The sequence below is a fragment of the Methylobacterium sp. Leaf123 genome (genome assembly GCF_001423405.1).
In the GTDB taxonomy this organism is placed as follows: Bacteria; Pseudomonadota; Alphaproteobacteria; order Rhizobiales; family Beijerinckiaceae; genus Methylobacterium.
Genome location: NZ_LMNS01000023.1, coordinates 173,846 through 229,935, shown reverse-complemented (window position 1 = coordinate 229,935; position 56,090 = coordinate 173,846). Strand labels below are relative to the sequence as shown.

The 56,090-nt window shown below is 69.5% G+C and carries 52 protein-coding genes (2 of these 52 running past the window's edge); 22 read left to right on the top strand and 30 right to left on the bottom strand.

Annotation, left to right across the window (positions count from 1 at the left end; translation table 11 throughout):
- The 3 genes from recG to ASF53_RS14805 all read right to left on the bottom strand — a co-directional run.
- Positions 1-1,900 carry the 5' portion of an ATP-dependent DNA helicase RecG gene (gene recG / locus ASF53_RS14815; RefSeq protein ID WP_056199686.1) on the bottom strand. 284 nt of this gene lie to the left of the window's left edge, so 1,900 of the gene's 2,184 nt are visible here — the first part of the coding sequence; the start codon lies at positions 1,898-1,900; the stop codon falls past the left edge of the window.
- 124 nt (positions 1,901-2,024) lie between these two features.
- The gene (locus ASF53_RS14810; RefSeq protein ID WP_056199683.1) at positions 2,025-2,405 is read right to left on the bottom strand and encodes a hypothetical protein; all 381 of its coding nucleotides are present in this window, start codon (positions 2,403-2,405) and stop codon (positions 2,025-2,027) included.
- A gap of 279 nt (positions 2,406-2,684) precedes the next feature.
- A complete protein-coding gene (locus ASF53_RS14805; RefSeq protein ID WP_156635555.1) occupies positions 2,685-2,870 on the bottom strand; it encodes a hypothetical protein in 186 nt (61 codons plus the stop codon).
- A gap of 287 nt (positions 2,871-3,157) precedes the next feature.
- On the opposite strand from ASF53_RS14805, the gene ASF53_RS14800 reads away from it, so the two are divergent.
- The 5 genes from ASF53_RS14800 (at position 3,158) to ASF53_RS14780 (ending at position 8,743) form a co-directional block, all read left to right on the top strand.
- Complete coding sequence (locus ASF53_RS14800; RefSeq protein WP_056199677.1) at positions 3,158-3,454, top strand: FAD assembly factor SdhE; 297 nt, start codon at positions 3,158-3,160, stop codon at positions 3,452-3,454.
- Between the two features lie 263 nt (positions 3,455-3,717).
- Positions 3,718-7,308 carry a transcription-repair coupling factor gene (gene mfd / locus ASF53_RS14795; RefSeq protein WP_056199673.1) on the top strand — a complete coding sequence of 1,197 codons (3,591 nt, stop codon included), beginning with the start codon at positions 3,718-3,720 and terminating at the stop codon, positions 7,306-7,308.
- 378 nt (positions 7,309-7,686) lie between these two features.
- Positions 7,687-7,896: a cold-shock protein gene (locus tag ASF53_RS14790; RefSeq protein WP_003599086.1), complete on the top strand. Its 210-nt coding sequence runs from the start codon at positions 7,687-7,689 to the stop codon at positions 7,894-7,896.
- A gap of 102 nt (positions 7,897-7,998) precedes the next feature.
- Positions 7,999-8,367, top strand: a complete 369-nt coding sequence (locus tag ASF53_RS14785) for a DUF6481 family protein (RefSeq protein WP_003599084.1) — start codon at positions 7,999-8,001, stop codon at positions 8,365-8,367.
- A 178-nt stretch (positions 8,368-8,545) separates the two neighbouring features.
- Positions 8,546-8,743, top strand: a complete 198-nt coding sequence (locus tag ASF53_RS14780; RefSeq protein WP_012255296.1) for a hypothetical protein — start codon at positions 8,546-8,548, stop codon at positions 8,741-8,743.
- A gap of 67 nt (positions 8,744-8,810) precedes the next feature.
- Here the strand turns inward: ASF53_RS14780 and ASF53_RS14775 are convergent, their stop codons facing one another.
- Positions 8,811-9,152: a hypothetical protein gene (locus ASF53_RS14775; protein WP_056199670.1), complete on the bottom strand. Its 342-nt coding sequence runs from the start codon at positions 9,150-9,152 to the stop codon at positions 8,811-8,813.
- A gap of 259 nt (positions 9,153-9,411) precedes the next feature.
- Positions 9,412-10,812, bottom strand: coding sequence for an AMP-binding protein (locus tag ASF53_RS14770; protein ID WP_056199667.1), 1,401 nt, complete (start codon positions 10,810-10,812; stop codon positions 9,412-9,414).
- A gap of 297 nt (positions 10,813-11,109) precedes the next feature.
- Here ASF53_RS14770 and ASF53_RS14765 point away from each other — a divergent pair, with 297 nt between their 5' ends.
- Both ASF53_RS14765 and ASF53_RS14760 read left to right on the top strand, forming a co-directional pair.
- Positions 11,110-12,366, top strand: a complete 1,257-nt coding sequence (locus ASF53_RS14765; protein WP_056199664.1) for an ATP-binding protein — start codon at positions 11,110-11,112, stop codon at positions 12,364-12,366.
- A gap of 264 nt (positions 12,367-12,630) precedes the next feature.
- Positions 12,631-12,993 carry a response regulator gene (locus ASF53_RS14760; protein WP_056199661.1) on the top strand — a complete coding sequence of 121 codons (363 nt, stop codon included), beginning with the start codon at positions 12,631-12,633 and terminating at the stop codon, positions 12,991-12,993.
- Positions 12,994-13,006: 13 nt separating this feature from the next.
- On the opposite strand, the gene ASF53_RS25060 is transcribed toward ASF53_RS14760, so the two are convergent.
- The 4 genes from ASF53_RS25060 to ASF53_RS14745 all read right to left on the bottom strand — a co-directional run bounded on the left by ASF53_RS25060 (position 13,007) and on the right by ASF53_RS14745 (position 15,523).
- Entirely contained in the window at positions 13,007-13,285 is a 279-nt protein-coding gene (locus ASF53_RS25060) for a type II toxin-antitoxin system RelE/ParE family toxin (protein ID WP_286134453.1), read from the bottom strand.
- The gene (locus ASF53_RS14755) at positions 13,282-13,509 is read right to left on the bottom strand and encodes a hypothetical protein (protein WP_056200179.1); all 228 of its coding nucleotides are present in this window, start codon (positions 13,507-13,509) and stop codon (positions 13,282-13,284) included. Before ASF53_RS14755 ends, ASF53_RS25060 begins: the two co-directional genes overlap by 4 nt.
- Positions 13,510-13,552: 43 nt before the next feature.
- Positions 13,553-15,190, bottom strand: coding sequence for an acyl-CoA synthetase (locus tag ASF53_RS14750; protein ID WP_056199658.1), 1,638 nt, complete (start codon positions 15,188-15,190; stop codon positions 13,553-13,555).
- A 138-nt stretch (positions 15,191-15,328) separates the two neighbouring features.
- Complete coding sequence (locus tag ASF53_RS14745) at positions 15,329-15,523, bottom strand: hypothetical protein (protein ID WP_003599068.1); 195 nt, start codon at positions 15,521-15,523, stop codon at positions 15,329-15,331.
- A gap of 249 nt (positions 15,524-15,772) precedes the next feature.
- Between ASF53_RS14745 and ASF53_RS14740 the strand changes: the two genes are divergently transcribed.
- Genes ASF53_RS14740 through ASF53_RS14725 form a run of 4 tightly spaced genes read left to right on the top strand, consistent with a single transcriptional unit; the run spans position 15,773 to position 19,129 of the window.
- Positions 15,773-17,557 (top strand): ArnT family glycosyltransferase, encoded by a 1,785-nt coding sequence (locus ASF53_RS14740; RefSeq protein ID WP_056199654.1) that lies wholly within the window; start codon positions 15,773-15,775, stop codon positions 17,555-17,557.
- Positions 17,554-18,312 carry a glycosyltransferase family 2 protein gene (locus tag ASF53_RS14735; RefSeq protein ID WP_056199650.1) on the top strand — a complete coding sequence of 253 codons (759 nt, stop codon included), beginning with the start codon at positions 17,554-17,556 and terminating at the stop codon, positions 18,310-18,312. Before ASF53_RS14740 ends, ASF53_RS14735 begins: the two co-directional genes overlap by 4 nt.
- A 4-nt stretch (positions 18,313-18,316) precedes the next feature.
- Positions 18,317-18,646, top strand: a complete 330-nt coding sequence (locus ASF53_RS14730; protein WP_003599063.1) for a lipid-A-disaccharide synthase N-terminal domain-containing protein — start codon at positions 18,317-18,319, stop codon at positions 18,644-18,646.
- 15 nt (positions 18,647-18,661) lie between these two features.
- Positions 18,662-19,129 (top strand): DUF2721 domain-containing protein, encoded by a 468-nt coding sequence (locus tag ASF53_RS14725; RefSeq protein ID WP_056199647.1) that lies wholly within the window; start codon positions 18,662-18,664, stop codon positions 19,127-19,129.
- Here ASF53_RS14725 and ASF53_RS14720 read toward each other — a convergent pair whose 3' ends face one another.
- Genes ASF53_RS14720 through ASF53_RS14705 form a run of 4 tightly spaced genes read right to left on the bottom strand, consistent with a single transcriptional unit; the run spans position 19,130 to position 23,919 of the window.
- Complete coding sequence (locus ASF53_RS14720) at positions 19,130-20,641, bottom strand: flavin-containing monooxygenase (protein WP_056199645.1); 1,512 nt, start codon at positions 20,639-20,641, stop codon at positions 19,130-19,132.
- Positions 20,638-21,588 carry an alpha/beta hydrolase gene (locus ASF53_RS14715; RefSeq protein ID WP_056199643.1) on the bottom strand — a complete coding sequence of 317 codons (951 nt, stop codon included), beginning with the start codon at positions 21,586-21,588 and terminating at the stop codon, positions 20,638-20,640. Before ASF53_RS14715 ends, ASF53_RS14720 begins: the two co-directional genes overlap by 4 nt.
- Before the next feature lie 2 nt (positions 21,589-21,590).
- Positions 21,591-22,415: an SDR family NAD(P)-dependent oxidoreductase gene (locus ASF53_RS14710; protein WP_056199640.1), complete on the bottom strand. Its 825-nt coding sequence runs from the start codon at positions 22,413-22,415 to the stop codon at positions 21,591-21,593.
- 7 nt (positions 22,416-22,422) lie between these two features.
- Positions 22,423-23,919: a protein adenylyltransferase SelO gene (locus ASF53_RS14705; protein ID WP_082482732.1), complete on the bottom strand. Its 1,497-nt coding sequence runs from the start codon at positions 23,917-23,919 to the stop codon at positions 22,423-22,425.
- A gap of 139 nt (positions 23,920-24,058) precedes the next feature.
- Between ASF53_RS14705 and ASF53_RS14700 the strand changes: the two genes are divergently transcribed.
- The 4 genes from ASF53_RS14700 (at position 24,059) to ASF53_RS14685 (ending at position 27,906) form a co-directional block, all read left to right on the top strand.
- Entirely contained in the window at positions 24,059-24,991 is a 933-nt protein-coding gene (locus tag ASF53_RS14700) for a DMT family transporter (RefSeq protein ID WP_056199638.1), read from the top strand.
- A gap of 262 nt (positions 24,992-25,253) precedes the next feature.
- Positions 25,254-26,270 carry a sensor histidine kinase gene (locus ASF53_RS14695; protein ID WP_056199635.1) on the top strand — a complete coding sequence of 339 codons (1,017 nt, stop codon included), beginning with the start codon at positions 25,254-25,256 and terminating at the stop codon, positions 26,268-26,270.
- Between the two features lie 372 nt (positions 26,271-26,642).
- Positions 26,643-27,446 (top strand): SGNH/GDSL hydrolase family protein, encoded by an 804-nt coding sequence (locus ASF53_RS14690; RefSeq protein ID WP_056199633.1) that lies wholly within the window; start codon positions 26,643-26,645, stop codon positions 27,444-27,446.
- Positions 27,447-27,513: 67 nt separating this feature from the next.
- Positions 27,514-27,906, top strand: a complete 393-nt coding sequence (locus ASF53_RS14685; protein ID WP_056199630.1) for a group III truncated hemoglobin — start codon at positions 27,514-27,516, stop codon at positions 27,904-27,906.
- Between the two features lie 6 nt (positions 27,907-27,912).
- On the opposite strand, the gene ASF53_RS14680 is transcribed toward ASF53_RS14685, so the two are convergent.
- The 4 genes from ASF53_RS14680 to ASF53_RS14665 all read right to left on the bottom strand — a co-directional run bounded on the left by ASF53_RS14680 (position 27,913) and on the right by ASF53_RS14665 (position 31,599).
- Positions 27,913-28,734, bottom strand: a complete 822-nt coding sequence (locus ASF53_RS14680; RefSeq protein ID WP_056199627.1) for an MBL fold metallo-hydrolase — start codon at positions 28,732-28,734, stop codon at positions 27,913-27,915.
- Between the two features lie 30 nt (positions 28,735-28,764).
- Positions 28,765-29,562: a TatD family hydrolase gene (locus ASF53_RS14675; RefSeq protein ID WP_056199624.1), complete on the bottom strand. Its 798-nt coding sequence runs from the start codon at positions 29,560-29,562 to the stop codon at positions 28,765-28,767.
- A gap of 55 nt (positions 29,563-29,617) precedes the next feature.
- Positions 29,618-31,186: a methionine--tRNA ligase gene (gene metG, locus ASF53_RS14670; RefSeq protein WP_056199621.1), complete on the bottom strand. Its 1,569-nt coding sequence runs from the start codon at positions 31,184-31,186 to the stop codon at positions 29,618-29,620.
- Between the two features lie 197 nt (positions 31,187-31,383).
- Positions 31,384-31,599 carry a hypothetical protein gene (locus tag ASF53_RS14665; protein ID WP_056199618.1) on the bottom strand — a complete coding sequence of 72 codons (216 nt, stop codon included), beginning with the start codon at positions 31,597-31,599 and terminating at the stop codon, positions 31,384-31,386.
- Between the two features lie 298 nt (positions 31,600-31,897).
- Here ASF53_RS14665 and ASF53_RS14660 point away from each other — a divergent pair, with 298 nt between their 5' ends.
- A complete protein-coding gene (locus tag ASF53_RS14660) occupies positions 31,898-32,098 on the top strand; it encodes a hypothetical protein (protein WP_056199615.1) in 201 nt (66 codons plus the stop codon).
- A gap of 39 nt (positions 32,099-32,137) precedes the next feature.
- Here ASF53_RS14660 and ASF53_RS14655 read toward each other — a convergent pair whose 3' ends face one another.
- From ASF53_RS14655 to ASF53_RS14630, 6 genes are all read right to left on the bottom strand, one after another.
- Positions 32,138-33,226, bottom strand: coding sequence for a DNA polymerase III subunit delta' (locus tag ASF53_RS14655; protein WP_056199611.1), 1,089 nt, complete (start codon positions 33,224-33,226; stop codon positions 32,138-32,140).
- Positions 33,216-33,920, bottom strand: coding sequence for a dTMP kinase (tmk, locus tag ASF53_RS14650; protein WP_056199608.1), 705 nt, complete (start codon positions 33,918-33,920; stop codon positions 33,216-33,218). Before tmk ends, ASF53_RS14655 begins: the two co-directional genes overlap by 11 nt.
- Positions 33,921-33,977: 57 nt before the next feature.
- The gene (locus ASF53_RS14645) at positions 33,978-34,754 is read right to left on the bottom strand and encodes an ABC transporter permease subunit (protein WP_056199606.1); all 777 of its coding nucleotides are present in this window, start codon (positions 34,752-34,754) and stop codon (positions 33,978-33,980) included.
- A complete protein-coding gene (locus ASF53_RS14640) occupies positions 34,751-35,674 on the bottom strand; it encodes an ABC transporter permease (protein ID WP_156635553.1) in 924 nt (307 codons plus the stop codon). Before ASF53_RS14640 ends, ASF53_RS14645 begins: the two co-directional genes overlap by 4 nt.
- Positions 35,671-36,756 carry an ABC transporter ATP-binding protein gene (locus ASF53_RS14635; protein ID WP_056199601.1) on the bottom strand — a complete coding sequence of 362 codons (1,086 nt, stop codon included), beginning with the start codon at positions 36,754-36,756 and terminating at the stop codon, positions 35,671-35,673. Before ASF53_RS14635 ends, ASF53_RS14640 begins: the two co-directional genes overlap by 4 nt.
- Positions 36,757-36,840: 84 nt before the next feature.
- The gene (locus ASF53_RS14630; protein ID WP_056199598.1) at positions 36,841-37,545 is read right to left on the bottom strand and encodes a Crp/Fnr family transcriptional regulator; all 705 of its coding nucleotides are present in this window, start codon (positions 37,543-37,545) and stop codon (positions 36,841-36,843) included.
- A 378-nt stretch (positions 37,546-37,923) separates the two neighbouring features.
- Here ASF53_RS14630 and ASF53_RS25775 point away from each other — a divergent pair, with 378 nt between their 5' ends.
- From ASF53_RS25775 to ASF53_RS14615, 3 genes are all read left to right on the top strand, one after another.
- Positions 37,924-38,175 carry a hypothetical protein gene (locus ASF53_RS25775; protein ID WP_156635551.1) on the top strand — a complete coding sequence of 84 codons (252 nt, stop codon included), beginning with the start codon at positions 37,924-37,926 and terminating at the stop codon, positions 38,173-38,175.
- Between the two features lie 169 nt (positions 38,176-38,344).
- Positions 38,345-41,050: a DUF2339 domain-containing protein gene (locus tag ASF53_RS14620; protein ID WP_056199594.1), complete on the top strand. Its 2,706-nt coding sequence runs from the start codon at positions 38,345-38,347 to the stop codon at positions 41,048-41,050.
- 441 nt (positions 41,051-41,491) lie between these two features.
- Positions 41,492-41,881, top strand: coding sequence for a hypothetical protein (locus ASF53_RS14615; protein ID WP_056199591.1), 390 nt, complete (start codon positions 41,492-41,494; stop codon positions 41,879-41,881).
- 37 nt (positions 41,882-41,918) lie between these two features.
- Here ASF53_RS14615 and ASF53_RS14610 read toward each other — a convergent pair whose 3' ends face one another.
- Complete coding sequence (locus ASF53_RS14610) at positions 41,919-43,220, bottom strand: MFS transporter (RefSeq protein WP_056199588.1); 1,302 nt, start codon at positions 43,218-43,220, stop codon at positions 41,919-41,921.
- An 89-nt stretch (positions 43,221-43,309) separates the two neighbouring features.
- A complete protein-coding gene (locus ASF53_RS14605; protein WP_056199585.1) occupies positions 43,310-44,485 on the bottom strand; it encodes a pyridoxal-phosphate-dependent aminotransferase family protein in 1,176 nt (391 codons plus the stop codon).
- 163 nt (positions 44,486-44,648) lie between these two features.
- Between ASF53_RS14605 and ASF53_RS14600 the strand changes: the two genes are divergently transcribed.
- Positions 44,649-45,428: a GntR family transcriptional regulator gene (locus ASF53_RS14600; RefSeq protein WP_056199581.1), complete on the top strand. Its 780-nt coding sequence runs from the start codon at positions 44,649-44,651 to the stop codon at positions 45,426-45,428.
- Positions 45,429-45,483: 55 nt separating this feature from the next.
- The gene (gene hyi / locus ASF53_RS14595; protein ID WP_056199578.1) at positions 45,484-46,260 is read left to right on the top strand and encodes a hydroxypyruvate isomerase; all 777 of its coding nucleotides are present in this window, start codon (positions 45,484-45,486) and stop codon (positions 46,258-46,260) included.
- 113 nt (positions 46,261-46,373) lie between these two features.
- On the opposite strand, the gene ASF53_RS14590 is transcribed toward hyi, so the two are convergent.
- The 5 genes from ASF53_RS14590 to ASF53_RS14570 all read right to left on the bottom strand — a co-directional run bounded on the left by ASF53_RS14590 (position 46,374) and on the right by ASF53_RS14570 (position 54,756).
- Positions 46,374-47,246 (bottom strand): SDR family oxidoreductase, encoded by an 873-nt coding sequence (locus ASF53_RS14590; protein ID WP_056199574.1) that lies wholly within the window; start codon positions 47,244-47,246, stop codon positions 46,374-46,376.
- 77 nt (positions 47,247-47,323) lie between these two features.
- Positions 47,324-50,296, bottom strand: a complete 2,973-nt coding sequence (locus ASF53_RS14585) for an FAD-binding and (Fe-S)-binding domain-containing protein (protein WP_056199571.1) — start codon at positions 50,294-50,296, stop codon at positions 47,324-47,326.
- A gap of 173 nt (positions 50,297-50,469) precedes the next feature.
- Positions 50,470-51,843, bottom strand: a complete 1,374-nt coding sequence (locus ASF53_RS14580; RefSeq protein ID WP_056199567.1) for a polyhydroxyalkanoate depolymerase — start codon at positions 51,841-51,843, stop codon at positions 50,470-50,472.
- Positions 51,844-52,136: 293 nt separating this feature from the next.
- Entirely contained in the window at positions 52,137-53,570 is a 1,434-nt protein-coding gene (locus ASF53_RS14575; protein WP_056199565.1) for an NAD-dependent succinate-semialdehyde dehydrogenase, read from the bottom strand.
- A gap of 145 nt (positions 53,571-53,715) precedes the next feature.
- Positions 53,716-54,756, bottom strand: a complete 1,041-nt coding sequence (locus tag ASF53_RS14570; RefSeq protein ID WP_056199562.1) for a Hint domain-containing protein — start codon at positions 54,754-54,756, stop codon at positions 53,716-53,718.
- A gap of 858 nt (positions 54,757-55,614) precedes the next feature.
- Between ASF53_RS14570 and ASF53_RS14565 the strand changes: the two genes are divergently transcribed.
- On the top strand, positions 55,615-56,090 hold the start of the coding sequence (locus tag ASF53_RS14565; RefSeq protein ID WP_056199558.1) for a GumC family protein. The gene runs 1,000 nt beyond the window's last position; 476 of the gene's 1,476 nt are visible here — the first part of the coding sequence; its start codon is at positions 55,615-55,617; its stop codon lies off the right edge, out of view.

Genomic DNA, 56,090 nt, shown 5'->3' with positions numbered 1-56,090 from the left:
GCGCCTTGGCCACTTGGCCGAGGGGCCCGCGATAGAGCAGCAGGCAGGAGGAGGCCTTCGAGCCGCGCCCGACCCGGCCGCGAAGCTGGTGGAGCTGGGCCAGCCCGAAGCGCTCGGCATGCTCGATCACCATGATGGTAGCCTCCGGCACATCGACGCCGACCTCCACGACGGTGGTCGAGACGAGCACGCGGGTGCGGCCGGCGGCGAAGGCCTCCATCGCCGCGTCCTTCTCCGGCCCCGGCATCTTGCCGTGGATCAGGCCGACGGCGTCGCCGAAATGCTTCTGCAGATCCTCGAACCGCTCGGCGGCGGCGGCGAGATCGACATATTCCGATTCGGCCACCAGCGGACAGATCCAGTAGACCCGGTCGCCCCCCTGAAGCGCCCGGTGCAGCCCGCCCACCACCTCGTCGATGCGCTCGACCGGCACGGTGATGGTCTTGATCGGTTGGCGCCCGGCCGGCTTCTCGTCGAGCACCGAGACGTCCATGTCGCCGAAGAAAGTGAGCGCCAGGGTGCGCGGGATCGGGGTGGCGGTCATCACAAGGATGTCCACCGCCTCGCCCTTGGCCCCCAGCGCGAGGCGCTGGTGCACGCCGAAGCGGTGCTGCTCGTCCACCACCGCGAGGCCGAGATCGCGGAACGCCACCGACTCTTGGAACAGGGCGTGGGTGCCGACGACGATGTCGATCTCGCCCGCCGCGAGATCCGCCAGCGTCGCCCGCCGCTCGGCGGCCCGGTCGCGGCCGGTCAGCAGCCGCAGGCGCATGGCGCCGGCCAGCGGCACCAGTCGCTCGTAATGCTGGCGCGCCAGAATCTCGGTCGGCGCCATCAGCGCCGCCTGCCGCCCGGCCTCCACCGCCGAGGCCATGGCGAGCAACGCCACGGCGGTCTTGCCGGAGCCGACATCGCCCTGGAGCAGCCGCAGCATCCGCCGCTCGGCGGCCATGTCGGCGCGGATCTCCGCCACCGCCCGCGCCTGCGCCCCGGTCAGCGCGAAGGGGAGCGCCGCCTCGACGCGCGCTTTCAGATGCCCGTCGCCGGCATTGACCCGGCCGGGCTTGCGCCGCTGCCGGGCCCGCACCAGGGCGAGCGCGAGCTGCGAGGCGAGCAACTCGTCGTAGGCGAGGCGCTTGCGCGCGGGGCTCGCGGGCGGCGCCTGTCCCTCGACCGGGGGCGGGGGCGCCTCCTCCGGCCGGTGTTCGATGCGCAGGGCTTCGGCGAAGGGGGGAAAGCGGTTGCGGGCGAGATAGGACGCGTCCTGCCACTCGGGCAGGACGGGCAACCGGTCGAGCGCGCCGTGGACGATCTTGCTGATCACCCGCGAGGTCAGCCCCTCGGTCGCCCCATAGATCGGCTCGACCGCGGGTAGGCTGGCCAACCCCTCCTGGTCGAGGATGCGGGAGGGATGCACCATCTGCCGCGTGCCGTCCCACAGGTCGATCCTCCCTGAGACGTAGCGATGGCTGCCGAGCGGCAGCATCTTCTCGATGCGCCCCCGCGGCATGCCGAAGAAGACGAGGCTGATATCGCCGGTCCCGTCCTCGACCAGCACCCGGAACGCGCGTTTGCCGAGGCCCGGCGGCCGGTGGGCCACCACGGTGACGCCGAGGGTAACGGGCTCCCCCGTCGGCGCATCGCGGATCGAGCCGCAGAGCGGCCGGGCGACGCCGCTTTGGGGCAGGTGGAACAGCAGGTCGGCGACGCGGGCCGGCCGCTCCTCGGAGCCGAGCAGCTTTTCGATCAGCGGCGCGATCTTCGGCCCGACGCCGGGCAGGCCGCGGGCGGGCGCGAAGAGCGGGTCGAGAATGCTGGGGCGCAGGCCGGGGGCGTCGTCCCCAGTGGGGCGGGGAGGGGCCGCGTCGCGTTCGAGGGCCGGGGTGGTGTCCGAGGGCATCAGGATGGCGTCATGCTGGCCGGCCTAGGTTGCCGCACTTCGTGCTTCGGCCGCATCGCGTGCATACGGCATTGGAGCCGCAGTTCCCACCGGCTCCGCCACCGCAGGGCTTCGGTGTTGCGGGTCAGGGAGCGATCTGGTGGCGGAGGACTTCGAGGTTAGGCGGGAGCGGCGGTAGCGCGTCGAGCCCGAACTGCTCGGCGAGCATGAGCAGTTCCTTATCCGCCGGCATGAACTCATATTCCGCGACGATATTTTCCAGCTCCGCGATAAAATTCGCCGCCGGATCTTCGCGGTTCGCCTGATCGTCCAACCTGACGAGAAGGCGCATCGCATCGCCGAGCGGTGGCACAGCCTCGTCACATAGCCCCAGCCGGACGAGCTTCGCGACGTGGAGGAATTCCCTTATCTGGCGATGGGGATAGCCGAGAACGATGTCGTCCGCCACGATGAGCGGCTCGCCCTGCACGCTTGAGGCTCGCGTGCGCAGCGCGTTCTCGACCATCCAGCCCGCGCCAGGCCGGGCCGCAATCATGTGCTGGCCGAGGAGTAGGCCGAGGTCGAGAGCGAGGCAGCGCCAGAGCGGGCGAAGCTGCGTCGTGCTCTCGCCGCCGACCTGTTTTGGCGCCGGTCCTTGGTAGCGTCGGGATAGACCAGGCGAGTAGCAGTCCGAGCCAGGCTCGCGGCTTCCTTCGACGTGCTCCGCAAGCCAGCGGCCGGCTACGTCCCAGGCGTCTGCATTCGGCGCGACGGCGATCCCTTGCCGTTCGAGCAGGGCTGCGGCCTATGCAGCCCGCTCCTCCGCGACGGCGCTGACGCGGCGGGCGATGATCCGGGCCCGCTGCTCGGTCGCAGTCTGGTCGGGCGGTTCATGGTTGGCGGCGTAGGGAACGTAGCCCTCAAGGCGGCCGGGATAGGTCGCTTTCTCCCGCTGGAGGGACCGGTAAGTCGGCGTACCGATCGACCGCAACGAGGGAGCGGTGCTCCTCACGAGATAGCGCAGAAAAAACAAGGCGGACATCCGTGGTCGAGCGGGCGTGCGGTTGTTGCGAGATGGTCAAGCTGTTGCAAGTCTACTACAACTAAAAGGTGTGATGCGTCGCTGCCAGCGTTACCTACTCCGCGCTCCAGCTGCCAACGGAGTCCGCTCCCCGATCCGGCCGGCCGCTTTCCGGCACACCACCTGTGCCGACGCGCCGTTTGCCCGCGGCCGCCTGCCCCTCTACATGCGGGTTCAGGATTACCAGGGGACAGCCCATGTCCGGCACCACCCGCACCAGCGCCGACCTCGACCCGCGCCGCCGCCGCACGTTGTTTCGCGCGTGGCACCGCGGCATCCGCGAGATGGACCTCATCATGGGCCGTTTCGCCGATGCGGAGATCGGCGAACTCTCCGAAGAGGAACTGACGCAGTTCGAGGCGCTGATCGAGGTGCCCGACCGCGACCTGTTCCGCTGGCTCACCGGCGAGGACGCGACGCCGGAGAACTACGACACCGCCGTGTATCGCCGGCTCAAGGCGTTCCACCGCCACGACGCGCCGATTCACAACTGAACGTTTGCCGCCGCGGACGGCTTCCTGATTCGTGTCTCTTGCAAAACGCCCGCTGCACGGCCGCAGCGACCGGGCGTCTTGTGCGATATTCCAGGCGCCGGTACGCCCTTTCCCCTCTGCGGGAGGGGGCGGGTGAGGGGATGGCTCAAGCCCTTCCGGAGGCGGCGCTTCTCCCTCCCGGCTCTCGCTGACGCGAGGGCCATCCTTCCCCGTAAGAAGGGGAGGGCGACGACGTCGAGCGCACGCAGAAAACCAACGAACCGATGGCCAAGCCCCAACCCAAGCCGCCCGCTCCGAAGCCGCAGACCGCCCGCTTCGCCCTGCCGAAATCGGCGCCGCTCACCAAGGCGCTCGATGCGATCAAGCGCGGCGACAGCCCGACGCTGGCGAGCGTCCCCGACGGCTTCGACGCGCTGGTGGCCGCCGATCTCGCCCGCGCGCTGTCCGGCTCGTTCGAGGGGCCGGCGGTGCTGGTGCATGTCGCCCGCGATTCCGGCCGCTCCAACGCCTTCCAGAACGCGCTGAAATTCGTCGCCCCCGAGATCGAGGCGATGAGCGTTCCGGCCTGGGATTGCCAGCCCTACGACCGCGTCTCGCCGAACGGAGCCATCGCCGCCCAGCGCATGACCGCGCTCTCGCGGCTGACCCGCTCGCGCTCGTCGGAGGAGAAGCCGCGCATCCTCTGCACCACCGTCAACGCCCTGGTGCAGCGGGTGCCGCCGCGGTCGCGCGTGGCCATCGAGACCTTCTCGGCGGCGATCGGCAACGTGGTGCCGATGGACAAGGTCGTGGCCTGGGTAGAGGCGAACGGCTTCCTGCGCACGGGAACGGTGCGGGATACGGGCGAATACGCCGTGCGCGGCGGCATCCTCGACCTGTCGCCCCCCGGCCTGCCGAACCCGATCCGCCTCGACTTCTTCGGCGACACGCTCGAATCGATCCGCGCCTTCGATCCGGAGACGCAGCGCACCGTGGGAAGCCTGCGCTCCCTCGACCTCGTGCCGATGAGCGAGGTGCAGCTCACCACTGAGACGATCCGGCGCTTCCGGCAGGGCTACCTGTCGAGCTTCGGCGCGGCGACCCGCGACGACCGGCTCTATGAGACGGTGAGCGAGGGCCGGCGCTATGCCGGCATCGAGCACTGGATGCCGCTGTTCTACGACGGCCTCGACACCCTGTTCGACTATCTCGGCGATGTGCCGATGCTGTTCGACCCGCAGGTGGAGGAGGCGGCCACCGAGCGGCTCGCCCTGATCCAGGACTATTTCCAGGCCCGTGAAGCGGCGCTGAAGAACCCGCAGAGCGGCGTCGCGCCCTACAAGCCGCTGCCGCCGCGCGCGCTCTACCTCACGCCCAACGAGTGGAAGAGCAAGGTCGAGGCCGGCACGGTGGCCCGGCTCACCCCCTTCGCGATGCCGGATTCTGACGAGCGCGCGGTGATCGATTGCGGCGCCAAAGCCGGGCGAAGCTTCGCGCCCGAGCGGGCCGACGACGCGGCCAGCGTGTTCGATGCGGCCGTCGCGCATATCCGGGATCTCCAGGCATCCGGGCATCACGTGATCCTTGGATCCTGGTCCGAAGGCTCGCGCGACCGGCTCTGCGGCGTGCTGACCGACCACGGGCTCAAGAAGCCGACGGTGATCAACACCTTCGCCGCGGTCAACGCGCTCAAGCGCGGGACCGACCTGGCGGTCGCGGTCTGGGGATTGGAATCCGGCTTCACCCTCGACCGGCTCGCGGTGGTGGCCGAGGGCGACATCCTCGGCGACCGGCTGGTGCGCCAGAAGCGCAAGTCGAAGCGCCCGCAGGACATCATCCTGGAGGTGCAGGCGCTCCAGCCCGGCGACCTCGTGGTCCATGCCGACCACGGCATCGGCCGCTTCGTCACGCTCAAGACCGTGACGGCGGCGGGCGCGCCGCATGACTGCCTCGAACTGCAATATGCCGGCGGCCTGCTGCTGCTGCCGGTCGAGAACATCGAGCTCCTGACCCGCTACGGCTCAGAGGATTCGGAGGTCGCGCTGGATCGCCTCGGCGGCGGGGCGTGGCAGGCTCGCAAGGCCAAGATGAAGCGCCGCATCCTTGAGATGGCCGGCGACCTCATCAAGATCGCCGCCGCGCGCTTCGTCAAATCCGCCCCGCGCCTCCAGGCCCCGGACGGCCTCTATGGCGAGTTCGCGGCCCGGTTCCCGTTCGAGGAGACCGAGGATCAGGCCAACGCCATCGACGCGGTGCTCGACGACCTCAATGCCGGCCGCCCCATGGACCGGCTGGTCTGCGGCGATGTCGGCTTCGGCAAGACCGAGGTGGCCCTGCGCGCCGCCTTCGCCTCGGCGATTTCCGGCAAGCAGGTGGCGGTGGTGGTGCCGACCACCCTGCTCGCCCGCCAACACTACCGCACCTTCGCCGAGCGCTTCAAAGGTCTGCCGATCAACGTGGCGCAGCTCTCGCGCTTCGTCTCGGCAGGCGAACAGCGCCAGAACCGTGCGGGCTTGGCCGACGGCACGGTCGACATCGTGGTCGGCACTCATGCGCTGCTGGCCAAGAACGTCGCGTTCAAGGATCTCGGCCTCATCATCGTCGACGAGGAGCAGCATTTCGGCGTCGCCCACAAGGAGCGGCTCAAGGCGCTCCAGGCCGACGTGCATGTGCTGACGCTCTCGGCCACCCCGATTCCGCGCACGCTGCAACTCGCCATGACGGGTGTGCGCGAACTCTCGATCATCGCCACGCCCCCGATGGATCGGCTGGCAGTGCGCACCTTCGTGACGCCGTTCGATCCGCTGCTGGTCCGCGAGGCGCTGCTGCGCGAACGCTATCGCGGCGGCCAGTCGTTCTACGTCGCCCCCCGCATCGAGGATCTGGCCGAGGTCAAACGCTTCCTCGACACCGAGATGCCCGAGACCACCGTCGCGGTCGCCCACGGCCAGATGGCGGCGGGCCAGCTCGAGGACGTGATGACGGCGTTCTACGAGGGCAAGTACGACGTGCTGCTCTCGACCACGATCGTCGAATCCGGCCTCGACATCCCGACTGCCAACACGCTGATCGTGCACCGGGCCGACATGTTCGGTCTGGCCGCGCTCTACCAGTTGCGCGGGCGCGTCGGCCGCTCGAAGGCACGGGCCTACGCCCTGTTCACGACGCCGGCCAACCGCCAGCTCACCGCCCAGGCCGAACAGCGCCTGAAGGTGCTCCAGAGCCTCGACACGCTGGGCGCCGGCTTCCAGCTCGCGAGCCACGATCTCGACATCCGCGGCGCCGGCAACCTCCTGGGCGATGCCCAGTCCGGCCATATCAAGGAAGTGGGCTACGAACTCTACCAGCAGATGCTGGAGGATGCGGTCACCGCCCTCAAGGCCGGCATCGAGGAGCCGGTGGAGGAGGCGTGGTCGCCGACCATCGCGCTCGGCGCTCCGGTCACGATCCCCGAGGACTATGTCGAGGATCTCACCGTCCGGCTCGGCCTCTACCGGCGCCTCTCGACCCTCGAGAACGATGCCGAGATGGAGAGCTTCGGCGCCGAGCTGATCGACCGCTTCGGCCCACTGCCGCCGGAGGTGGAACAGCTCCTGAAGATCGTGACCATCAAGATCCTGTGCCGCGAGGCCAATATCGAGAAGGTCGAGGCCGGGCCGAAGGGCGTGGTGGTCCACTTCCGCAACCGCTCCTTCGCCAACCCGCAGGGGCTCGCCGCCATGGTCGTGGAGCAGGGCTCCTTTGCCAAGGTGCGGCCCGATATGAGCGTCGTGTTCATCCGCGAACTCGACGGCATCCCGCGGCGGCTGAAGGAGACGACGCAGATCCTGCGCGGGCTCGTGACGATCGCCAAACGGGCCAAGAAGGCAGCGTGACCCGGCCTTCGCGAGGCCGCAGGGCCTTCGCCGTCGGAGCGGGACGGCGAAGCGGGCGTGTCACGCGCGGCCTGTGCGAGAGATTTCGCGGCCTGGGAGATCCCGCTCAACTCACGCTGCGCGTTGATGAATCGCGTGAAGCAGCTGGTCATTTCGAATGACCTGCCAACAATTCTTGCATCTCGAAAAATAAAACGAGCCTTGATAAAGCTTCATTCGAGTCGCATATAGATTTTATCGATGCGAGGCCGGATTTTCTGGGCCGTGACGCCTCCGCAGGGCGGTTCTCATTTTCCTTCGTTATCGGTCGAACGACATAGCCTGGTGCCGCATGGCGCAAGGCTCTCTACCTGAATCCTGCGGAGACAAGGACATTCTATGAGCATCGGCACCGTCAAGTGGTTCAACGAGCAGAAGGGCTTCGGCTTCATCCAGCCTGAGGACGGCTCCAAGGACGTCTTCGTCCACATCTCCGCCGTCGAGCGCGCTGGCCTGCGTGGCCTCACGGAAGGCCAGAAGGTCTCCTACGAGATGGAAACCGACCGCCGCTCCGGCAAGCAGTCGGCGGGTCAGCTCCAAGTCGCGTAATTCGCGCCTGAACCCGATATGTCGAAGCCGCTCCGGACTGGAGCGGCTTTGCGCTTTTAAGGCCGTGGTCCATCCCGGGCTCGGCACATCCAAGGACACTCTGTGAGCTTCACGAAACAAAACTCCTTCGACGACCGTCGCCAGGATTCGGCTTCCTCCCGCGAGGCGATGCTCGCCCGCTTCCGCGCTCGCCCCTCCAATGATGATCCGGCTGTGCAGGCCCGCCAGGCCGAGCGCCGTGCGATCGCCGTCGCGCGCGACGAGCGGGTCAAGGAGCGTGAGACGCAGCGGCGCCTCGACGCCGAGCGGCTGGCTGCCATCGCCGCTGCCGAGCGCGAGGCCGAAGTGGCGCGCAAGGCCGCCGAGATCGAGGCCGCCGCCGAGCGTGCCCGTGAGGCCCAGGCCAAGCAGAAGGAAGAGCGGGACGCCCGCTACGCCGCCCGCAAGGCCAAGATCAAGCTGCGCCGCTGAGCGCGCTGATAAGCTTTCCCGTGAGTCGGATCCCCGGCTCGTGGGCTTGCCCCGGCACGGAGCTGGGGCCGCTTTCGGTCGAATGCGATCGAGACCAGCTCTGACCCGTTGTCTTGAAGGGGCTCTCCTCCGCCGAAGCGGCTTCCCGCTTCGACGGAATGCGTTCGAGGAGACATCGATGTTTCATAAGTTCAAGATCGGCCAGCGGGTTCGCCGCGCGCAATCGTCCCCCACCGACGAGCGGCTGGGATTCGGCACGATCAGCGAAGTCGTCCGCCTGATGCCCGACGATCCGACCGGCGAGCCCTCCTACCGGATCCGCTCCGGCTCCGCCGAGCGCGCTGTCCGCGAGAGCGAGATCATCGCAGCGGCGTAATTTGCCGGGTCGCGCATGAAAAAGGCGGGCCCGAGGCCCGCCGTCACTGTCCCGTTACGGGAACGACCTAAAGCTCGGGCTCAGCGAGCACATAGGGGCCGATCCGGCTCTTGAGATCGACCGGTGCGCCGGGGCGGGGACCCGCGTCGTCCATCTCGATCACCGGAATGCCGCCCGCACGCATCCGGGCGCGCAGCCGTTCGGCGAGCGCGGCGAGATGCGGGTTCGTGCTGGCCGAGAGCTGAAGAAGGATCGCCGCAGGACGGGCGATCACGGCAAGGACATCGTCCGCCGCTTCGATGGAAGCGGTGACGCTTGCATAACCGAGCCCGGCGAGGTCGGCGGCAAGAGAATGATCGACAGCGCGGCGGCCATCGTCAACGACAAGCACTTGTTGCAGCGCACCCATAAGCTTCAGCGTTACCCCATGTCGCGCCCTGTGTGAAGGGGCACCCCGGATAACCCGCATGGCCACGATTGGTTCGCCGGCCATGCAGATGGGGTGAACATGGAATCGCTGGGCTGAAGGCGGGATGAACTGCGCCGCACAGGTTGGGGGCAGGGGCCCTTACCTGCATCATTTCCCGCCTAAATCATTTTTTCTAAACGGCTTTTCATATGTTGGCATGGGGCGCCGGCACGTTGGAACGCGCCGTTCAGAGACCTGATTACGCAGGCGCAAAAATTTTCGCCGGGTCGGCGGAATCGGACGGTTCCACGACCTCGATCGCCGTCGCAAAGCCCGCGAACAGCACCGGCGCGTAAGGCGTCTCCTGCCATATTCCGCTCTGGATCGCCTGCCGATTCCCGCGCTGCAACGGCGTCACGGTGCAGGCTTGGCCCCGGAAGGCGAGGCGATCGTCCGCATCGCGCCGCATGGACATCAGGGCCGCGGGCAGGGAGAGCCGTTCCGGCTTGCCGAGCACCAGCGAGAGGTCGCCCGCCGTCCCGCGCCGGCCCGAGAGGATTGCCGTCTCGTCGAAGACGATGGTGTCGACCACCGTCTCGAGGCGCAGGCCCTGCGGCCGGTCCACGGCACGGCTGCGATTGGGGAAGCGCGTCGGCGCCCGGTGCACCAGGGCGACGGAGCGCAGATCCGCCGGCAGGTCGCGGCCGGCGAGGTTCTTTTCGAGGAAAGCGGGCGCGACGAGATGCGTCGGACCCGGTCGGCGCAGGGCTGTCGCGAAGGCGGCTCCGTCGAACAGCGGCAGCGTCTCCAGGGTGGCCCCCGCGACGAGGGCGGAAGCGAGCCCGGTGGCCAGGCCGCGCAGGTCGTGCGGGCCGATCAGGCTGAGGATGCGCTCGGCGGGCGCGACCCGCATTGCCACGAGATGGGCTGCGGCGGCCGCCACCACCGATTCGCCGCTGCGGTAGACCGGCCGCTCGGGGTCGCCGTCGATGAAGCTGACGATGCCGGCCGCGGCGGGAGCCGGTCCGGCCGGCTCTCCGGCCGGACCGTCGAGGACGAACCGGTCGAGATTGATCACCCCATCCGGCACGTCGGGGCCGAAGGCGGCGAGGTAGCGCAGGCCGAAATAGCGCGCGGCGACGGCGCAGAGGCGCTCGGCGGGTGCGGCGGAGCCGAGCCGGGACTGGGTCAGCACGGCGCTCAGGGCAACGGTCTGGGCCGCGGCGAGCAGGCGGTCCTCGTCCCAGGAGATCGGGAGCAGGCAGGCGACGTGGCCGGCGGCCTCGACGGCGAGGATGGCCAGCGCGCTCTCGGCCGAGCCCGGAAGGCACAGGCCGATGCGGCTCCCCGGCGGCAGACGCCAACTCCGCAGGCCGCGGGCGAGACGCTCCACGATCTCGGCGGCTGCGGCGTAGGTCCAAGTGATGGCGGGCCGGTCGCTCCAATCCGGCTTGTCGGCGGGGTCGACCACCGCGATCCGGTCGGGATGGCGCCGCGCTGTCGCGGACAGCAGACTGCCGAGGCTGATGCGCCGCAGGGGCGCATCGACCGGCGTCTCATGTGAGGTCGCGTCCGGGGTTCCCTGCGAGGCGCCGTTCAAGGCTCCCTGCAAGGCCCTCTGCGAAGCCTCAACCTGCGTGATTGCCCGTTGCGCCGACACTCGCGCCCGCCCTCGAAAGCCACCCCTGGTGATGAGCGAATAGGGTTAAGCAAGACTTAATGTTTGGTCGGCGCGGGCGTCTCGCGTAGAGAATTGGTGCGAGGGGAGGCCGCATTCGCCGGCACACCCGATCGTTCATGTCTCGGGCCCCATCCTGGAAATCGAATCCGGAACGAGGCCCGAGATTTTTGTTCGAGCCTCGTCCCGAAAGCCTGGGGCCATCTTTCGGGACGATGCTGTCGCATGGGCCTGCGCAGCCTTCGGGATCGTGCGCGGCGGGGCGGGGGACCGGGGCTGATGCTCGAACTTCTGCGGCGGCTGTGGGAGGTCGAGAACCTCTCGCCCCACGGCATCTGTCTGCTGTGGCGACCGGAGCTGATCTGGACCCATGTCGTCTCCGACAGCCTGATCGCCTTCGCCTATTTCTCGATCCCCGTCGGGCTGGCCTATTTCGTGTCGCGCCGCCGCGACGTGGCGTTCGGCTGGATGTTCTGGTCGTTCGCGGTGTTCATCACCGCCTGCGGCGCGACGCATCTCATGGCGATCTGGACGCTCTGGGTGCCGGATTACGGGCTGGAAGCCGCGGTCAAGCTCATCACCGGGATGGCCTCCATCGGCACGGCGGTGGCGCTCTGGGTGCTGATGCCGAAGGCGCTGACATTGCCGTCGCCGACCCAGCTCCGGCAGGCCAACGAGGCGTTGCAGGCCCGTATCGCTGAGCGCGACGCGGCTTTGGTCGCCCTGGAAGCCGCCAATGCCGAACGCGCGCGCGCCGAGGAGGCGTTGCGCCAGAGCCAGAAGATGGAGGCGATCGGGCAGCTCACCGGCGGCGTAGCCCACGACTTCAACAACCTGCTCAACGTGGTGCTGCTCAACCTCGACCGGGTCGAGCGCGGCCTGCCCGAGGCGAGCCCCCTGCGCACGCGCCTGCGCGATGCGGTGAAGGGCGCCGAGCGGGCGGCAACGATGACGCACAAGCTGCTGGCCTTCGCCCGCCGCCAGCCCCTCTCCCCGGTCAGCACCGACGTCAACGCGCAGATCGCCTCCTTCGCCGAGTTCCTGCGCGGCACGATCGGCCCGCGCATCCGGTTGGAGACCGATCTCGCCCCGAACTTGCCGCGGGTGAACATCGATCCCAACCAGTTCGAGAGTGCGATCCTCAACCTCGCGGTCAACGCCCGCGATGCGATGCCGGAGGGCGGCACGCTCACCCTCGCGACCCGGCCGCTGCCCGAAGGCGACGGGTTCGCCGTCGAAGTGTCCGACACCGGGATCGGCATGGCGCCGGAGGTCGAGGCGCGGGCCTTCGAGCCGTTCTTCACCACGAAGCCGTTGGGGCAGGGGACCGGCCTGGGCCTGAGCCAAGTGTTCGGCTTCGCGCAGCAATCGGGCGGCAGCGCCGCCTTCGTGCGCAGCGGCAGGCCCGGCACCACGGTGCGCCTGACCTTCCCGGCGAAGGCGCCCGCCGTGAGCCGTCCGGCGGTGCGGCCGGTCCCGGCTACCGAACCAGGCCTTGCGCCGCCGCTGCTGCCGCCGGTGGCGGTCGCGGGTTAAAAGCATCGTCCCGAAAGGTGGCCACCGGCTTTCGGAAAAAGAGGATGCAAAAACAAAAGCGAAGCGCATCGTCCCGAAAGGTGGCCGCCGGCTTTCGGAAAAAGAGGATGCGAAAATAAGAGCGAAGCGCATCATCCGAAAAGGGGCCACCGGCGTTCGGATGGAGGGGATGCAGGCAGGCCCGGACTCGACAGTTCGTGCGGCTTTTGCGCCTTCCGGATGCCGGCTTATCGAATAAAAAGAAGACGTGGGAGGGGGGGACGGATGGCCGACCAGCGGACGGTGCTCGTCGTCGAGGACGAAGAGATGCTGCTCAATGCCGTGACCATGGAGTTCGAGGATGCCGGCTTTGCCGTGCTCAGCGCCGGCACCGCGGAAGAGGCCTACGGCCTGCTCCAGGGGGCCGGGCGGGTCGATCTCCTGTTCACCGATATTCGCCTGCCGGGCCAGCTCGACGGCTGGGACCTCGCCGAGCGGGCCCGCGTGCTGCACCCGGCCCTGCCGGTGATCTACGTGACCGGCTACAGCGCCGAGCAACCCCGGCAGGTGAGCGAGAGCGTGCTGGTGATGAAGCCCTACCGCATGGCGGCGATCATGAGCGCCGCGCAGCAATTGGGCGTGGAGTGAGGCTGGCCGCGGATCACGACAGAGGGCGACGTGCCGTATGGCGGGAGCGGCGCACGACGATGTCTCGGTCCGTGGCGCGATCGTCGATCAGGTAGGGAAACGAGTTGAGCGGAAATCGCCGGATGCCCCGCTTACTCGTCAAACGCCCCGCCTGGGGATGCGCTTGCAACAGGGCCACGACCGATAGAATGCGCTCTTGAAGCCTGGATGCGGCTTGGGGTGACTCGTGTGCAAGAAAGTCGAGCGCCGCCTCGATTTGCCGAGCGGCAGTAAGCGTGTAGCGAACTCTCACCGACCATACTTCGCCCAGATGGCGCGCATCTGGTCCTCCGTTGCGAAGTCACCGCGGGCCTCTTCGAGATCCGACTCCGCAAGGTCAACCTCTTCCTCGGGCGTGAGCGGAATGACCGATTGCTCCTCACCCGCATAGGCGAGCACGAGACGCGCGATCTCGTCCTGCATTTCCGGGGAGAGTCCCCGCGCGGTGGCGACCGCTCGTTCGAGAAGGTCCGTCATGAGGTCCATTCTATAGAGGTGGACACAGCGCCGAAAGCGGCCTTCACGCGTCGCCCTCCCGCGCCTTCTCCCGCAACAGGAACTTCTGCACCTTGCCCGTCGAGGTTTTCGGCAACTCGCCGAACACCACGTGGCGCGGCAGCTTGTAGGGGGCGAGGCGTTCGCGGCACCACGCGACCAGTTCCTCGGAGGTCGCCTCCCGCCCCTCCTTCAGCTCGATGAAGGCGCAGGGCGTCTCGCCCCATTTCGCGTCGGGCTTGGCGACGACGGCGGCGACCGCGACCGAAGGATGCTTGAACAGCGCGTCCTCCACCTCGATCGAGGAGATGTTCTCGCCGCCCGAAATGATGATGTCCTTCGAGCGATCTTTCAGTTGGATGTAGCCGTCGGGATGCTTCACCCCGAGATCGCCGGAGCGGAACCAGCCGCCCTTGAAGGCGGCCTCGGTCGAGGCCGGATTCTTCAGGTAGCCGCGCATCACCACGTTGCCGCGGAACATCACCTCCCCGAGGCTGGTGCCGTCGGCGGGCAGGGATTCCATCGTCTCAGGGTCGCGGACGTCGAGCCCTTCCAGGACGGGGTAGCGCACGCCCTGGCGGGCCTTCTTCCGGGCCTGCTCGTCGGGGGACAGGGCGTCCCAATCCTCGTGCCACGCATTCACGACCGCCGGGCCGTAGGTTTCGGTCAGGCCGTAGAGATGGGTGACGTCGAAGCCGGCCTCGCCCATGGCGGCGAGCACCGCCTCGGGCGGCGGCGCGGCGGCGGTGAGGAAGTGGACCCGGCGGGGGAGGGGGCGCTTCTGCTCGTCGGGGGCGTTCAGCAGCGTCGACATCACGATCGGCGCGCCCGACAGGTGGGTGACGCCGTGCTCGGCCAGGGCCGCGTACATCGCGCCGGCCCGCACCTGCCGCAGGCAGACATGGGTGCCGGCGACGATCGACAGCGTCCAGGGGAAGCACCAGCCGTTGCAGTGGAACATCGGCAGGGTCCAGAGATAGACCGCGTGCTGTGGCAACCCGGCGGTGATGACGTTGCCGAGCGAGAGCAGGGCCGCACCGCGGTGGTGATAGACCACGCCCTTCGGGTCGCCGGTGGTGCCGGAGGTGTAGTTCAGCGAGATCGCGTCCCACTCGTCGTCCGGCATCGCCCACGCGTAATCGGGATCGCCCGGGGCGAGGAAGGCTTCGTAGTCGGTCTCGCCGACGGAGCCGCCGTCCCCGGTGAATTCCGGGTCGTCATAGTCGATGACGAGGGGTGAGACCCCGGCCTTGTCGAGCGCTTCGCGGCCGATCCGCGCGAACTCGCGATCGACGATGAAGACCTTGGCCTCGCCGTGGTCGAGGCAGAAGGCGAGAGCCGCCGCGTCGAGGCGGGTGTTGAGGGTGTTGAGCACCGCCCCCGTCATCGGCACGCCGTAGTGGCACTCGATCATCGCCGGCGTGTTGGCGAGCAGCACCGCCACCGTGTCGCCGCGGCCGATGCCGCGGGCAGCCAAAGCCGCAGCGAGGCGGCGGCAGCGGGCGTAGAGCTCGGCGTAAGAGCGGCGCAGGGGGCCATGGATCACCGCAACCCGGTCCGGGAAGGTGCGGGCGGCGCGATCGAGATAGGTCAGCGGCGTGAGCGGCTGGAAGTTTGCCGGATTCGGGTCGAGATCGCGGTCGTAGATCGTCGTGCGCGCCATGGTCTCGCCTCCCGTTTCGAGAGGAGATTATCCGAGCCCCGCGGGCGATCAACGGCATAGAAAAGGCCCCACGGGCGCGAGCCCGGGAGCCTTGTCAGGTATGAGGGATTTGAGGCGTAAGTCGGCCGAAAAGGCCGATCAACGCTCCCGGCCGCTGAGGAGCTTTTCCAGAGCAGCGAGCCCGCTGCGCTCTGCGGCCTCTTCCGTGGTCTGCACGCGATCCGCGCGCTGGAAGAGTTTGCCGTTCCGGCGGATGGCCCAGGTGAAGTGCCCGGCAGGGCGCTCGCAGGCTTCGATTTCGAGGGTGTAGGGATTTGCGCTGTTGTTTGCCATGAACGGAATATAGGGTCGCCCTCCCGCTCCGGCTACCCACCCAGTGCATGGTCGCGTTGCTTTTTGCTGGTGGCCCCGCATCCGGTCGGGCTTCGGGGCTCCGCATTTGACAATCCGAAGCGGATCATCGACACGGCCCCCGGCCGGGGCGCGGGCCGTCCACCGGCCTTTTTCATCCGCGCCCGAGCCGCCGATGCCCGTTCCTCCCCGCCAGAGCCGGACCGCACCGATCGGGGGCGGCCCCCACCGATGATGCGCCTCGGCGTCGCGCCGGCCGCGCTGTCACCGGCGGAGGGTGCCCGGCCGCTCGACGGCGCATTGCGCCTCGCGGACCGGGTGCTGTCCTTCGGGGCTGCGAGCCATCTCCGCGCCTGCCTCCTGCTCTTGGCTGTCGGCCTCGCGAGCTTCCTGCCGGGCTTTGCCTCGCTCCAGCCGATGGACCGGGACGAGCCGCGCTTCGCCCAAGCCTCCAAGCAGATGCTGGAGACGGGCGACCTCGTCGATATCCGCTTCCAGGCCGAGGCCCGCCACAAGAAGCCGGTCGGCATCTACTGGGCGCAGGCCGCCGCCGTCGCGGCCGGGGAGGCGCTCGGTGTGCCGCAGGCGCGCATGCAGATCGGGCTCTACCGGATTCCCTCGCTCCTCGGCGCGCTGGCGGCGATCCTGCTGACCTACTGGGCGAGCCTCGCCCTCCTCGACCGGCGCCGCGCGCTCCTGGCCGCCGCCCTCTTTGGCGCCTGCATCATGCTCTCGGCCGAAGCGCGTCTTGCCAAGACCGACGCGCTGCTCACCGCCTGCTCGGTCGCCGCCTTCGGCGCGCTCGCCCGCGCCTGGCTCGGGCGCGCCCGGCTGGAGCGGCGCCGCGGCCCGGCCTCGCTCGGGACGGCCCTGGTCTTCTGGCTCGGCATCGCGCTCGGCATCCTCGTGAAGGGGCCGATGGTGCCGCTCTTCGCCGGGCTCGCCGCCCTCGTCCTTGCCGTGCGCGAGGGCTCGGCCCGCTGGCTGCTCGATCTGCGCCCGCGCCTCGGGCTTCTCATCACGCTCGCCGTCGTGGCGCCCTGGTTCCTGGCGATCGCCTGGAAGAGCGGCGGCGCCTTCTTCGGCGAGGCGGTGGGGCGTGACATGCTCGGCAAGGTCGGCACCGGCGCCGAGAAGCATTGGGGCCCGCCCGGCGCCTACGCGCTCGCCTTCTTCGCCACCTTCTGGCCGGGCGCCGCCTTCGCTTCACTCGCCATTCCCTTCGCCTGGGCGCGGCGGCGCGAGGAGGCGGTGGCGCTGCTCCTGACCTGGATCGTGCCGATGTGGCTGATCTTCGAGGCGGTGCCGACCAAGCTGCCGCATTACGTCTTGCCCCTGATGCCGGCGGTGGCGATCCTCACCGTGTTGGCGCTGTCGCGCGGCGCCCTCGATCCGCGCCGTCCCGGTGCACGGTGGGTGGCGAGTCTCGTCGTGCTGATCCCGGTGGGGCTGACGCTGGGCCTCAGCGTCGCCGTGTGGCGTCTCGACCACGTGCTGCCGCTGGCCGCCCTGCCGTTGCTGCTCGCCGCCTGCATTCTCGCCGGCCTCGCCTGGGCCGCCTTTGCCCGCGGGGAGAGAGAAGGGGCAGGGCAAGGGGGAGGGGAAGCCGCTCTGGTGCTCGCCATCGCCGCCTCGGTGGTGCTGTCGGGCGCCGTGTTCGGTCTGACCCAGCCGGTGCTGCAAAGCCTCAAGGTCTCGCCGCGGCTGGCCGCGATCCGCGACGCCCTGCCCTGCGTGGCACCGCGTGTGGCCAGCCTCGGCCTTCGCGAGCCGAGCCTCGTCTTCACCGTCGGCACGGATCTGGCCATGCTGAATTCCGGTGCGGAGGCCATCGCGTTCCTGCGCGAAGGCGGCTGCCGCCTCGTGCTGGTCGAGGACCGATTCGCCGCCGAATTCGCATCTGCCCAGGGCGGGCCGCTGCCCGCCGCGGCCGGCCGGGTCACGGGTTTCAACATCAACGGCGGCAAGCCGGTCGGGGTCTCCGCCTACGCCGCGCTGCCGGGTCCCACACCATGAGCACGACGACCCAATCCGAGCCCCCGCGCCTCAGCGTGGTGGTGCCGGTGAAGAACGAGGCCGGCAACATCGAGGCCCTGGTGGCCGAGATCGGCCATGCCTGCCAGACCCTCGCGCCGTTCGAGGTCATCTACGTCGATGACGGCTCGACCGACGCGACGCTGGCCACCCTCCGGGGCCTGCAGGCCCGGCATCCGTGGCTCAGGGTGGTGCGCCACGACCGCGGCGGCGGCCAGAGCGGGGCGGTGCGCAGCGGCGTGCTGCGCGCCCGCGCGCCCGTCATCGCCACGCTGGACGGCGACGGCCAGAACGATCCGTCCTTCATCCCCGTGCTCTATGCCGCCCTCGAACAGGGCGGCCCGACGGTCGGCTTGGCCCAGGGCCAGCGGATCGGCCGGAAGGGGGCCTGGAAGCAGTTCCAGTCACGCATCGCCAACGGCGTGCGCGGAAAGATCCTGAAGGACGCCACCCGCGATACCGGCTGCGGCCTCAAGGTGTTTCGCCGCGAGGTCTACCTCACGCTCCCCTATTTCGACGCGCTCCACCGCTTCATGCCCGCGCTCGTTACCCGCGAGGGGTTCGGCGTGGTCCATCGCGACGTGGTGGACCGGCCGCGCTTCACCGGACACTCGAATTACGGGATGTTCGACCGGCTCTGGGTCGGCATCCTCGATCTCGCCGGGGTGTGGTGGCTGATCCGGCGGCGGCGCCCGGCCCCGCGGGCCGAGGAAATCCCGCACAGCGAGAGCCGGTGACCCCATGCTGATCCAGCTCGCCGAGGATCTCCCGGCCTATTTCTACGACGTGTTCGTCACCCGCTTCGATTTCTGGCTGGTGTTCGGCATCGGGGCGCAGCTCGTGTTCGGCTCGCGCTTCATCCTGCAATGGATCGCCAGCGAGCGGGCGGGCAAGAGCGTGATGCCGCTCTCGTTCTGGTTCCTGTCGATCATCGGCGGGCTGATGACCCTGGTCTACGGCTTCGTGCGCCGGGAGCCGGTGATCATCATCGGGCAGGGGCTGTCCACCTTCATCTACCTGCGCAACCTCGCCCTCATCTTCCGCGAGCGGCGCCGCGCCCGCCGGGCCTGAGACGGGTTCGGCGGCATGTTCCAGAGCGCGACGGGCGATCCCGAGAGCATCGCCCATATCATCCAGGTGGCGCTCGCCCCCGCCTTCCTGCTCTCGGCGCTGGCGACCCTGCTCAACGTGTTCTCGACCCGCCTCGGCCGCGTCGCCGACAAGGTCGATGCGCTTTCGGCCAGCCTGCCCGGCGCGGACGAGGCGGCGCGGGCGACGCTGGCCCGCCGCCTCGCCTATCTGCGCCAGCGCTCACTCCTGCTCGACGTCGCGGTGGTGCTGGCGAGCTTCGGCGGCGTGATGACGGGCGCGGCCGTGCTGACCCTGTTCGTCGGCGCGCTCAGGGACGCCTCCGCGGCCTCCGTGCTGTTCGCCTGTTTCGGCCTCGCACTCGCCTGCACCATCCTGGCGATCCTGGCCTTCCTCGCCGAAATCCTCCTGGCCGGCCGGGGCATCCGCCTGGAGGTCGAGCACAAGCAGGATCGGCCAAAATAATCAGGGTCTCGAAAGGGCGAGCCTTTTCGTGGGTCCAGGGCAAAGCCCTGGAGGATCGGTGAGCCTGTAATCCTCCGCCCGCATCCGCTCGGTGCCGCGCACGTAATCGCCCACCGTCCCGGGCCAGAGGGTGCGGTTGCGCCCCGCGCGGTCGAGATACCAGCTGCCGCAGCCGCCTTGCGTCCAGATGCTGTCCCGCATCCGCGCATCAACCTCGGCGCGGAAGCGCGCCTGGGCCTCGGGGCGCACCTCCAGCACGGTGCCGGTCTGGTCGCGCAGCCTTTGCAGCGCGCCGAGCACGTGGGCGACCTGCGCCTCGACCATCAGCAGCACCGAGTTGTGGCCGAGCCCGGTATTGGGGCCGAGCAGCAGGAAGAAGTTCGGGAAGCCCGCCACCGAGACGCCTCGGAAGGCGTCCGCTCCGCCCTTCCACGCCTGCAGCAAATTCACGCCGTCGCGCCCGATCACCTCCGTGCGCAGAACGCTGCCGCCGGGGGTGAAGCCGGTGGCGAAGATCAGCACGTCGAGCGGGTGTTCGGCGCCGTCCGCCGTAACGATGCCGTGGGGCAGGACCTCGCGGATCGGCGCGGTGACGAGGCTCGCGTTGGGCCGGGCCAGCGCCGGATAGTAGTCGTCGGAGAGCAGCACCCGCTTGCAGCCGAGCCGGTAATCGGGCGTGAGCTGTCGCCTCACCGCCGGATCGGCGATCGAGGCCGCGAGGTGCCGGCGTGACCACGCTTCGGCCAAAGCGGTCACGCGCGAGACGCGGGTGAAGCCCGCGAGCGCCGCGATCTCGCGGCGCCAGAACAGCGAGGCGCGGTGGAGACGGCGCAGGGGGGCGATCCGCATCAGCCGCCGGAGACCGCGCCCGGTCGGACGGTCGCCGCGGGGCAGGATCCAGGGGGCCGAGCGTTGGAACTGGGTGAGATGGGCGACGCGGCCGACGATCTCGGGCACGAACTGCACTGCGCTCGCCCCCGTGCCGATCACGCCGACGCGCTTAGCCGTCAGGTCGCAGGCATGATCCCAGGCCGCCGAGTGGAAGGCGTTTCCCGAGAACCGCTCAAGGCCGGGGAGGCGGGGCAGGGCAGGGTGGTGCAGGGCGCCCATGGCACCGACCAGCACGCGGGCGGAAAAGACGCCCCTATCGGTCTCGACCCGCCACAGGCCCGCCGCCGCATCGAAGACGGCCCGCTTCACGCATGTCTCCAGGCGCAGGAGCGGTGCGAGGCCGTACTCGGCCACGAGCCCTTCGAGATAGGCCGCGATCTCGGGTTGCGGCGCGAAGAGGCGCGACCAGTCGGATTTCGGCGCGAAGGACAGGGAGTAGAGCTGCGAGGGCACGTCGCAGGCCGCCCCCGGATAGGTGTTCTCCCGCCATGTGCCGCCGACGCCGGCGGCCTTCTCCAGCACGAGGAGGCGGTGAAACCCGGCCTGCCGCGCGCGAATCGCCATGGCGAGGCCGGAAAAGCCCGCGCCGACGATGACGAGATCGAGGGGCGCCTCGCTCACGCCGTGACCTCCGCCTCGGGATGGGGGCTCGCTTCCAAGGCGCGGTGCAGGAACAGCGCTGCCCCGTCGAGGGAGCGGCGGGCCTCGGGTAGAAAGCTCTCGGCGAGCTGCCAGGCATGCGCCACGACGGGAAACACCGTGAGCTCGACCGGCACGCCCGCGGCCTTCGCCTTCTCGGCGAGGCGCAGGGAATCGTCGCGCAGGATCTCGCGGGCGCCGACATGGATCAGGAGCGGCGGGAAGTCCGCGAAGTTGGCCTCGATCGGCGAGGCGCGCGGATCGGCGGGGTCGGCCCCGGCGAGGTAGGCCGGAACCAGCCGCATCAGCGCTTCGGGGCGGAACATCGCGTCGCGCCGCCCATTCGTGCGGAACGAGGCGCTGCGGCCAATCAGGTCGGTGGCCGGCGAGAAAAGGGCTGCGGCCGCGGGCGGGGTCAGGCCGAGGCGGCGCGCCTCGATGATCGTCGCGAGCGCCAGGCTGCCGCCAGCGGAATCCCCGGCGACGACCGCCGGACCTGCCTCCGCGAGCGCGGCCCAGACGCATGTGCAATCCTCGACAGCCGCGGGAAAGGGGTGCTCCGGCGCCAGCCGGTAATCCGGCGTGAACACCCGGAAGCCGGCTCGAGCAAACCGCCCGGCGACCGGGCGGTACAGTTCCGCCGAGCAGGCGATGAAGCCGCCGCCGTGGCAATAGAGCAGGGTCGGCCGCTTGCCCTTCGCGCCGACCCCTTCCGTCCTCGCCCCTTCGATCTTCGCACTTTGGGCCTCTGCCCACTCGCCGGGCACGCCGCCGACCTCGCCGGGGGTGAAGGCGACGCCGGCCGGCGTCGGGAACCGGCCGCGCTCGAAGGCGCGGCGGATCGCGTAGACATCGCGGATGCTGCCGAGCCGCCCCTTCACCGCGAGGCGGATGGTGAGATCGTAGAGGTAGGCGCGCAGGCTCGCCATGGTTAGGAGTCCCGAACGGCGCGGCGGATCAGCGACCAGTAGCGCACCGGCATCAGGCGCTGGATCAGTAGGGCACGGCGGGCGTCGGCGCCGATCACCACGCGGGGCGCCCGCGTCTCGATTCCGCGCAGGATCGCCGCGGCGGCTTTCTTCGGGCTCAGGGTCAGGAGGCGCTCGAAGGCGAGATGCGCCTCGGCGGCTTTCCCCGGATCCATGCTGCGCGGCCGGCGGGCGTTGCGGGCGATGGCGGTGGCGACCCCGCCCGGATGCACCAGCGTCACGCCGAGCCCGGTGCCTTCGACTTCGTGGCGCAGGGCCTCGGTGAAGCCGCGCACGGCGAACTTGCTCGCCGCGTAGGCCGCCTGCCCCGCGGGCGCGATGATCCCGAACACGCTCGACAGGTTGACGATCTGCGCCTGTGCTTGAGCCTGCAGCAGCGGCAGGCAGGCATGGGTCAGCCGCATCACCGCGTGCAGGTTCACATCCATCAGCCAATCGATGTCGGCCGGGTCCGTCTCCTCGAACCGGCCGCCGAGCGCCACGCCGGCATTGTTGACGAGGAGATGCAGGCCCCCGTGACGAGCCCGGACCGCCTCCGGCAGGGCGAGCAGCGCCGCCCGGTCGGCGAGATCGAGGACGTGTTCGCTGACGGCGGCGCCGGCCGCGCGGGCGGCGCGCGCCGTCTCGGCGAGGCCCTGCGCGTCGCGGTCGGCCAGGGCCAAAGCACAGCCGCGTTCCGCCAACGCGAGGCTCAGGGCCGCGCCGATGCCGCTCGCTGCCCCCGTGACGAGGGCGGTGCGCCCTCGCAGAACGAAACGCTGTCCCATGCCCGTCTCAGGCCTCCGGGGGGAGGGCTTGCGTATTGTAGGCCCCGGCCATGGCCTCGATCTCGGCCAGCTTGGCGTGGAGCGCCGACCAGTCGTCGGCCTCCGCGATCGGCGCCCAGAGCGCCTCGACCTCGTCGATCAGCATCGTGCAGGGCTTTTCACGGGCGAAATAGGGATGGTCAAGGTTGGCGTTGGCCGCGGGGCGCATCGCCTGGAGCGCGGTGTGGACCGGGCGGAAGGCGTCGCTGGCGTAGTGCTCGCCGGCCGGGCTCCGGGCCGCGCGGGGCTCGCTCGCCAGCCCGCCGCGCCAGTCGAAGAAGACCTGCTCGAACGGCGCGCGGCTCTTCTCGAGGAAGGCCCAGAATGCGCCGACCAGCCGGTGCACCGCGCCCTCGCCCTCCCCCTGCGCGGGCGTGACCCCGAGCCGGAACAGGATCGCCTCGGCGAACGCGTCCTGAAGCGCCGGGCCGAAGGTCTTGAGCCCCGCCTCCAGCCGCTCCTTCGGCACGAGGCCGAGCAGGCAATCGGCCAGCCGGCTCAGGTTCCAGAACAGAGCCTCGGGCTGGCGGCCGAAGCTGTAGAGGCCCCATTCGTCGAAATAGGCGGCGGTGAAGGCCGGATCGTGAGCGTGAGCGAAGCGCCAGGGGCCGTAATCGAAGCTCTCGCCGGTGACGTTGATGTTGTCGGTGTTGAGCACGCCGTGGACGAAGCCCGCGGCCATCCATTGCGCGCCCATCCGCGCGACGCGCGCGACCATCGCCTCGAAGAACAGGGCCGCCCGCTCCGCCGGCTCGGCATCTTGGATGCCGGGATAGTAGGTCTCGACCACGTAACCGACGAGGCGGGCGATCGCCTCGGGCTGTTCGAGGAACTGGAAGCGCTGGAAGGTGCCGATGCGCAGGTGCGAATGCGACAGCCGCACCAGCACCGCCGAGCGGGTGGGGGAGGGCTCGTCACCCCGCTCCAGCGCCTCCCCGGTCTCGATCAGGCTGAACGATTTCGAGGTCTCGACACCGAGCGCCTCCAGCATGGCGGTGGCGAGCACCTCGCGCACGCCGCCCTTCAGCGTGAGCCGCCCGTCCGCCCCGCGTGACCAGGGCGTCGTGCCGCTGCCCTTGGTGCCGAAATCGAGCAGCCGCCCATCGCGCCGGTCATGCGCCTGCGCGAACAGGAAGCCGCGCCCGTCGCCGAGATACGCGTTGTAGGAGCGGAACTGGTGGCCGTGATAGCGTAGCGCCAGCGGCCGCTCGAACGAGCCGGGCAGGGGCGTGAAGCGCGCGAAATGCGCGATCCAGGCCTCGTCCGACAGATCGTCGAGCCCGACGCGCCGCGCCCACGCGTGATTGCGATAGCGCAGGATCGCCGCGGGGAAGTCGGCCGGGGCCACGACGTCGTAGAAGTCGGGCCCGAGATCGGCGTGGCGGCGCGAGGGTTTGAAAGCGGGCAGGGGTTCGGCTCCGTCCGGTGTGGCGGGAGGAGTCGGGCAGGCGAGGGGGAACGTCAAGCCGACGAAAGGCCGAACCCGGCGGCGGGGAGGGGCGATCCCTTCACCGAATGGCTGCCGAGCCCTCCCCCCTGGCTATTCCGGGGCCGGCGCGGCATGGCATCGAACCGGAACGCGCCTCGCACACGGATCATCCAGCGTGACCCAAGGCACCGCCGGCACCCGCGCCTCCGCGGCGGCCTACCCGATCCTGACGCTGACCACCCTGCTCTGGGCGGGCAACACGGTGGCCGGCAAGTGGGCGGTCGGGGAGGTCTCGCCGCAGGTGCTGACCACCCTGCGCTGGGCCTTCGCCTTCGCGGTGCTGCTCGTGGTGGCGCGCCGCCAGGTTCTGGCGGACCGGGACCGGCTGGTGCAGCGCTGGCCCTACCTGTTCCTGATGGGTGCCTGCGGCTTCACCATCTTCGCGAGCCTGTTCTACGCCGCTGGCACCTATACCAGCGCGGTCAACGTGGCCCTGATCCAGGGGGCGGTTCCCGTCTTCGTCATGGCACTGAACTTTGCCGTGCGCCGCGTGCCGGTGAGGGCAGGGCAGGTGATCGGCGCCGCCGTCACCCTGGTGGGCGTGGCGGTGGCGACCACTCACGGCGATCTTGCGGTGCTGGCCCATCTCGGCCTCAACCGCGGCGACGGGCTGATGCTCGCGGCAAGCCTCGTCTATGCCGGCTACACCGTGGCGCTGGCCGGGCGCCCCGCCGTCTCGGGGCTCGCCTTCTTCACCGCGCTGGCGCTGGCCGCCTTTCTCACGTCGCTGCCGCCGCTCGCCGCCGAATGGGCGCTCGGCCGCGCGATCTGGCCCGCCACCGCGACGGCCTGGGCCATCGTCGCCTTCGTCGCGCTCGGACCCTCGCTGCTGGCGCAGCTGTCCTTCATCCGCGGCGTCGAGCTGATCGGCCCGAACCGGGCCGGATTGTTCGTGAACCTCGTGCCGGTCTTCGGCGCGGGGCTCGCCGTGCTGCTGGCGGGCGAACCCTTCGGCGGGGCCGAGACGCTGGCGCTGCTCCTCGTGCTCGGCGGCATCCTCATCGCCGAGATCGCCGGGCGGCGCGCGGCACGGTCCCCAGGCCGTTGAACCGGGAGGGGCAGCCGCAAGTACAACGAGAGGCGAGGGAGAGGGCGCTGCTCCGTCCGCAGCCAATCCCGCAATAGATCGCCCTGCGCCGAAAGGGATGTCCGCCGGGCGTGCAAAAGCGGTGAAGACAACGAACCTCATCTCATCCGCCCCGGCCCGAACGACAGACGGAAAAACCTGCACCGCGGTGGGCGGGACACAGATCGAGCCTGAAAACCAGATAGAGTTCGTCCGAATCACATTTCGGGCCCTCCCCCTCCAGATGCCGTCCTTCCTCGCCCCTGCCGCCGGACGGCTGCCCGTGCCGCCGTGGTTCGGCGACATCGCCGCCCTGGGCGCGACGGGGATCGCCATCACCCTGCGCCACGCGTTCGACGACGTGCTGCCGCCGGGCTTCCCGTTCCTGACCTTCTTTCCGGCGGTGATCCTGACGACGTTCTTCTTCGGCCGGCGGCCGGGGATCGTCTGCGCGGTGCTCTCGGGGCTGGCCGCGTGGTACTTCTTCATCGGCGAGGCGAACATCTTTCGGTTCGATGCGCAGACCGCCCTGGCGCTCGGCTTCTATGCCTTCATCGTCACGGTCGACATCACGCTCATCCACCTGATGCGCGTCGCGGGCGAACGGCTGAGCGCGGAGCGGGCGGTGAGCGCGCAGCTCTACGAGCAGCAGCGCACCATGTTTCAGGAGCTGCAGCACCGCGTCGCCAACAACATGCAGTTCGTGGCGGCCCTTCTCGCCCTTCAGAAGCGCAAGGTCATCGACCATCCGGAGGAGGCGCCCGCCGTCTTCGACGAGGCGCAGGCCCGGCTACAGACGATCGCGCGGATCCATCGCCGCCTCTACGACCCGGCGCGGGCCGACCAGCCCGTGGGCCAGTACCTGCAGGAACTCTGCTCCGACCTGCTCGACGCGACGGGCGCGCGCAACATCGTCTGCCTCGTCGATGCGCCGCCGGTGCGCCTCGATCTCGCCCGCCTGACCACCCTGTCGCTCCTCGTGGTCGAGGTGGTGACGAACGCCCTCAAACACGCCTTCCACGGGACCGAGCGCGGCACCATCACCATCCGGCTCGAAACCCTCGGCGCCGGGCAGGCGTTGCTCAGCATCGCCGATAACGGGCCGGGCATCCCCGCGACCTTCGATCCGGCCACGAGCCGCAGTCTCGGCTTCCGGATCGTTCAGGGGCTCGCCGGCCAGCTCGACGGCACGCTCACCTACGCCAACGAGGGCGGCACGGTGGTGCGCCTCGTCTTCGTCACCGGCCCGACGGCCGCCTGACGGAGCGGGCTCGAGCCGTCGCATTCGGCCGGGGCAGGGCGCCTTCGCATGAGTCGGAAGCCCGATGCAGGTCGATGCGTCCGGCATGGGGGTTTTGGGGGCGTCTCAGGCCGTCGATCGGCCACCCGATCCCGTCTCCGACAGCCCATCAAAGCTGTTCGCATAAGATATATTATGGAACATGAAGGTGGGCGTAGGTGTCCTGGTAGGCATCTGTTAACCATAAATCCCAGGCCATTTCCCGGTTTTCGCCCCTTTGATGCCGATCCGGCCTGCGCCGCACGGATTGGGGCAAACCCCTCGCAATCGTCACAATCATCGGGCAACAGCCGGAGACATCGGGAAACAGAATCGGCATCCAGACGTTTCGCCATGTTCAACCGCCCGCTCTCCGGTCTCCTCCTCGCAGCCGCCCTAGCCGGCCCGCTCGGCCTGTCCGGTGCCCGCGCGCAGCCCGATGCGCCGCCGGTCGTGGCGCCGCAGATGCCGGCATCCGTCGAGCGCCTGCCGACGAAGCTGACCCGGCTCGCCTCCATGCTCGGGCGCGACGGCGATGTGCGGATCGTGGCCTTCGGCTCCTCCTCGACCGAAGGGGCGGGCGCTTCGTCCCCGGCCATGGCCTACCCTGCCCTGCTTGAGCGCGACTTGGAGGAGCGCCTCCAGATCGGCGCATCGAGCCGGCGCTCGATCACCGTGATCAACCGCGGCAAGGGCGGCGACACCGCCGAGGCGATGGCGCGGCGCCTGGAGCGCGACGTGCTGGCCGAGCGCCCGGACCTCGTTGTCTGGCAGACCGGCAGCAACGATCCGCTCGCCGGAGTGCCGCTGGAGCGCTTCGTCGAACTGACCCGCGCGGGCATCCTGGCGATCCGCGCCACGGGGGCCGACGTGGTGCTGATGGACCAGCAATGGTGCAGCAAGCTCTCGGGCATGGATGGGGCCGAGCGCTACGGCGAGGCGCTGCACGCGCTCGCCACCGAACTCCGCGTGCCGGTGATCCGCCGCCGCGCCCTGATGCAGTCCTGGGTCTCGCACGGATTGATGACCCCGGCTCAGATGATCGGCCCTGACGGTCTGCACATGACCGATGCCGGCTACCGCCAGCTCGCCAAGGCCGCCGCTGCCCAGATCCTCGTCGGCGCCGGCCTGATCCAGCCCTCGCTCGCCCGGAACTGACCGGGGCAGGGGTGGCTTTCGCAACCATGAAGCCCCCTCCCCGCGCAGTTACACCCCGCGCTGTCGCATGAAGCAGGCCGAACTGACTGAGGCGGCTCTGGCCGTCTTCCTCGACGCCTTCTACGCCCGGGTGCGCCGCGATCCGCTGATCGGCCCCGTCTTCGCGGCAAAGATCCCGGATGAGGCGTGGCCGCGCCATCTCGCCACGATCCGTGATTTCTGGTCCTCGGTGCTGCTCAAGACCGGGCGCTACAAGGGCAACCCGTTCGGCCGCCACCTCGGCATCACGGGCATTGCGCCCACGCATTTCGCGCGCTGGCTCGGCCTGTTCGAGGAGACCGCGGGGGAGGTGTTCGTGCCCGAGATCGCGGCGGAGATCGTCGAGCGGGCGCATCGCATCGGCGACAGCCTCAAGGCCGGGCTGTTCTTCCGGCCGGAGATGCGGACCGTAAGGCCCTGATTCTCTTCAGAGATCGATGGTTGCCGTCAGCCCGTCATAGGCCGGCACCACGTGGTCGGGCAGCTTCTTGGCCAGCGTCGCGTAGTCGAGATCGGTGTGGAGGTTCGTCAGGATGGCGCGGCGCGGCGCCACCTCCTCGATCAGGGCGAGCGCGTCCGAGACCGAGTAATGCGACGGGTGAGGGGTCTCGCGCAGGGCATCGATGATGAGCAGGTCGAGGCCGTGCAGGCGGGCCTTGGCCGCCTCGGGCATCAGGCTCACGTCCGGCGCGTAGGCGGCGGGGCCGAAGCGGAAGCCGTGGGCGATCTCGTTGCCGTGCTCCATGCGGAAGGCGTCCGCCACGATCGGGCCGCCCGCGCCCGCGATGGTCAGCGGCTCGTCCGCTTGCATCTCGTGCAGGTCGAGGATCGGCGGGTAGAGGCTGCCCGGCGGCGTCTCGAAGGCGTAGCCGAAGCGCTTCATGAGCAGCGCATGGGTGAGGGGATCGGCATGGACCGGGATGCGCCGGTGCATGTGGATGACGAGCGGGCGCACATCGTCGATGCCGTGGGTGTGGTCGGCATGGGCGTGGGTGTAGAGCAGGGCGTCGAGGCGGGTGACGCCGGCATCGATGAGCTGCTCGCGCAGGTCCGGCGAGGTATCGACCAGCACCGTCGTGGCGCCCTCCCCTTGCCCGTTCCCGCTCGCTTGGCGGCGCTCGACCAGCAGCGAGCAGCGGCGGCGGCGGTTGCGCGGCTCGGACGGGTCGCAGGCGCCCCAGCCGTACCCGACCCGCGGCACGCCGCCGGACGAGCCGCAGCCGAGGATGCGCAGGGTCAGACTCGCCATGCGCCCTCCCCCAGCCTCATCGCACGATCCTCATGCGCTCACGCCCTCGATCGCCGCGGCCTTGGAGAACAGCCGGTAGAAGTTGGCCGTCGTGTGTCGAGCAAAGTCCTCGAAGGGCAGGTCGAGCGCCTTGGCCAGCACGCGGGCGGTGTCGGCGGTGTAGGCCGGTTCGCAGCGCCGGCCGCGATGCGGCTCGGGTGCGAGGTACGGTGCGTCGGTCTCGACCAGGATGCGATCGAGGGGCACGGCACGGGCGATGTCGCGCAAAGCGTCCGAGCGGCGGAAGGTGACGATGCCGGAGAACGAGACCGACAGACCGAGTTCGACCCCGGCCTCGGCCAGCCGCGCACCCGACGAGAAGCAGTGCAGCACCGCCTTGAAGGGCTTCCGCGCCATCTCGTCGGTGAGCACAGCCTCCATATGCGCGTCGGCGTCACGGGAATGGATCACCAGCGGCAGGCCGGAGAGGCGGGCGGCCTCGATATGGGCGCGCAGCACCCGCTCCTGCGCCGCTGCCGGCGCGGCGTCCTCGTAATGGTAGTCGAGCCCCGCCTCGCCGATGCCGACGCAGCGCGGCGTATCGGCCAGCGTGGCGATGGTGTCGGCCGGCACGTCCGGCTCCTCGGCGGCGCCGTGTGGGTGGGTGCCCACCGTGTACCAGACCGCTGCGTTCGCCTCGGCGATCGCGCGGTAGCTGTCGGCCTTGGCAACCCGCGTCGAGATGGTGAGGAGGCGCGTCACGCCGGCCTCGGCCGCGCGGGCGATCACACCCGGAATGTCCTGCGCGAAGTCCGGGAAATCGAGGTGGCAGTGGCTGTCGACCAGCATGGTCTCTTTGGCGGATTGTCTTGAAAGGAAGGAGCGATGCAAGGAAGCGGCCGCGTCAGGCCGCCGCCTCCGGCTTCTCGAAGCGGGGGAAGATCGGGGCCGGGGCGGGCAGCGCCGTGCCGCCCTGCAGGCGGTGCTCCGCGCCGGTAAAGGCGAAGCTGCGTGCGTTCACCGGCACGGCGAGCAGGTCGAGCAAGGCCGCACCCGCCGTCGGCACGAAGGGCTGCACCATCAGGCCGACCCGGCGCAGGGTCTCGACCGTGACGTAGAGCACCGTGTTCATGCGCGCCGGATCGGACTTGCGCAGTTTCCACGGCTCTTCGGAGGCGAAGTAGCGGTTGGCCTCGCCGACCACGGCCCAGAACTCGGCTAGGATCGCGTGGAGCGCCAGATTCTGCATCAGCCCCCGCGCCTTTTCCGGCAGGGCGGCGGCGGCAGCGAGCAGGCGTTCATCGGCCTCGGTCAAGGCACCGGGCTCCGGCACCGTGCCCTCACAGTTCTTCGCAATCATCGAGAGCGAGCGCTGGGCGAGGTTGCCGAGGTCGTTGGCGAGGTCCGCGTTGATGCGGTTGATGATCGCCTCGTGGTCGTAATTGCCGTCGCTGCCGAACGGCGCCTCGCGCAGGAGGAAGTAGCGCACCGGATCGACGCCGTAGGTGCCGACGAGATCGAGCGGATCGACCACGTTGCCGAGCGACTTCGACATCTTCTCGCCGCGGCTCAGGAAAAAGCCGTGGCCGAAGACGCGCTTGGGCAGCGGCAGCCCGGCCGACATCAGGAAGGCCGGCCAGTAGACCGCGTGGAAGCGGACGATGTCCTTGCCGATGATGTGCAAGCTCGCCGGCCAGAATCGGGCGTTCGGCGCCTCCGCATCGGGAAAGCCCGTCACCGTCAGGTAGTTGGTCAGGGCATCGACCCAGACATACATGACGTGGCCCGGCCGGTCCGGCACCGGCACGCCCCAATCGAAGGTGGTGCGGCTGATCGAGAGATCCTTGAGGCCGGAGCGTACGAAGCTCGCGACCTCGTTCATCCGCGTCTCGGGCGCCAGGAAGTCCGGCTGCTCCGCGTAGAGCTTGAGCAGGGGCTCTTGGTACTTGGAGAGACGGAAGAGATAGTTCTCCTCCTCCATCCACTCGACGGGCGTGTCCGTCTTGATCGAGCGGCGGTTGCCGTCAGGGCCGAGCACGGTCTCGGCCTCGTCGTAATAGGCCTCGTCGCGCACCGAGTACCAGCCGGCATATTTGGCGAGATAGATGTCGCCGTTGGCCTCCATCCGCCGCCACAGCTCCTGGGCCGCGGCATAGTGGTCGGCTTCCGTGGTGCGAATGAAGCGGTCGTAGGTGCAGTCGAGCCGGTCGGCCACAGCCTTGAAGCGCCCGGCCATGTCATCGACGAAGGCGCGCGGCGTCACGCCGGCGCGGGAGGCCGTCTGCTGGATCTTGAGGCCGTGCTCGTCGGTGCCGGTGGTGAACAGCACGTCGCGCCCGTCGAGGCGGTGGAAGCGGGCGATGGCGTCGGTGGCGATCACCTCGTAGGCATGGCCGATATGCGGCACGCCGTTCGGGTAAGAGATCGCCGTGGTGATGAGGAAGGGCTCGTTCGCCTTCTCGCTCGCGCTCACGTCAGAAGATGTCCCGGATGCGAAGGTCGGACTGTCATGCCTTGTGGCGCGCAACGTCCCGCGACGCAACCGGCCTGCCGGGTACCGCACCGTTCGCGTTCGGCCGACGCCGCGTTCCTTACGCAGATGCAAAAGAGCCCTGCCGGGACCCGGCAGGGCTCTTTGGACGTGCGGCGTTCGTGTCGGGTCGAGGCCGCTCAGGCGGCGCGCTGGGCGCCGACGGGCAGGACGTTCTCGTTGCCGATCTTGACGGCGGCGCGCTTCGCGGAAGCGGGCGCGGCCCCGCCGACGGCCACGAACTCGCCGGCGGCAGCGGTATCGGCCTTCGGACCCAGACGGTTGGCCACGAGGGCGACCAGAGCGATGTTGACAAGACCGGCGGTGAGGGCGGCGAGCAGAGCCAGGGAGATCATGGGGGGCATCCCGTGCGGTTTGTTGCGTTGCAGCGTATGTGCCACCAACGGGGCCGTTCTGGTATACCAAGCACCAAATGCCAGATATTCGCTGGACGCATATATCGAGCGCCGCGAGGCCTGAGCCCTGAGCATTTTGCATTATGGTGCTATAATACCTAGCAACTTGTTCTATTTTGCATGGACACGGCTGTGATCATCGGGTTAATCCTCGGCGGCGCTGCGACCGGCCGGTAAGGTTCTAGCGTGGGCCACAAGCGTCAGCTCACCCTCGCCGATGACTTCGAGGACGGTTTTCATGTCAATCGCCAAGGTTCGCCAGCCTGACGAGCAATGGATCGAGCTTCCGGAGCCGAATCTCGACCGTTACATGCTGCGCTCGTGCCGCCGCGCTGCGAACGACAACCGACGGCCGTCTGCCGAGATCTTTCGTGCCGTGCAAATCGGCGCCTGCGTGGCCCTGATCGGTGCCACTACCCTCATCACGGCTTTGATCTAACGACCCGCGCTCGATCCGGTCGACGCACTTTCCCGCCCATCAGGCCGGCGACGGAAGCCTCGTTGCCGCCGCCAACTCCCGGAAGGCCGCGAGCACCAGCGGCCGGCGGTCGAGATTGTAGATCGCGGCCTCGCGGGCCGAGGACGCGATGCGCTCGGCGGCCTCCACCAGCGCCAGCAGCCGGGCTGGGCCCTCCCCTTGCCGCCGGTCGATCTCCGCCGCGACGTAGCGCTGAATCGCATCGAGAACGGTGGCGAGCAGGGGTTCGGCGTCGCGGCCCGCGAGCGTTTCGGCCAGTTTGAGCACGCGCCGCCCGTCCGGCTCGGGCAGGCCGGCGAGAAGGGCCGAGACCTCCGCCTCGACCGCGGCGGTGGCGGGGTCGAGCAGCGCCACCGCGCGGGCGACCGAGCCCTCGCAGAGCGAGACGGCCCGCGCCAGAGCCGCCGCGTCGGGTCGGGCGAAGGGCGCCGGAAATCCCTCGATCACCGCACGCACATCCGCCTCGGGCAGCGCACGCAGCGCCAGCGCCCGGCAGCGCGAGCGGATGGTCGGCAGCAGGCGGCCCGGCGCGTGGGAGACGATGAGGAAGATGGCGCGGGGCGGTGGCTCCTCGATCATCTTCAGGAGTGCGTTGGCGCTGCTGGCATTCAGATCCTCGGCGCTGTCGACGATGCAGACGCGCCAGCCGCCCTCCCCGCCCGCGGTGGATCCGAACAGGCTCAGCGCCTCGCGGGCGGCATCGACCGAAATGCGGGTCGGCAGCGTCTTGGCGCCCGGCGCCTGGACCCGGCGCAGCGCGACCAGATTCGGGTGCGACAGGGCCATCACCTGCCGCGCGGCCGGGTGGTCCTCCGGCACGTCGAGGGAATCGGGGGAGGGGAGCGTGCGCGGGTCGGCCACGAGCCGGCGCGCGACTCGGTAGGCCAGGGTCGCCTTGCCGATGCCGGCGGGACCGCCGATCAGCCACGCATGATGGAGCCGGCCCGCGGCCAGCGCCCCGGCGAAGGCGGCTTCCGCGTGACCATGCCCGAGGAGGCGGGTCTGTTCGCGCGGGCGCGGGACGTGGGCGAGATCACCCGCCTCGGCCTCGGTGCGGGCGTCGCGGGCAGCGCGGGAATCAGGCCGCATGACCTTGTCCCTCCTGCCCCTGCCCTTCGCCCGCGGCCGGCAGCAGATCCGGCCACCGGGCGGCGATGGTGGCGGCGATGGCGGCCTCGACCGCATCGGGGCCGAGATCCGCATCGATGATACGGCAGCGCTCCGGCTCGGCCTCGGCGATGCTGCGGAAGGCCGTCCGCAGCCGCTCGTGGAAACGCATGCCCTCGGCCTCGAAGCGGTCGGCGGGTTCGCCCGCCCCGCGCCGTCTTGCGCGGGCGAGGCCGGCCTCGGGCGGCAGATCGAGGATCAGGGTGAGATCGGGCCGCAAATCTTCGAGCGTCACCCGCTCCAGGCTGTCGATCAGCGCCGGGTCCAGGCCGCCGGCCGCGCCCTGATAGGCGCGGGTCGAATCCGAGAAGCGGTCGCACAGCACGATCGCGCCGCGGTTCAGGGCCGGGCGGATCAAGTTCTCGATGTGGTCGATCCGGGCGGCGGCGAACATCAGCGCCTCGGCGAAGAGCCCATAGGGCTTGGCCACGCCCCGCAGCAGCGCCGCACGCAGGACTTCCGCCCGTTCCGTCCCGCCGGGCTCACGGGTGGTCACGACCTCGCGCCCGCTCACCCTGCGCAAGGTTTCGGCGAGGCGCGCGATCTGGGTGGACTTGCCCGCCCCCTCCCCGCCCTCGAAGGTGATGAAGACGCCCCGCGGCGCATCGCTCGACATGGATTGCGGGCTACCACAGTGGGAGACGGGGCGCGACCTGCTCCCAGGGCCATCGCTTCAAGCGATGGCGCCTTTGCGCCCCGTGAGCCAGGAAGCGCCCAGCACCACGACACCGACGGCGGCGATCAGTAGGGTCGAGGCGGCGTTGATCTCCGGGTTCACCCCGAGGCGGACCTGGCTGTAGATCCGCATCGGCAGGGTGGTGGCGCCGGGCCCCGAGACGAAGCTCGCGATCACGAGATCGTCCAGCGACAGAGTGAAGGCGAGCAGGAACCCGGCGGCGACCGCGGGCGCGATCAGCGGCAGGGTGATGCCGAAGAAGACACGGGCCGGCCCGGCACCGAGATCGGCGGCGGCCTCCTCCAGCGAGCGGTCGAGACCCTTCAGGCGGGCCCCCACCACCACCGCGACGAAGCCGGTGGCAAAGGTCGCGTGCGCGATGACGAGGGTCGCGATGCCCCTGTCGAGGCCGATGCCGACGAAGAGCAGCAGCAGCGACAGGCCGGTGATGACTTCCGGCATCACCATCGGCGCGTAGAGCAGGCCGGTATAGGCGCCGCGCCCCCAAAAACGCCCGTGCCGGTCGAGCGCCAGCGCGGCCAGCGTGCCGAGCACCCCGGCGATCGAGGCCGAGAGAACGGCGACCTTGAGCGAGACGAGCGCGGCGGCGATCAACGGGCCGTCCCGGAACAGCACCCCGTACCAGCGCGTCGAGAACCCGCCCCAGACGGTCACGAGCTTCGAATCGTTGAAGGAATAAGCGACCAGCACGAGGATCGGCGCGTAGAGGAAGGCCAGCGCGAGGGTCAGCGCCGAGCGGGCGAAGAGGCTCATCGCTGGGGCCCCTCCACCGCTTCCTCGCGGCGCAGCTCCGCCTCGCGGAACAGCACCACGGGCCCGACCACGAGGATCAGCAGCAGCACCGCGACGGCGGAGGCGAGCGGCCAGTCGCGGTTGGAGAAGAACTCGCTCCACAGCACGCGCCCGAGCATCAGCGTGTCGGAGCCGCCGAGCAGATCGGGGATGATGAACTCGCCGACCATCGGGATGAAGCAGAGCAGCGCCCCGGCGGCGAGGCCGGGCAGGCTGAGCGGCAGGGTGACGGTGAAGAAGGCCCGCGCCCGCGACGCGCCGAGATCGGCGGCGGCCTCGGTGAGCGCCGGATCGAGCCGGCTCATCACCGCGTAGAGCGGCAGCACCATGAAGGGCAGGTAGGCGTAAGCGAGGCCGATCAGCACGCCGAAGGGGCTATCGAGAATCGGCAGCGGCGCGGCGATCAGGCCGAGTTTCAGGAGGGCCGCGTTGAGCAGCCCCTCGGGCTTGAGGATCGCGATCCAGGCATAGACCCGGATCAGAAAACTCGTCCAGAACGGCACGATGACGAGTGCCACGAGGATCGGCTGCCAGCGGGCCGAGGCGCGGGCCATGGCATAGGCCGTCGGCGTGCCGATCCCGACGAGGATCGCGGTGGCGAGCGCGGCATAGCCCAGCGAGGAGAGGGCAGCGTCGCGGTAGAGCGCGTCGGCCGCGATCATCTGGTAATTCTGGAAGTCGAGCGCTTCGAAGAACTCGCGCCAGCCCTCCAGGCCGCCCTCCCATTCGAGCACGGGCAGGTAGGGCGGCTGCGCGGTGGCCGGCGAGGAGAAGCTGATCTTCAGCGTCACCGCGAAGGGCACGAGGAAGAACAACCCCAGCCACAGCAGCGGCAGCCCCCGGACGAGACCGCGCCCCAGGCGCTGCGGCATGCCGCTCATGCCGGCAGAATCCAGGCGCCTTCCGCAGGCACCCCGAGGGTGACGGTCTCGCCAACCGTTGGGATCGGGCCGGGCGTCGGCAGGGCGGCGGAGGCGCGCAAGCTCGTTCCGTTCGCCATCTCGACCCGGTAGCGAATGCGGTCGCCGAGGAAGGTCGCCTCGGTCAGAAGGCCGGACAGCCCCTCCATCGCCCCCTCCCCGCGCACGACCAGACGCTCGGGCCGAATCGCGATCACGACCGCGTTGCCGGCCTCGCCCTCGCCGCTCGCGCGCAGGAGGCCGAACGCCGTCTCGACGCTGCGGATCCCGCCGGGTTCGGCCCGCCCGAGGCGGCCATCGATCAGGTTCACGTCGCCGAGCAGGCCCGCGACGTAGCGGTTCGCGGGCCGCTCATAGAGCGCGCGCGCCGGCCCCACCTGCACGAGGCGTCCGCGCTCCATCACCCCGATCCGGTCGGCGAGCGCCATCGCTTCCTCGGCATCGTGGGTGACGACGACGAAGCTCGTGCCGAGCCGCTGCTGGATCGCCCGCAACTCTCCTTGCGTCTCCTCGCGCAGGGCCCGGTCGAGGGCGCCGAGCGGCTCGTCGAGGAGGAGGAGGTGGGGTTCGCGGGCGAGCGCCCGGGCCAGGGCCACCCGCTGGCGCTGGCCGCCTGAGAGTTTATCGGGGCGGCGCGCCTCGAAGCCTTCGAGCCGCACGAGCCGGAGGAGATCCTTCACCCGCCCGGCGACCTGCGCCCGGCTCAGGCCCAGACCCTTCAGGCCGTAGGCGAGATTGGCCGCCACGCTCATATGCGGGAACAGCGCGTAGGACTGGAACATCATGTTCACCGGCCGCCGGTGCGGCGGCAGCGCCGTCAGGTCGGTCTCGCCGAGGCGGATCGTGCCGGAATCCGGCGTCTCGAACCCCGCCACCATCCGCAGCAGGGTGCTCTTGCCGCAGCCGGATGGGCCGAGCAGGCAGAAGAACTCACCCTCCGCAAGGTCGAGGGAGACCGCATCGACGGCCGTATGCGCGGAAAAGCGCTTGGTGACCCGCTCCAGGCGGAGCCTCTGGTCCGGAAGGAGAGTGCTGGCGTGCAAGATGGATCTTCGGACCAGTGCCGCGACGGATCTCGGCGACGGAGATTGGGAAATGTGCCCTGAGAAGTGCCCGTCTCGGGGAGGTTAGGCGTCTTCCCGCAGTGCCTCCTGCACCCGAGCCTCCAACAGGTCGGGGCGGCGGATGACGAGGGCGCCGCGGGTGCGGTCGATCAGGCCTTCGCCCGCCATCACCGTGAATTCGCGGGTCACCTGCTCCCGGCGGCAGCCGATGCGGGCGGCCAGCACGTGGTGGTAGGGCGGCGGCGTCACCACCCGTTCGCCCACGGAATCACTCCCCTGCCCGGCCCGCGGCACGGAGAGGCGCAGCAGCTCGGCGTAGAGCCGGTGGCGCAGATCGAGCAGCGCGTGCTCCATCAGCCGCGTGTTCAGCTCGCGCACGCGCTTGGCGAGCAGGCGGAACAGCCGGTCGGCGATGACCTCGGAGGCGAAGACGATCTGGCGGAAGACGGGGGCGGGCACCACGCAGACCTCGCCCCGGGTCAGCGCCGTGACGTTGGCCGAGCGGCCGATGCCATCCAGCGCCGCCAGCTCGCCGAAGAAGGCGCCCACGCGCATCTCGCCGAGGATCACTTCCTTGCCGGATTGTGACCGGTTGAGGATCCGCACTTCCCCCATGGCGAGGAAATACACGTCGGTGGAGATGTCGTCGTAATCGACGAGCGTCTCATTCTCGTCGAAGCGCCGCCAATGGCAGCGCGTCTCGAATGGGGAAAGATCGACACCCGGTTCCTTGAAGAACGGGATGCTCGCCAACCGGCCTGTCGCCACGCCTCTTGTACCTTAGTCTACGCGCGTAGACTGAATGGTGAGGCTCCGGCCGGGGCGGGTCAAGTCGCCGGGCGCGGTAGCCGGACGATTGACGTGGACGGCGTGGACGCCCGGCCAGCTCCGCTGCCGCCTGAGGGCAGGCCCGACGCCCCGAACGCGTCGCCCCGGCGGGGCGATTCGCGTGGCTGTCAGGTGCCAAAAGACCGGACCGAGAAGCACTTAGCCGAAGAACGGCGGGGGACTCTGTAGTCGGCTTCCATGAACTTGGCCGTCGTGCAACAGGTTTTTTGTACTTCAAGTAATCATTTTCTGCGTGATTTCAGGGGTCATTAACCGTAAAGTTTGTGGGCGGATCAGAAGCAATCGCGGAGTTAACCGATGTTGGCAGGTTACCGTGACTTATTTCTGCAGGACGCTTTCAAAGTAGGACTGATTTCATCCTCGGGGAGCCGCAATGATATTGGATGCCTCATTTGGGACGAGACACCCGATGGTGTCGATGTCGAGGTCGGTCCAGATGTCATCGTTCCTGATTCTGTGCGCTTATCCATCGACTGCCTGAAGATCGATTGTCGTTGCGCCGTCGTCGAACGCGAGGGCTGCCGTCTTCACCTCGCCTTCGTCCGCTGAGGCGCCGCTGCTACGGCGTCCGTTGCGGGCGCCGGAACCGCCAAGCATTTGCAAGACCGCGCGATCTGTAGGAATCGTGACACCACGATGTCACGAGCGTGTGAGCACCCGCACCCGTAAGGGCCGGAAACGAGGCTAGCTTCGCCGCTCCCGAAGCGGACGGCCGGCCATGGACGATAGTTTTTTCCTGAGTGCGGCACTGATCGTGCTGGCGCTCGTGCTGTCCGGTCCGGCGGGCCTGCTGCTGGCGCTGCGGCAGCGGAATCATATCCGCGTGCTCGAGCGGCGCCTCGCTCTGGTGGAGGCGCGTCCGGTCGCCGGCTCCGGGCCGATCGCGGCCCCGATCCCTGCGCCGGAGCCGGTTCGCCCGGAACCGCCACCGGAAGCGGTGCAGCCCGTTCCCTCGCCTCCTCCCTCGCCTGTCCCGCCATCCGCGCCGCCGCCGCGCGGTGCCGTTCCGGCGGTGGCACGGGAGCGGCCGATTTCGGCCCCCGCCCCCTCCATCGAGGAGCGCTTCGGCACCCGCTGGACCGTCTGGGTCGGCGGCCTCGCCCTTGCCTTCGGCGCGGTGCTGCTCGTTCGCTACTCGGCCGAGCGCGGCCTGTTCGGACCGGGCATGCGCATCGCGAGTGCCCTCGCCCTCGCCTTCGGTCTCGTCGGGTTCGGAGAGTTTCTGAGACGGCGCCTGCGCGGGTCGGAGCCGGTGCCTCCGGTCTGGCCCGATGTGCCGGCCATGGTCACCGCCGCCGGCACGGTCGGCCTGTTCGGTGCGGTCTACGCCGCGCACGCCCTCTATGGTTTCATCGGGCCGGGTCTGGCCTTCGCCGGATTGGCGGCGACGGGCCTCGCCGCCATGGTCGCCGCCCTTCTGCATGGGCCGGCTCTGGCGGGGATCGGCCTCGTCGGGGCGCTCGCCACGCCGCTTCTCGTCGGGGGCGGGGGGGCAAGCCTGTGGCCGCTCGCCCTCTATCTGCCCGTAGTGGCCGGCAGCGCCTACGCCTTCGCCTGGCTGAAGGGCTGGCGCGCCCTCGCGGTGGCGGGCAGCGTCGGCGCGGCGGCCTGGGCCCTGTTCCTTACCCTCCTGCCCGGTGAGAATGCCGCCGTACAGGTCCACCTCGTGCTGCAGCAGGCGCTGGCGATCCTCGTCTTCGCCGTCCTGCCGGGGCGCGGCATACCGGACGCGGAGGCGCGCCTCGAGCGTTTCGCCGCGCTCGCCCTCGCGGCGGCGGGAGGCTTGGCGCTGGCGGTGCTCGGCCTGACGTCGCATGCGGGCGGCGGCCTGGCTTGGCCGGCCGCTGCCTTGGCGGCGATCGTGCTGCCCGCGCTGGCGGGGTTCGTCGCCGCGCCCGCCGCCATAGGGGGAGTCGTCGCGGCCCTGACGCTCGTCGGCGCCCTCGTGCTCTGGCCGGAGGCGGCCGATCCCTCAAACGCCCCCTTCTTCCTCCTCTGGAGAGGCACGGACCATCCCGGGCTGCTGCTGGCGCTGGCTTTGGCCGGATCGCTCGCGGTCGCGGGTCTCGGCACGCTGCGGCTCCTGGGCGGCAGCCGCCTGCCCTACGCCACCGCGCTGGCCTTTGCGGCGGGCGCGGCGGTGGCGCCCCTCGCGGCGCTCGCCCTGGCCTATCTGCGCATCGCGGGCGGCGCCGTGGCGCCGGACTTCGCCGCCGCCGCGGGGGGGCTGGCCGCCGGATTCTGCGGTCTCGCCGTCCTGTGCCGACTGCAGGGCGACGCGACCCCCTCCCCGGCCCTCATGCTTGGGCTCGGCGCCTTCGCCGCGGCGGCAGTGGCGAGCCTGTGCCTCGGCCTCGTCTTCGCCCTCGCGGGCGGCTCGCTGACGCCGGCTCTCGCCGGGACGGCGCTCGCCACGGGCCTGATCGCCCGGCGCCTCGACATCCCGGCCCTGCGCTGGTGCGTGGCCGGTCTGGCCGTCATCGTCGCCGCGCGGCTCGCCTGGGACCCGGCGCTGATCCAGGGCGGCCTGTCGGACCGGCTCATCCTCAATGGGCTCGTGACCGCCTACGGCCTGCCGGCCCTGTGCTTCGGCCTCGCGGCCTGGGCGATCCGCCGACCGGACCGCCCGGCGGACATCCCGGAGCAGGTGGCCCAAGCCTTGAGCCTTTTGCTTTCGGGCCTGTTCGTCTTCCTGGAGATCCGCCACGCGCTCCACGGCGGCACCCTGTCCGATCCGGGCACGAGCGTGCTGGAACAAGGTCTGACGACGCTTACCTCTCTCGGCTTCTCCCTGGTGCTGGTGCGGTTCTCCGGTCCCTCGGCCTCGCCGGTGATCCGCTTTGCTGGCCTCGCCTTCGCCTGCCTCGCCTTGTTCCAGGGCGCGCTCGGCCTCGGGCTGGCCGCCAACCCGCTCCTGACCGACGAGCCGGTCACGGGCGGGCTCATCCTGAACGACGCCGTGCTCGCCTACGCCCTGCCGGCGGCGGCGGCCTTCGCCCTGGCGCGGGCGGCGCGGGGCGTGCGGCCCGTCTGGTTCGTGCGCATGGCCGGCGGTCTCGGGCTGGCCCTGAGCTTCCTCGCTCTGTGCCTTGCCGTGCGCCACGGCTTCCAGGGTGAGCGGCTCGGGCTCGACCGCGAGACGGGGCAGGCGGAGTGGTACACCTACTCGGCGGTCTGGCTCGGCCTGGGCCTCGTCGCCCTCGGCTACGGCATCCTGCGCGGGTCGGCGACCGCGCGGCTGGCCTCCGCCGTGCTGGTGGGGCTGGCGACGCTCAAGGTGTTCCTGTTCGACCTCTCGGGCCTGGAAGGACCGCTGCGGGCGCTGTCCTTCCTCGGGCTCGGCGGCTGCCTGATCGGCATCGGTCTCGTCTACCAGCGCTTCGTCTTCGCGCCCGACCCCCGGCCGGTCGCACCGGATGCGTGAGACGGTCCCGTTCCGGCACGTCGCCGGTTTCCGGCATTGACCGTCGGCTAACCGGTCGCGGTCATTCTAAGGGGGAGCCACGTTGCGTATCGGCTCGGTCGTGCGAACGACACCCCCCGTCGTCCCGAGTGGACGGCGGGGACGCCCGCACCGTCCCGCGCGAGGGTCGGACGCGAGCCCGGCTCGACGCAGCGGTGATGCGATACCGCCGCCCCACTACGAACATAGCGCCGAAAGTCGTGAGCCGAGCCAATCCGCCGGTGACAATCCGTCATTTCGAGAATGGCCGCGTGTCGCACGCCGACGAGCCCCCGCGCGCTTTCGGCCGCGTCTCAGGGCTTGGCAGCGCCTGCCCCTGATCCTTTAAAGGGGCCCGGTCCCTTGTCCCTTCGTCTCGGCAGGGTCATGGGTTCGGAACCGAGGATACGGGACAGAGAACGCATGGCGAAGCCGGGGGACGAAGACGAGCAGGCCATCGACCGCCTGACCCTGTACATGCTCAAGGAGACCTATTGCGCCGCCGCGGGCGCCCTGATGCGGATGAGCCCGCAGGCGGCCGGGGCCCTGTTCGAGGCCTTCGAGCGGCAGATTGCCGACGCGCTCCAGCGCATGCACGCCCACCGCTCGGAGGGGCCGGATTCGACCGCGATCGCCCTGGCGGTCGGCGACCGGATCGCCGACATCCTCGATCAGGCCCATCGCCGCCAGTTCGAGCCGGTGACCGCGCCGGGACTCGAGGATCGCAGCCTCAAGGCGGTCCGGGAGACGGGCATCTCGAACGAGGCGGTCGAGATGCTGGCGGACCTTCAGCGCCGCTTCCCCTTGCCCTGACCCGTCGCCGCGGGGAGTGCGCGGCGACGGGCCGGTTCTACTCCGCCGGCACCACCCGCGGGGCCAGGGGCGCCGGTTCATCCTCGAACGGGCGCTCGGGATGCATGGTGAAGGCGAGGCCCGCGCCCAGAAGCAGCAGGCCGACCGACCCGGCAAACGGCAGGATCCAGTTGCCGGTGAGATCCACGATCAGGCCGAAGGTGAGCGGCGAGACGATCGCGGCAAAGGCCGAGCCGAAATTCATCAGCCCGCTCGCGGTGCCGGCATATTGCGGGGCGATGTCCATCGGCACCGACCAGATCGGGCCGATCACCAGTTCGAGGAAGAAGAACCCACCGCTCAAGAGCAGCGCCACCAGGGTCAGCTCCTTGGTGAAGAACACCCCCGCGAGGCAGGCGGCGGCGCCCAGCATGCCGAGGCAGATCACGTTGCGGCGTGCCTTCTGCAGGTCGCCGGTCTTCTTCAGGATGCGGTCCGAGATCACGCCGCCGAGCGTGTCGCCGACCACGCCCGCGAAGAACACGCCCGAGGCGAACAAGGCCGAGTTCTTGATGTCGAGGCCGTAGCCGTCCTTGAAGAAGGAGGGCAGCCAGTTGAGGTAGAGCCACAGCGACCAGCCGTAGCAGAAATAGGTCAGCGTGACCGGCGCCATCCGCGGGATCAGCCGGCGCCACGGCACCGGCGGTTTGGCGGCCGGCTTGGCGGTCCGGTCATGGATCGCCAGCCGCTCCAGATCCGCGTTCGTGATGGCTTTATGCGCGCGCGGATCGTCCCGGTAGTAGAACACCCAGACCAGCACCCAGGCGAAGCTGACGATGCCGAGCACGACGAAGGCGCCGCGCCAGCCGACATAGGCCATCATCAGCACGACCAGCGGCGGCGTAATCGCGTTGCCGAAGCGGGCGAACGAGTGGGTGATGCCCTGCGCGAAGCCGCGCTGGTCCTTGGCGACCCAGGACTGCATCGCCCGCGTGGCGGTGGGGAAGGTGGCGCCCTCGCCGAAACCCAGGGCGAAGCGGGCCAGGAACAGCGAGACCACGCCGCCGACAAAGCCGGTCGCCACCGTCGCCGCCGCCCAGATCAGGCCGCAGATGAACAGGGTGCGCCGCGCCCCCCACTTGTCGGCCATCGCGCCGCCGATGATCTGGAACACCGCGTAGGGGTAGGCGAAGGCCGAGAAAATGAGGCCGAGTTCGGTGTTGCTGAGGCCGAGCTCACCCTTGATCGCCGGGCCGGCGGTGCCGACGTTGACCCGGTCGACATAGGTGATGAAGTACATCAGGCAGAGCAGGAACAGCACCATGCCCGGCGCCGTCACGCGGCGTGGGATCGTGATCATCGGGGCTTCCTCCAGTTTTTATGAGTCATCGCCCCGGGCCCCGCATCTGACGCGCGGCTTGGCCCGAGACGCGGGCGTTCGGGAAACGATCAGCCGTCGAGGCCGGAGCGCAGGCTCGCCATGGCGGCGAGCACGCCGCCCGGCCGATGCGGCACGCCGGCGGCCGCCAAGCCCATCTCGACGCCGGACAGGGCGCCCATCAGGGTCAGGTCGTTGGTCTCGCCGAGATGGCCGATGCGGAAGATTTTATCAGTGAGCTTCGACAGCCCGGCGCCGAGGGACATGTCGAACTTTTCGAGCACTAGGGCGCGGAAGGCGTCCGCCCCCTTGCCATCGGGCATCATCACTGCGGTGAGCACCGGCGAGTGCTCGTCCGGGTTCTGGCACAGCACTTCGAGCCCCCAGGCCTCGACCGCGGCGCGGGTCGCGGCGGCGAGCCGCTGGTGGCGGGCGAAGACGTTGTCGAGCCCTTCTTCGAGCAGGATCGCAACCGCCTCGCGCAGGCCGTAGAGCAGGTTGGTGGCCGGCGTGTAGGGGAAGTAGCCGTTGGCGTTGGGCTTCAGCATCTCCTCCCAATCCCAGTAGGAGCGGGGGAGGTTGTTGGACTTTCCGGCCGCCCGCGCCTTCTCCGAGATCGCGGTGAAGCCGAGGCCCGGCGGCAGCATCAGGCCCTTCTGCGAGCCGCTGACGGTGACATCGACGCCCCACTCGTCGTGGCGGACATCGACCGAACCGAGCGAGGAGATCGTATCGACCAGCAGCAGCGCCGGGTGGCCGGCGGCGTCGATCGCTTTGCGGATGGCGGGGATGCGGTTCGTGACGCCGGTGGAGGTCTCGTTGTGGACCACCATCACGGCTTTGAAGGAATGGCTGCGATCCTCGGCGAGCTTCGCCTCGACCAGGGCCGGATCGACGCCCTGGCGCCAATCGCCTGGCACGAACTCGACCTCGATGCCCCACCGCGCCGCCATCTGCCGCCACAGGGTGGCGAAGTGGCCGGTCTCGAACATCAGCACCCGGTCGCCCGACGAGAGCGTGTTGACGATCGCCGCCTCCCAGGCCCCCGTGCCGGAGCCGGGATAAATCACGACCGGTCCCTTGGTGCGGAAGATCGTGCGGCAGCCCTCCAGCACCTCGCGGCCGAGCACGCCGAATTCCGGCCCGCGATGGTCGATCACCTGCCGGTCCATCGCGCGCAGCACCCGCTCCGGCACCGGACTCGGCCCCGGAATGTGCAGGAAATGTCGTCCGGTGCGGCGCGTCATGGTCCCTCCCGTTCAGGCCTGTGCCGGGCGCTTTACGTCGGGCCCGGTCGTTTCATCCCTTAGGTTTGCATTCATTTTTGGCCGAGACAAGAAGTATCATGCCTACATTCCTCCCATCGACGGCGGTTGAGCCCGCTGCTACCAATCCGGCATGACTTCCGCCATGACACGCGCCGAACGCGAATCGGAGGGCGCGGACGGCCCGATCCCCCTCCCCGCCCGGCTCCCGGTTGAACTCCCGGCCAAGCCTCGGGAAAACCTCGTGCATTCCCTCCACGACGAGGTGCTGACGCGGCTGCGCGAGTTCATCGTCGAGGGCAATCTCGCGCCGGGTGCCCGTGTCCCCGAGCGGCTCCTGTGCGAACGCTTCGGCATCTCGCGCACGCCCTTGCGGGAGGCGCTGAAGGTGCTGGCTTCGGAGGGGCTGATCGATCTGCTGCCGAACCGCGGCGCACGGGTGCGCCGGATCGGCGAGCAGGAGATCGTCGAGCTGTTCGACGTGATGGGCGGGCTGGAGGCCCTGGCCGGGCGGCTTGCCTGCGAGCGCATCACGGACGAGGCCTATGCCGCGATCGAGCGGCTCCACCATGAGATGTACGGCCACTATCTGCGGCGCGACCTGCACGGCTACTTCGCCTGCAACCAGGCGATCCACGACCGGATCGTAGCGGCGGCCGGCAACGGGCCGTTGAGCGCCACCTATGCCGGCTTTGCGGGACGTCTGCGGCGGGCGCGCTACTCGGCCAATCTCGACGCCAACCGCGACCGCTGGGGCGAGGCGATGCGCGAGCACGAGGAAATCCTCGACGCCCTGCGCCGCCGGGCCGGTGCGGAACTCAGCGACATCCTGTTCCGCCACCTGCGCAACAAGCGGAAGGCCGCCGCCGACCGGGAGGCCGCGCAGCTCGTCCCCGGCGAGCCGTCCCCAGCCGACCGCGATTAAAGCGGACAAAACCCATCATTTTTGAATGCATTTTGCGCGACCAGACGGCCCGGATATGCCCCGCTTCGCTGCCAATCTGAGCCTGCTGTTCACCGAGATGCCGCTGCTCGACCGGTTCGCGGCGGCCCGCGCGGCCGGGTTCGAAGCGGTGGAGATGCAGTTTCCCTATGCCGAGACGAAGCAGGCGCTGGCACACCGCCTCGCGGAGACGGGCCTGCCGCTCGTGCTGCACAACCTGCCGCCGGGCGACTGGGCGGCGGGCGAGCGCGGCATCGCCCTCCTGCCCGACCGGGTTCCTGAGTTTCGTGACGGCGTCGCGCGGGCGATCGACTATGCCGGAGCGCTCGGATGCCGGCAGATCAACTGCCTTGCCGGCCTCGCACCGGCGAGCAACGAGCGGACGCGGCTTCGGGCGACGCTGACCGACAACCTCGCCTACGCCGCCGACGCATTGGAAAGAGCGGGCATCCGCCTGCTGATCGAGCCGATCAACGACCGCGACATACCGGGCTTCTTCCTGAACCGCCTCGCCGATGCTGCGGCTGTGATCGAGGCTGTCGGCTCCGAAAACCTCTTCATCCAGGCCGACCTCTACCACATGGCGATGATGGGCGAGGATCTGGCCACGGAACTCACGGCCCACCGCGCCCGCATCGCCCACGTCCAGATCGCGGACGCCCCCGGCCGCCACGAGCCCGGCACCGGCCGCATCGATTTCTCCGCCGCGTTCGCGACCCTCGACGCCGCGGGCTATGACGGCTTCATCGGCTGCGAATACCTGCCCGCAGCCAGCACAGAGGCGGGCCTCGGCTGGATGTCAGCCTACCGATAGTCCCGAGATCCCAAAGGGATTATCCCTTTGGCGGGGTGCCGGGGCAGCGCCCCGGCCTCCTTCCAGGGCTCTGCCCTGGACCCGCGAAAGGACTCGTCCTTTCGAAACCTCGTTTAGAAGATCGGCATGCCACCTGCGACGGTGATGAGGGCGCCGGAGGTGTAGCTGCTCTCTTCGGCCGCCAGCATCACGTAGGCCGAGGCGAGTTCCGCCGGCTGGCCGGGGCGGTTGAACGGCACTTGGCTGCCGAAGGTCTTCACCGCATCCTCGCTCATCCCGGCGGGGATGAACGGGGTCCAGATCGGGCCCGGCAGCACGCCATTCACGCGGATGCCCTTCTCGGCGAGCAGTTGGGCGAGGCCGAGCACCATGTTGCTGAGCGCGCCCTTGGTGGCGCTGTAGGCGAACAGGGTCGGCACCGGGTGCTTGGAATTGACCGAGGAGGTGAAGATCACCGAGGCGCCGGGCTTGAGATGCGCCAGCGCCGCCTTGGTGACGTAGAACGGGCCGAAGATGTTGGTCTGGAAGTGCTTCTCGAACAGCGCGTCGTCGATGTCTTCGACGCCCTGGTTCGGCTGCTGGAAGGCGGCGTTGTTCACAAGGATATCGAGCCGGCCGAATTCCTTGGCCGTGCGCGCGACGATCTCGCGGGCGTAGGCGGCGTCCTTGATGTCGCCTGGCAGCAGCAGGGCGCGCCGGCCCGCCTTCTCGATCCAGGTGCCGACGGCCTCCGCATCCTTCTGCTCGTCGGGCAGGTACGAGATCGCGACATCCGCGCCCTCGCGGGCATAGGCGATGGCAACCGCCCGGCCGATGCCGCTGTCACCGCCCGTCACCAGGGCCGCCTTGCCGGTGAGCTTGCCGGAGCCCTTGTAGCTCTCCTCGCCGTGGTCCGGCTCGGGCGCCATCTGGTCGGTCTTGCCGGGAAAGCTCTGCGGCTTCGTCTCGAAGGGCGGGCGCGGGTATTGGGTCAGCGGATCGGTCATCACGGCTCCTGTTCGGGGATTGCCGCGACAACCGGATGCGCGGGCCTCCGTTCCGCAGCGGCGACCCTGAGCCGCGGTCAGCCCGCCGGCAGGAGGGCCGCATCGAGCACGCGGGCGACGTGGATCGCGTCGCGGCCGAGACCGTCATGGATCTGGTGGCGGCAGCTCGTGCCGTCGGCGACCACGAGGTCGTCGGCCGACGCTTTTCGCAGCGCCGGGAACAGCGACAGCTCGGCCATGGCGAAGGAGACGTCGATCGTATCTTTGCCGTAGCCGAAGGCGCCGGCCATGCCGCAGCAGCTCGATTCGATGACGCGCACATCGAGCCCCGGCACCGCCCGCAGCACCGTCTCCACCGGCGCAAATGCCCCGAAGCTCTTCTGGTGGCAATGGCCGTGCAGGTGGGCGACCCGGCCGCCCTGGTCGGCGAGCGGGAGGCTGACGCGGCCCGCAGCGAGATCGGCGGCGAGCAGTTCCTCGAACAGGAAGGCTTGGCCGGCGAGTTCACTCGCCTCCGCGCGCGGCAGCAACGACAGGAATTCGTCGCGGAAGGTGAGGAGGCAGGAGGGCTCCAGGCCGACCACGCGGGCGCCGGCCCGGACGAAGGGCAGGAGTGTGTCGAGGGTGCGCCGGGCTTCCTCCCGCGCCCGGTCGGTCTGGCCGGAGGCGAGATAGGTGCGGCCGCAGCAGAGCGGGCGGCGGCCCTCATGCGCGACGACGCGGTGCAGGCGGTAGCCGGCCGCCCGCAGCACCCGCTCGGCAGCTTCCAGGTTCTCGCGCTCGAAGGCGCGGTTGAAGGTGTCGCCGAACAGGATGAGGTCGCGGTGGTCGTCCGCCACGTCTTGCGGGTGGGCGGCCTCGCCGGTCTCCCGCCAGGGCCGGCGCCATTCGGGCAGCGAGCGGCGGGCGGAGAAGCCGGTCCAGGCCTCACCGAACCGGGCGAGCGTAGGGTAGCGGTTGCGCAGGTTGAGCAGGGGCGCGAGGGCGGCCGCGACGCCCGCGTAGCGCGGCATCTCGGCGACCAGCCGCTCCTTCAGCGGCAAGCCGTGCCGAGCATGGTAATGGTGCAGGAACTCGACCTTCATCTTGGCCATGTCGACGCCGGTCGGGCATTCCCGGCGGCAGGCCTTGCACGACATGCACAGATCCATCGTGCGCTTCATCTCAGGCGACAGGAACGCGTCCGGCCCGAGCTGGCCCGAGATCGCGAGGCGCAGCGAATTGGCCCGGCCGCGGGTCAGGTGCTGCTCGTCGCGGGTGGCGCGGTAAGAGGGGCACATCGCGCCGCCGGCGAGCTTCCGGCAGGTGCCGTTGTTGTTGCACATCTCGACCGCCGGGCCGAACCCGCCCCAATCCGACCAGTCCAGCGCCGTCTTCTGCGGGGCGCTCACCGCGTAGTCGGGGCCGAAGCGCATCAGCGTGCGGTCGTCCATCTTGAGCGGGCGGACGATCTTGTTGGGGTTCAGGCGGTTGTCGGGGTCGAAGCCGTCCTTCACCGTCTCGAAGGCGCGGGTGAGCTTTGCGCCGAACAAAGGCTCCACGAATTCCGAGCGCGAGATGCCATCGCCGTGCTCGCCCGAATAGGAGCCCTTGTGGCGGCGCACCAGCTCCGCCGTCTCCTCGGCGATGGCGCGCATCTTCCGCACATCGCCACCCTGCTTCATGTCGAGGATCGGGCGCACATGCAGGCAGCCGACGGAGGCGTGGGCGTACCATGTGCCGCGGGTGCCGTGCCGCGTGAACACCTCGGTGACCGCGTCGGTGTAGTCGGCCAAGTGCTCCAGGGGGACGGCGCAATCCTCGATGAAGGAGACGGGTTTGGCGTCGCCCTTCATCGACATCATGATGTTGAGGCAGGCTTCGCGCACCTCCCAGACCGCCTTCTGGCGGTTCGGCTCCACCACCTCGACCACGGCGTCGGGAAAGCCGTGATCGGCCATGCATTGGTCGAGGCGCTTCAGGTCGCGCTTCAGCGCGGCGAGGTCGTCACCCGCGAACTCGGTCAGCAGCAGGCAGTTCGGCTGGCCCCGCGTGATGTCGGCCAGGGTCGTGCGGAACAGCGGGATGTCGGCGCCGAGCACCAGCACGTTGTTGTCGACGAGTTCGACCGCCACGGGGTCGAGGCCGACGATCGCCTTCGTCGTCTCCATCGCCGCGCGGAACGAGGGGAAGTGGCACACGCCCATGGCCCGGTGGGCCGGCAGGCGCGAGAGCTTGAGCGTCACCGCGGTGGTGGCAGCCAGCGTCCCCTCCGAGCCGACGAGGAGATGGGCGAGGTTCGGGCGCTGTTCGATCAACGCATCGAGATTGTAGCCGCCGACCCGCCGCTGCACCTTCGGGTATTTTTCCGCGATTTCGTCGCGATGGGCATCCGCGAGGGCCAGCATGCGTCGGGCCAGATCCTCCGCCCGCGCGCCGCCGGTCACGGCGCTCGCCGCGTTGCCGGTGAGCCCGAAGCCGAAGGCGGCGCCGTCGTGGAACAACGCCTCCAGGGCGAGCACGTTGTCGCTCATCTTGCCGTAGCGGAGCGAGCGGGCGCCGCAGGAATTGTTGCCGGCCATGCCGCCGATGGTGCAGCGGGTCGCGGTGGAGGGCTCGACAGGGAAGAACCAGCCATCCGCCTTCAGCCGGGCGTTGAGGCGCTCCAGCACGTGGCCGGGCTCGACGGTCACGGTGCCCGCTTCCGCGTCGTAGGCGAGCATGCTGTTGAAGTGGCGCGAGCAATCGACCACGAGGCCGGAACCGATCGGCTGGCCGTTCTGCGAGGTGCCCCCGCCGCGCAGGATTACGGGGACGTCGTAATCCGCCGCCACCTTCAGCGTCGCGGCGATGTCGGCGGCACTTTTGGGGAAGACCACGCCCGCCGGCATGATCTGGTAGATCGAGGCATCGGTCGCGTAGCGTCCGCGGGTGAAGGTGTCGAAGCGGGCCTCGCCCTGCAGCACCTCCGCGAGCTTGCGTGGCAATCCGGCCGCGTTGCGGGCGTTCGCCCGCGCGCTGGAGGCCGGTGCCCCGAAAGCCGCGTCGGCCGGTTTCGCGCTCGCGCCCAAGTCGAACCTCCCTCCCCGCGCCGCATCCTGTACGGGCGCATGGCTTTTTGAATGCATAATTCTAGCGCGAGGATGGGTCAAACGCGGCGGGGTCGCAGCGTCCCTTCCACGGCAAAGCGGCCGCCGAGGGGGATCGGCGGCCGCTTCGATGGGCGGATGGTGGAGAGCGCCGGTTACAGGGCGATCCGCGGCGGGATCGCCTCCGGTCGATCCTGCCGACCGAGCATGGGCTTGGTTAGCTCGATGGCGCAGGCCGGTGTGGCACGGTGCGGCTGCATGATCGGGCCGTGCCGCAGGAGGATCGGGCTCGGCTCCGGGGCCGGCACGACCGGGGCCGGACGCAGCGCGGCGGGCCGCAGGCTGCGTTCCATGAAGCTGCGGACGAGCGGCACGATGTCCTGGCGGAAGCGCGAGCCGTTGAAGATGCCGTAATGCCCAGCGCCCGGCTGCATATGGTAGGTCTTGGCCGCCTCGGGCAGGTTCACGGCGAGTTCGAGCGCCGCCTTCGTTTGGCCGAGGCCGGTGATGTCGTCCTTCTCGCCCTCGACCGCCATCAGGTGGCAGCGGCGGATCGCGCCGAGATCGACGGGCTCGCCGCGATGGCGCAGGGTGCCGCGGGGCAGGTCGTGGCTGATGAAGACCCGCTCGATCGTCTCGAGGTAGAACTCGGCGGTCAGGTCCATGACCGCGAGGTACTCGTCGTAGAAGGCCCGGTGGCGGGCGGCCGAGTCGCCGTCGCCGCGCACGAGATGGTCGAACATCGCGTGGTGGGCGTCCCGGTGGCGCTCGAGGTTCATCCCCATGAAGCCGGCGAGCTGCAGGAAGCCCGGATAGACCGCGCGGCCCGCTCCCGGATATCCGCCCGGCACCGTGTGGATGCAGTGCCGCTCGAACCACGCAAAGCCCTTCTCCTCGGCCATGATGTTGACGGCGGTGGGGGAGCGGCGGGTATCGACCGGCCCGCCCATCAGCACGGCCGAGCGCGGCACCAGCGGGTGATCCTCCGCTTCCATGCGGGCGATGGCAGCGAGCACCGGCACCGAGGGCTGGCAGACCGCCGCGACGTGGAGATCCGGCCCGAGCGCCGCGAACAGGGCGATGCAGGTATCGATGTAGTCGCCGAGGCCGAACCGGCCGGCGCTCGCCGGCACCTGACGGGCGTCGGACCAATCGGTGATGAAGACCTGATGGCTGGGGAGGAACGCCTCGACCGTGCCGCGCAGCAGCGTGGCGTAGTGGCCCGACATCGGCGCGACGATCAGGAGCTTGGGCTTGGCTTCCAGCTCCGCGGAGGGCTCACCGAAGGCGACGACACGGCAGAACGGGCGCTCCCAAACGATGCGCTCCGGCACGCCGAGCCCGAAGGCCGGCTTGGCATAGACGCGGGTGACACGCTCGAACATCTCGCAGCCCGCTGCCATGGTGCGGCTCTGCGGGGCGTAAGCGAAGGGATTGAACGGGTTCTCGCAGGCAAGCCTGGTGGCTTCCGCCGCCAAGCGCATCGGTGCGAGCATGAAATGGCCGGCCTCGTAAAGAGGATACAGCATGCGAGCGCTTCCCTGGGAGCAGCTCGCTTGAATCAAGCTGTCCTTTTCTTGAGTTCGTGAGGGCTAAAACTCCCGAACCCCAAGGAAAGTTTCGTTTGCTCAAGTGAGGCTGTGGATCATGACAGTCCCACCCCTCCCATCAACGTCGCTGCGCCGGCTCGGCGGACGCTGCGTGCCTCTCCCAAAACGCCCGGCGCGCCGCCTCGCCCGGAGGGAACACGGCGGCGACCGGAGGTTTTGGGAGGCACGCTTAACTGGTGACTTGGCGGTCCGGGTGGCGGGCTCCGGCCCGGTCAGGCGTTGGCCTGCGTCACGAATTTCGTCGTGAGATAGGCCTCGATCGCCTCCGAGCCGCCCTCGCTGCCATAGCCCGAATCCTTCACGCCGCCGAACGGCGTCTCGGGCAGCGCGATGCCGTGGTGGTTGATCGAGATCATGCCGGATTCGACCCCCGCCCCGATCCGGTTCGCCCGGGTGCCGGAGCGGGTATAGGCGTAGGCCGCCAGCCCGTAGGGTAGACGGTTGGCCTCGGTGAGCGCCTCCGCATCATCCGAAAAGCGCCGGATCGCCGCGATCGGGCCGAACGGCTCCTCGTTCATGATCCGGGCCTCCAGCGGCACGTCGGCGAAGACGGTGGGCTCGAAGAAGTGGCCGCGATTGCCGATGCGGCTGCCCCCGGTGAGGAGACGCGCGCCCTTCGCCTCGGCATCGGCCACGAACGCCTCCATCGCCTCGACCCGGCGGCCGTGGACGAGCGGGCCCATCTGCGTCTCGGGATCGAGCCCGTCGCCGACCTTGAGCGCCTTCGAGGCGGCGACGAAGCCATCGACGAAGCGGTCGTACACGCCCTCCTGCACGAGGAAGCGGGTGGGGGCGACGCAGACCTGTCCGGCATTGCGGTACTTGTTGGCGGCCAGCACCCGCACGGCGGTCTCGACATCGGCATCGTCGAACACGATCGCCGGGGCATGGCCCCCGAGTTCCATCGTCGCCCGCTTCATGTGCTGGCCGGCTAGAGCCGCGAGCTGCTTTCCGACCCCGGTCGAGCCGGTGAAGGTGATTTTGCGGATCACCGGGTGCGGAATGAGGTATCCGGATATCTCCGCCGGATCGCCGTAGACCAGGGCGAGCGCGTCGCCGGGCACGCCCGCATCGAGGAAGGCGCGCACCAGTTCGGCGCAGGAGGCCGGGGTGTCCTCCGGCCCCTTGAGGATCACGGGGCAGCCGGTGCAGAGCGCCGCCGAGAGCTTGCGCACCGCTTGGTTGATCGGGAAGTTCCAGGGCGTGAAGGCCGCGACCGGTCCGACCGGCTCGCGGGTGACGATCTGCAGCACGCCCTCGGCGCGGGCGGGGATGACCCGGCCGTAGGCGCGCCGGCCCTCTTCGGCGAACCACTCGATGATGTCGGCGGCCACCCCGGTCTCGACCCGTGATTCGGCGAGGGGCTTGCCCTGCTCGACGGTCATGGTGCGGGCGATATCCTGCGCGCGCTCGCGCATCAGCGCGGCGGCCCGGCGCAGCACCTTGGATCGGTCGAAGGCGGAGACCCGCCGCCACGCGGCAAAGCCCCGCTCGGCCGCCTCCAGCGCCTCGTCGAGATCGGCCCGCGTCGCCACCGCGGCCCGGCCGATCGCCTCGCCCGTGGCCGGGTTGAGAACGGCCAGGGTCTCGCCGCCGCCACCGGGACGCCAGCGGCCGGCGATGTGAAGCGAAACGTCGAGGTCCATGAGCCATCTCCGCGGAAAGGGACGGCCTTTAATATAGGTGCCGCGGCGCCGGGGCATCCGCCACGGATCGCATCCGACGGCCCAAGGCCACGCGCCCCTGCCGGGGTTCGGCAGAGGCGCGCGGCCGGTAGTGGGGAGGGCCGTGTTACGCGGCAAGCCACGCCGGCATGTCGGTCCAGGCGCCGTGGCTGTCGATCTCCGCGGCGAAGACCGCGCCGAGCCGCTGCCGTTCATCGTCTACGAGAGCGCCGTCCACCGCCACCGGGCGGCAGCGGCCGTGCTCGCCGGCCGGCACGAAGTCCGGATCGGTCAGCAGGCCGTCCTCGCCGGCGAACCAAACGCGGCTGCCCATGTCGTAGTAGCTCTCGGCGGCCAGACCTTCGGCGAGCAGGATGTCGTGCGCATCCAGTTCGATATGCCAGTAGGTCACCTGCGTCGCCGGCTCGCGGAGGACGGAGGTGCCGTTGATCAGGCACATCACGGGCACCAGCACGCCGCCCTCGCCGTTGGCATCGGCGCCGACAAGCACCGGATGGCCGTGCGAGAGGCGCAGATCGCGCGCCGGGAGGCCGGGGCCGAAGGCACCCGCGCGGATCCGGATGGGCTGCTCGTTGTGGGGCAGCGCCTCACCCTTGGCATCGAGGGCGCGGTTGCCGATCCAGGTGATCGGACGCAGCGTGCCGGAGGCCGTCACGGCGAGATCGCCGACGATCAGATCCTCGACCGCCACCTCGCCGCGAGCCGTGCGGATGAGCGTGCCCGTGGTGAAGCAGGGCGCGGCCTGGACGTTGTAATCGCCGGCCGTGTTGTTGCCGTCGGCGAGGAAGCGGGTCCGAGTGGAGCCGGGAGGCGGGTTCGAGCCGACCACCTGGGTGTTCGAGAGAAGGTAGCGATAGTTGCCGACCTCCGTCTCGCCGGGCGGGATGGCCCTGCTCACAAACAGGATCTGGCCCGAATTGTCGAACTGCGTCGAGGTCAACTGAACGGACGTGCCTGCAAAACCGGCGGGAGCATCGGCTCCATAGGTCAGCGTGACGGGATCGCCGACAACGTTGACGGTGCCTGATACGGTGACGGAGTAAGTCGAGGCAGTATCGACCTGAAAATTTGCGGATGCACCACCGTCGTCGGTTCCAAGGAATCCGGGCGCATACGTCGTGTTGTTGAAAGTGATTGGCAAAGCCATAGGTCATCCCTCCCGTCTTATGCGGGCGCTTTTTGGTTAGTTATGCGCCGGACGATCATTCGGCGACGGAAAGCAGAAAGAGGGGCTCCATTTCAGGAGCGCCTGCGGCCTTAACGTTGTCTTGCTCTAACTCTGCTTTCGGTCACGTCCCGAACATGCGGGGAACCTGTGCCGCCGACAATCCATCGGGATCTGTTATCTGCCGGTCGGATTATATTTCTCTCATGATCGTGGCTTGATGTGCCAGATCTGCAACATTTCACCGCTGAAAACGCTTGCCTGTCAGTCGGTTAGGCAAAATTGCCCGGGATCTTTCGGCAAGGAATTTGCGCCTTTACCGTCCGCCCGATGGGATCAATGCGCCGATCCGTCGACCGTGCTGAAAAGAGCCGCTCGCGGCGGTGCTGCGGATGGGCGCCTCCCCCCCCCGCGGTCGAATCTTTCAAGGGCGACTGCGCGAGGATGCGACGGGCCTCTGCGGGGTGTTCGGATGCGACCTCCGTCGGTTCGACATCGAGCCATGATGTCCGCCCTCCAGACACCAAGCGTGGCAGAGCAACCCTGATCTGAGAATGTGCTTGTGGGGAACACGACCCACGGGTGCGCGCCTTCGCTGAAACACAGCTCATAGTCCCGGTTCGGGACGGGCTCAGGCGGGAATGGGGGACGGCTTCCTGCCCTTTCGGAGCCCCTCCCCTCTGGGCCCGCGGGCGGATCTCCGTCGGATGTCCCTGGATGGGACAGTAAAACCGGCGGCGACCTTGCATGACGAAGGCAGCCACCGCTGGGTGTCGTGCTCGGTTCGCGCAGCCGGTGGTACTGCCACCGCATGGGGGCCAATGTCGGCTGGACGACCACATGACGACTTACACTGCCACGCGCGGAGCCATCCCGCTCTCCTCCTACGATCGGCCTGCCGCCGCCACCGGGCACGCTCCGTCCATCACGCCGACGCAGCTCCTGGCGATGCTCAAGCGCCGCCGCCAGCTCATCGTCCTCTCGATGATCCTCGGCACCCTGGGCGGCGTGGTCGTCGTCGCGCGGACGGAACCGAACTACGTCGCCACGGCTCAGGTCATCATCGATCCGCGCGCCTTGCGCGTGGTCGAACGGGAGGTGACCCCGAGCGTCGACAACGCCGACGCGCAGATCGCATCCGTCGAGAACGAGATGCGCGTCCTGCGGTCGAGCACGGTGCTCAACGCCCTGATCACCCGTGACCGGCTCGACGAGGATCCTGAATTCGCCGGTGACCCGCCCGGCCTGCTGCGCCGGGCGAAGGCGGCGATCGCCGGCCTTGTCGGCCTGTCGCCGGCCCGCTCGCCCGATCCGCA

Bases quoted from the DNA above. Each gene is read 5' to 3' on its own strand.
- tmk (WP_056199608.1), bottom strand. From the start codon at position 33,920: ATGTCGAGCGATGCGCCGCGGGGCGTCTTCATCACCTTCGAGGGCGGG.
- ASF53_RS14590 (WP_056199574.1), bottom strand. From the start codon at position 47,246: ATGACCGATCCGCTGACCCAATACCCGCGCCCGCCCTTCGAGACGAAG.
- ASF53_RS14780 (WP_012255296.1), top strand. From the start codon at position 8,546: ATGTTTCATAAGTTCAAGATCGGCCAGCGGGTTCGCCGCGCGCAATCG.
- ASF53_RS14800 (WP_056199677.1), top strand. From the start codon at position 3,158: ATGTCCGGCACCACCCGCACCAGCGCCGACCTCGACCCGCGCCGCCGC.
- ASF53_RS14755 (WP_056200179.1), bottom strand. From the start codon at position 13,509: ATGACGGACCTTCTCGAACGAGCGGTCGCCACCGCGCGGGGACTCTCC.
- ASF53_RS14680 (WP_056199627.1), bottom strand. From the start codon at position 28,734: ATGGCGAGTCTGACCCTGCGCATCCTCGGCTGCGGCTCGTCCGGCGGC.
- ASF53_RS14640 (WP_156635553.1), bottom strand. From the start codon at position 35,674: ATGAGCGGCATGCCGCAGCGCCTGGGGCGCGGTCTCGTCCGGGGGCTG.
- ASF53_RS14715 (WP_056199643.1), bottom strand. From the start codon at position 21,588: ATGGCGAGCCTGCGCGCCTACCTCTACGATCTCACCATCCGCCTCGCG.
- ASF53_RS14750 (WP_056199658.1), bottom strand. From the start codon at position 15,190: ATGGCGCGCACGACGATCTACGACCGCGATCTCGACCCGAATCCGGCA.
- ASF53_RS14610 (WP_056199588.1), bottom strand. From the start codon at position 43,220: ATGATCACGATCCCACGCCGCGTGACGGCGCCGGGCATGGTGCTGTTC.
- ASF53_RS14600 (WP_056199581.1), top strand. From the start codon at position 44,649: ATGACACGCGCCGAACGCGAATCGGAGGGCGCGGACGGCCCGATCCCC.
- ASF53_RS14710 (WP_056199640.1), bottom strand. From the start codon at position 22,415: ATGGGACAGCGTTTCGTTCTGCGAGGGCGCACCGCCCTCGTCACGGGG.
- ASF53_RS14645 (WP_056199606.1), bottom strand. From the start codon at position 34,754: ATGAGCCTCTTCGCCCGCTCGGCGCTGACCCTCGCGCTGGCCTTCCTC.
- ASF53_RS14740 (WP_056199654.1), top strand. From the start codon at position 15,773: ATGATGCGCCTCGGCGTCGCGCCGGCCGCGCTGTCACCGGCGGAGGGT.
- ASF53_RS14790 (WP_003599086.1), top strand. From the start codon at position 7,687: ATGAGCATCGGCACCGTCAAGTGGTTCAACGAGCAGAAGGGCTTCGGC.
- ASF53_RS14695 (WP_056199635.1), top strand. From the start codon at position 25,254: ATGCCGTCCTTCCTCGCCCCTGCCGCCGGACGGCTGCCCGTGCCGCCG.
- ASF53_RS14730 (WP_003599063.1), top strand. From the start codon at position 18,317: ATGCTGATCCAGCTCGCCGAGGATCTCCCGGCCTATTTCTACGACGTG.
- ASF53_RS14690 (WP_056199633.1), top strand. From the start codon at position 26,643: ATGTTCAACCGCCCGCTCTCCGGTCTCCTCCTCGCAGCCGCCCTAGCC.
- ASF53_RS14685 (WP_056199630.1), top strand. From the start codon at position 27,514: ATGAAGCAGGCCGAACTGACTGAGGCGGCTCTGGCCGTCTTCCTCGAC.
- ASF53_RS14580 (WP_056199567.1), bottom strand. From the start codon at position 51,843: ATGCTGTATCCTCTTTACGAGGCCGGCCATTTCATGCTCGCACCGATG.
- ASF53_RS14665 (WP_056199618.1), bottom strand. From the start codon at position 31,599: ATGATCTCCCTGGCTCTGCTCGCCGCCCTCACCGCCGGTCTTGTCAAC.
- ASF53_RS14765 (WP_056199664.1), top strand. From the start codon at position 11,110: ATGCTCGAACTTCTGCGGCGGCTGTGGGAGGTCGAGAACCTCTCGCCC.
- mfd (WP_056199673.1), top strand. From the start codon at position 3,718: ATGGCCAAGCCCCAACCCAAGCCGCCCGCTCCGAAGCCGCAGACCGCC.
- ASF53_RS14725 (WP_056199647.1), top strand. From the start codon at position 18,662: ATGTTCCAGAGCGCGACGGGCGATCCCGAGAGCATCGCCCATATCATC.
- ASF53_RS14810 (WP_056199683.1), bottom strand. From the start codon at position 2,405: ATGGTCGAGAACGCGCTGCGCACGCGAGCCTCAAGCGTGCAGGGCGAG.
- ASF53_RS14575 (WP_056199565.1), bottom strand. From the start codon at position 53,570: ATGGACCTCGACGTTTCGCTTCACATCGCCGGCCGCTGGCGTCCCGGT.
- ASF53_RS14655 (WP_056199611.1), bottom strand. From the start codon at position 33,226: ATGCGGCCTGATTCCCGCGCTGCCCGCGACGCCCGCACCGAGGCCGAG.
- ASF53_RS14760 (WP_056199661.1), top strand. From the start codon at position 12,631: ATGGCCGACCAGCGGACGGTGCTCGTCGTCGAGGACGAAGAGATGCTG.
- ASF53_RS14620 (WP_056199594.1), top strand. From the start codon at position 38,345: ATGGACGATAGTTTTTTCCTGAGTGCGGCACTGATCGTGCTGGCGCTC.
- ASF53_RS14675 (WP_056199624.1), bottom strand. From the start codon at position 29,562: ATGCTGGTCGACAGCCACTGCCACCTCGATTTCCCGGACTTCGCGCAG.
- ASF53_RS14775 (WP_056199670.1), bottom strand. From the start codon at position 9,152: ATGGGTGCGCTGCAACAAGTGCTTGTCGTTGACGATGGCCGCCGCGCT.
- ASF53_RS14660 (WP_056199615.1), top strand. From the start codon at position 31,898: ATGTCAATCGCCAAGGTTCGCCAGCCTGACGAGCAATGGATCGAGCTT.
- ASF53_RS14745 (WP_003599068.1), bottom strand. From the start codon at position 15,523: ATGGCAAACAACAGCGCAAATCCCTACACCCTCGAAATCGAAGCCTGC.
- ASF53_RS14570 (WP_056199562.1), bottom strand. From the start codon at position 54,756: ATGGCTTTGCCAATCACTTTCAACAACACGACGTATGCGCCCGGATTC.
- ASF53_RS14615 (WP_056199591.1), top strand. From the start codon at position 41,492: ATGGCGAAGCCGGGGGACGAAGACGAGCAGGCCATCGACCGCCTGACC.
- ASF53_RS14605 (WP_056199585.1), bottom strand. From the start codon at position 44,485: ATGACGCGCCGCACCGGACGACATTTCCTGCACATTCCGGGGCCGAGT.
- ASF53_RS25775 (WP_156635551.1), top strand. From the start codon at position 37,924: ATGTTGGCAGGTTACCGTGACTTATTTCTGCAGGACGCTTTCAAAGTA.
- ASF53_RS14735 (WP_056199650.1), top strand. From the start codon at position 17,554: ATGAGCACGACGACCCAATCCGAGCCCCCGCGCCTCAGCGTGGTGGTG.
- hyi (WP_056199578.1), top strand. From the start codon at position 45,484: ATGCCCCGCTTCGCTGCCAATCTGAGCCTGCTGTTCACCGAGATGCCG.